The organism is Ornithinibacillus halotolerans (genome assembly GCF_014637405.1).
Lineage (GTDB): Bacteria > Bacillota > Bacilli > Bacillales > Amphibacillaceae > Ornithinibacillus > Ornithinibacillus halotolerans.
This window is the reverse complement of record NZ_BMEY01000030.1, coordinates 1-41,311: the sequence shown is the minus strand read 5'-3', so window position 1 is coordinate 41,311 and position 41,311 is coordinate 1. Positions and strand designations below refer to the sequence as shown.

40 protein-coding genes and 1 riboswitch are annotated in these 41,311 nt (G+C 34.7%); of the genes, 30 read left to right on the top strand and 10 right to left on the bottom strand.

The genetic code is table 11. The annotated features are described in order from the left end of the window. Window positions 1-525: 525 nt before the first annotated feature. Window positions 526-1,704, bottom strand: a complete 1,179-nt coding sequence (locus IEV35_RS19085; protein ID WP_188386252.1) for an MFS transporter — start codon at window positions 1,702-1,704, stop codon at window positions 526-528. Window positions 1,705-1,783: 79 nt separating this feature from the next. After that, window positions 1,784-1,882, bottom strand: a riboswitch (purine riboswitch). A 199-nt stretch (window positions 1,883-2,081) separates the two neighbouring features. Here IEV35_RS19085 and IEV35_RS19080 point away from each other — a divergent pair. After that, window positions 2,082-3,488 carry a PQQ-dependent sugar dehydrogenase gene (locus IEV35_RS19080; RefSeq protein ID WP_188386251.1) on the top strand — a complete coding sequence of 469 codons (1,407 nt, stop codon included), beginning with the start codon at window positions 2,082-2,084 and terminating at the stop codon, window positions 3,486-3,488. A gap of 24 nt (window positions 3,489-3,512) precedes the next feature. Here IEV35_RS19080 and IEV35_RS19075 read toward each other — a convergent pair whose 3' ends face one another. Both IEV35_RS19075 and IEV35_RS19070 read right to left on the bottom strand, forming a co-directional pair. Next, a complete protein-coding gene (locus tag IEV35_RS19075) occupies window positions 3,513-3,917 on the bottom strand; it encodes a hypothetical protein (RefSeq protein WP_229740820.1) in 405 nt (134 codons plus the stop codon). A 200-nt stretch (window positions 3,918-4,117) separates the two neighbouring features. Further along, window positions 4,118-4,453 carry a L,D-transpeptidase gene (locus tag IEV35_RS19070; RefSeq protein WP_188386250.1) on the bottom strand — a complete coding sequence of 112 codons (336 nt, stop codon included), beginning with the start codon at window positions 4,451-4,453 and terminating at the stop codon, window positions 4,118-4,120. A 252-nt stretch (window positions 4,454-4,705) separates the two neighbouring features. Between IEV35_RS19070 and IEV35_RS19065 the strand changes: the two genes are divergently transcribed. From IEV35_RS19065 to IEV35_RS19045, 5 genes are all read left to right on the top strand, one after another. Beyond that, complete coding sequence (locus tag IEV35_RS19065; RefSeq protein WP_188386249.1) at window positions 4,706-4,981, top strand: type II toxin-antitoxin system Phd/YefM family antitoxin; 276 nt, start codon at window positions 4,706-4,708, stop codon at window positions 4,979-4,981. Next, window positions 4,962-5,276: a type II toxin-antitoxin system RelE/ParE family toxin gene (locus IEV35_RS19060; protein WP_188386248.1), complete on the top strand. Its 315-nt coding sequence runs from the start codon at window positions 4,962-4,964 to the stop codon at window positions 5,274-5,276. Before IEV35_RS19065 ends, IEV35_RS19060 begins: the two co-directional genes overlap by 20 nt. Window positions 5,277-5,628: 352 nt before the next feature. Then, window positions 5,629-6,321 carry an ABC transporter ATP-binding protein gene (locus tag IEV35_RS19055; RefSeq protein WP_188386247.1) on the top strand — a complete coding sequence of 231 codons (693 nt, stop codon included), beginning with the start codon at window positions 5,629-5,631 and terminating at the stop codon, window positions 6,319-6,321. Continuing rightward, window positions 6,318-8,600: an ABC transporter permease gene (locus tag IEV35_RS19050; protein ID WP_188386246.1), complete on the top strand. Its 2,283-nt coding sequence runs from the start codon at window positions 6,318-6,320 to the stop codon at window positions 8,598-8,600. Before IEV35_RS19055 ends, IEV35_RS19050 begins: the two co-directional genes overlap by 4 nt. Further along, on the top strand, window positions 8,581-8,940 hold the full coding sequence (locus tag IEV35_RS19045) for a hypothetical protein (RefSeq protein ID WP_188386245.1): 360 nt from the start codon (window positions 8,581-8,583) through the stop codon (window positions 8,938-8,940). Before IEV35_RS19050 ends, IEV35_RS19045 begins: the two co-directional genes overlap by 20 nt. Before the next feature lie 123 nt (window positions 8,941-9,063). Here the strand turns inward: IEV35_RS19045 and IEV35_RS19040 are convergent, their stop codons facing one another. Next, window positions 9,064-9,441 (bottom strand): PH domain-containing protein, encoded by a 378-nt coding sequence (locus tag IEV35_RS19040; RefSeq protein ID WP_188386244.1) that lies wholly within the window; start codon window positions 9,439-9,441, stop codon window positions 9,064-9,066. A gap of 397 nt (window positions 9,442-9,838) precedes the next feature. On the opposite strand from IEV35_RS19040, the gene IEV35_RS19035 reads away from it, so the two are divergent. The 6 genes from IEV35_RS19035 (at window position 9,839) to IEV35_RS19010 (ending at window position 14,922) form a co-directional block, all read left to right on the top strand. Continuing rightward, on the top strand, window positions 9,839-10,264 hold the full coding sequence (locus tag IEV35_RS19035) for a hypothetical protein (protein WP_188386243.1): 426 nt from the start codon (window positions 9,839-9,841) through the stop codon (window positions 10,262-10,264). 379 nt (window positions 10,265-10,643) lie between these two features. After that, window positions 10,644-12,098, top strand: a complete 1,455-nt coding sequence (locus IEV35_RS19030) for a hypothetical protein (protein ID WP_229740819.1) — start codon at window positions 10,644-10,646, stop codon at window positions 12,096-12,098. Next, window positions 12,091-13,200 carry a hypothetical protein gene (locus IEV35_RS19025; protein WP_188386242.1) on the top strand — a complete coding sequence of 370 codons (1,110 nt, stop codon included), beginning with the start codon at window positions 12,091-12,093 and terminating at the stop codon, window positions 13,198-13,200. Before IEV35_RS19030 ends, IEV35_RS19025 begins: the two co-directional genes overlap by 8 nt. 313 nt (window positions 13,201-13,513) lie before the next feature. Further along, complete coding sequence (locus IEV35_RS19020; RefSeq protein WP_188386241.1) at window positions 13,514-14,176, top strand: DUF1643 domain-containing protein; 663 nt, start codon at window positions 13,514-13,516, stop codon at window positions 14,174-14,176. Window positions 14,177-14,181: 5 nt separating this feature from the next. Further along, a complete protein-coding gene (locus tag IEV35_RS19015) occupies window positions 14,182-14,454 on the top strand; it encodes a hypothetical protein (protein WP_188386240.1) in 273 nt (90 codons plus the stop codon). Between the two features lie 48 nt (window positions 14,455-14,502). Further along, complete coding sequence (locus IEV35_RS19010; RefSeq protein WP_188386239.1) at window positions 14,503-14,922, top strand: hypothetical protein; 420 nt, start codon at window positions 14,503-14,505, stop codon at window positions 14,920-14,922. Window positions 14,923-15,011: 89 nt separating this feature from the next. Here IEV35_RS19010 and IEV35_RS19005 read toward each other — a convergent pair whose 3' ends face one another. Continuing rightward, window positions 15,012-15,236 (bottom strand): hypothetical protein, encoded by a 225-nt coding sequence (locus tag IEV35_RS19005; RefSeq protein ID WP_188386238.1) that lies wholly within the window; start codon window positions 15,234-15,236, stop codon window positions 15,012-15,014. 199 nt (window positions 15,237-15,435) lie between these two features. Between IEV35_RS19005 and IEV35_RS19000 the strand changes: the two genes are divergently transcribed. From IEV35_RS19000 to IEV35_RS18975, 6 genes are all read left to right on the top strand, one after another. Further along, a complete protein-coding gene (locus IEV35_RS19000) occupies window positions 15,436-16,203 on the top strand; it encodes an NERD domain-containing protein (RefSeq protein WP_188386237.1) in 768 nt (255 codons plus the stop codon). 237 nt (window positions 16,204-16,440) lie between these two features. Further along, complete coding sequence (locus IEV35_RS18995; RefSeq protein ID WP_188386236.1) at window positions 16,441-17,514, top strand: PDDEXK family nuclease; 1,074 nt, start codon at window positions 16,441-16,443, stop codon at window positions 17,512-17,514. 176 nt (window positions 17,515-17,690) lie between these two features. After that, a complete protein-coding gene (locus IEV35_RS18990) occupies window positions 17,691-18,332 on the top strand; it encodes a hypothetical protein (RefSeq protein WP_188386235.1) in 642 nt (213 codons plus the stop codon). 78 nt (window positions 18,333-18,410) lie between these two features. Then, a complete protein-coding gene (locus IEV35_RS18985; protein WP_188386234.1) occupies window positions 18,411-20,180 on the top strand; it encodes a DUF262 domain-containing protein in 1,770 nt (589 codons plus the stop codon). Between the two features lie 420 nt (window positions 20,181-20,600). Next, complete coding sequence (locus IEV35_RS18980) at window positions 20,601-21,686, top strand: hypothetical protein (RefSeq protein ID WP_188386233.1); 1,086 nt, start codon at window positions 20,601-20,603, stop codon at window positions 21,684-21,686. Window positions 21,687-21,722: 36 nt separating this feature from the next. After that, window positions 21,723-22,154, top strand: a complete 432-nt coding sequence (locus IEV35_RS18975; RefSeq protein ID WP_188386232.1) for a hypothetical protein — start codon at window positions 21,723-21,725, stop codon at window positions 22,152-22,154. A gap of 114 nt (window positions 22,155-22,268) precedes the next feature. On the opposite strand, the gene IEV35_RS18970 is transcribed toward IEV35_RS18975, so the two are convergent. After that, window positions 22,269-23,120 (bottom strand): EVE domain-containing protein, encoded by an 852-nt coding sequence (locus IEV35_RS18970; RefSeq protein WP_188386231.1) that lies wholly within the window; start codon window positions 23,118-23,120, stop codon window positions 22,269-22,271. A 195-nt stretch (window positions 23,121-23,315) separates the two neighbouring features. Between IEV35_RS18970 and IEV35_RS18965 the strand changes: the two genes are divergently transcribed. The 5 genes from IEV35_RS18965 (at window position 23,316) to IEV35_RS18945 (ending at window position 31,942) form a co-directional block, all read left to right on the top strand. Continuing rightward, a complete protein-coding gene (locus IEV35_RS18965; RefSeq protein ID WP_188386230.1) occupies window positions 23,316-24,029 on the top strand; it encodes a CBS domain-containing protein in 714 nt (237 codons plus the stop codon). 266 nt (window positions 24,030-24,295) lie between these two features. Beyond that, window positions 24,296-24,892 carry a DUF4145 domain-containing protein gene (locus IEV35_RS18960; protein WP_188386229.1) on the top strand — a complete coding sequence of 199 codons (597 nt, stop codon included), beginning with the start codon at window positions 24,296-24,298 and terminating at the stop codon, window positions 24,890-24,892. A gap of 193 nt (window positions 24,893-25,085) precedes the next feature. Continuing rightward, window positions 25,086-27,647, top strand: coding sequence for a type I restriction-modification system subunit M (locus IEV35_RS18955; RefSeq protein ID WP_188386228.1), 2,562 nt, complete (start codon window positions 25,086-25,088; stop codon window positions 27,645-27,647). After that, complete coding sequence (locus IEV35_RS18950) at window positions 27,644-28,837, top strand: restriction endonuclease subunit S (RefSeq protein WP_229740818.1); 1,194 nt, start codon at window positions 27,644-27,646, stop codon at window positions 28,835-28,837. The genes IEV35_RS18955 and IEV35_RS18950 overlap by 4 nt, the downstream gene beginning before the upstream one ends. Window positions 28,838-28,852: 15 nt before the next feature. After that, complete coding sequence (locus IEV35_RS18945; protein WP_188386226.1) at window positions 28,853-31,942, top strand: type I restriction endonuclease subunit R, EcoR124 family; 3,090 nt, start codon at window positions 28,853-28,855, stop codon at window positions 31,940-31,942. A gap of 244 nt (window positions 31,943-32,186) precedes the next feature. Here IEV35_RS18945 and IEV35_RS18940 read toward each other — a convergent pair whose 3' ends face one another. After that, the gene (locus IEV35_RS18940) at window positions 32,187-32,891 is read right to left on the bottom strand and encodes a toll/interleukin-1 receptor domain-containing protein (protein ID WP_188386225.1); all 705 of its coding nucleotides are present in this window, start codon (window positions 32,889-32,891) and stop codon (window positions 32,187-32,189) included. Window positions 32,892-33,991: 1,100 nt separating this feature from the next. Here IEV35_RS18940 and IEV35_RS18935 point away from each other — a divergent pair. Next, the gene (locus IEV35_RS18935; RefSeq protein ID WP_188386224.1) at window positions 33,992-35,326 is read left to right on the top strand and encodes a hypothetical protein; all 1,335 of its coding nucleotides are present in this window, start codon (window positions 33,992-33,994) and stop codon (window positions 35,324-35,326) included. Between the two features lie 294 nt (window positions 35,327-35,620). Next, window positions 35,621-35,836 (top strand): hypothetical protein, encoded by a 216-nt coding sequence (locus tag IEV35_RS18930; protein WP_188386223.1) that lies wholly within the window; start codon window positions 35,621-35,623, stop codon window positions 35,834-35,836. On the opposite strand, the gene IEV35_RS18925 is transcribed toward IEV35_RS18930, so the two are convergent. Together IEV35_RS18925 and IEV35_RS18920 are read right to left on the bottom strand one after the other, a co-directional pair. Further along, window positions 35,829-36,302, bottom strand: coding sequence for a competence protein ComK (locus IEV35_RS18925; protein WP_188386222.1), 474 nt, complete (start codon window positions 36,300-36,302; stop codon window positions 35,829-35,831). The genes IEV35_RS18930 and IEV35_RS18925 overlap by 8 nt on opposite strands. Before the next feature lie 20 nt (window positions 36,303-36,322). After that, complete coding sequence (locus tag IEV35_RS18920; protein WP_188386221.1) at window positions 36,323-36,592, bottom strand: helix-turn-helix domain-containing protein; 270 nt, start codon at window positions 36,590-36,592, stop codon at window positions 36,323-36,325. A gap of 294 nt (window positions 36,593-36,886) precedes the next feature. Between IEV35_RS18920 and IEV35_RS18915 the strand changes: the two genes are divergently transcribed. The 3 genes from IEV35_RS18915 (at window position 36,887) to IEV35_RS18905 (ending at window position 40,074) form a co-directional block, all read left to right on the top strand. Continuing rightward, window positions 36,887-37,432 (top strand): RNA polymerase sigma factor, encoded by a 546-nt coding sequence (locus IEV35_RS18915; protein WP_188386220.1) that lies wholly within the window; start codon window positions 36,887-36,889, stop codon window positions 37,430-37,432. A gap of 64 nt (window positions 37,433-37,496) precedes the next feature. Beyond that, complete coding sequence (locus tag IEV35_RS18910; RefSeq protein ID WP_188386219.1) at window positions 37,497-38,402, top strand: DnaD domain-containing protein; 906 nt, start codon at window positions 37,497-37,499, stop codon at window positions 38,400-38,402. A gap of 385 nt (window positions 38,403-38,787) precedes the next feature. Next, window positions 38,788-40,074 (top strand): purine/pyrimidine permease, encoded by a 1,287-nt coding sequence (locus tag IEV35_RS18905; RefSeq protein WP_229740817.1) that lies wholly within the window; start codon window positions 38,788-38,790, stop codon window positions 40,072-40,074. 113 nt (window positions 40,075-40,187) lie between these two features. Here IEV35_RS18905 and IEV35_RS18900 read toward each other — a convergent pair whose 3' ends face one another. Further along, on the bottom strand, window positions 40,188-40,490 hold the full coding sequence (locus tag IEV35_RS18900) for an EthD family reductase (RefSeq protein ID WP_188386218.1): 303 nt from the start codon (window positions 40,488-40,490) through the stop codon (window positions 40,188-40,190). A 183-nt stretch (window positions 40,491-40,673) separates the two neighbouring features. Here IEV35_RS18900 and IEV35_RS18895 point away from each other — a divergent pair, with 183 nt between their 5' ends. Together IEV35_RS18895 and IEV35_RS18890 are read left to right on the top strand one after the other, a co-directional pair. Next, on the top strand, window positions 40,674-40,862 hold the full coding sequence (locus IEV35_RS18895; protein ID WP_188386217.1) for a hypothetical protein: 189 nt from the start codon (window positions 40,674-40,676) through the stop codon (window positions 40,860-40,862). A gap of 68 nt (window positions 40,863-40,930) precedes the next feature. Then, entirely contained in the window at window positions 40,931-41,149 is a 219-nt protein-coding gene (locus IEV35_RS18890) for a YdbC family protein (RefSeq protein WP_188386216.1), read from the top strand. Window positions 41,150-41,311 lie beyond the last annotated feature (162 nt).

Genomic DNA, 41,311 nt, shown 5'->3' with positions numbered 1-41,311 from the left:
TCTTTAGAATCAGTGTGTGGATGTGGTGCGTAAGGGGAAACCATTCAGTGGGCCTTTAAGGCCAAGGCCGGTAACAGAGGCTTCAAGCCGCAGAGCAAACCACCAGTTCACACTGGTGGTTTTGATTTCCAACTTAGATTTACATATCTTTTATTACTAATAAACTAGTTAAATAGTCATAGTACAACTTTCCTGAAAAGTATCATTATTATATGTAGTTAAATACATCAGGGAGGGTACATAATGAACAGATGTGAAAAATGTGGAAAGCAGGCTTATGGTAATGCTGAGCAAAGAACAGACCAATATGGAAATGTGATAACGATTTGCGCGGATTGTATAAGAAAAGAATATTGGGGCTAAAATTCTATAGGTACTTAAGACTAAATAAGATTAAATAATATACCTTTTAGGTACCTGGCACAAATGAAGGTAATGAATATAACGGTGCCTGACACCACCCGAAATTTGTCGAACGTCGACATTTTTCGGGTGGTGTCAGGCACTTTTTTTAAGCACTTTTGATTATACATCCGAAACTAAGACTGTATTCGTACTTTCTTTTGGTTTTCTTGTTAAAGAAAAGATAGCACATAGCAAGGAAAGGATGACAATGGCTCCTCCAAACCAGGACATGTGAGCTATCGTTCCAGTTTCATTTAGCACGATACCACCAAATGCAGAGCCAAGAGAGATTCCAATTTGTAGTGCTGAATTATTAAAGCTCTGCTGAATATCTGATGTTGCAGGATCTGTTTCAATGAGGTAGCTTTGCTGAGGAGGAGATAGACTCCAACTTAGCGCTCCCCAAACCATCATTACAGGTAGAAATACTACAAGTGAAAAAGTAGTAAATGGTAATAAGAACAGTACCGTAGCAAACAAGCTAATAACAACGATGATGCTTTTCTTAGCTCCAATTGAATCGGAAAGAATTCCACCGAATGCTCCACCACTTACTGCCGCAATCCCGAATAACAGATAACAAAGACTGATCCAACTGGAATTCAGATGAAGTTCTGTCTCTAAGAATGGTGTAAAGTACGCATATATCGTATAATGCCCGGCTAACAAAAACATGGTAGCAAGGTGTGCACTACCTATTTTAAAGCTAGCAACAGCCTTGAGTTGTTGTGAAAGAGGAGTCGTGTTTTCTCCCTCGATTCGCTCTAAAAAGATAGAAATTAGTACAAAGGAACCTACCGATAAAATAGCAATTCCAAGAAATATAACACGCCAGCCAAATGCATCGGAAATGATAATTCCAAGTGGCACACCCATGACTAGTGATGAGCTAATTCCCATATAAATAAGACCCACTGCCTTTGCTCGATGTGTTGGTGCAACAATTTTTGCAGCAATCGTTAACGATAACACAACGATAAGTGCTGTACTCATGGCACTTAAAACCCTCGCAATCATGATAAGGGTAAAATTGGGACTGAAGTAAGTCATAATATTGCTGATGAAAAAGATAATTAAGGAGATTTGATATAACTTTTTACGTTCGATTTTGCTAGTGAGAACTAATAACACTGGACCGGCAATAGCATAAATAAGTGCGAAAATAGTGATTAGTTGGCCAGCGGATCCTAATGAAATATTTAAATCAGCTGCGACTGTTGGAAGGATGCCACCAATGATCAATTCAACAAGTCCTGCTGATATAGTTGATAATGCTAGGATAAAAACTTTTATATTCATATTCTTCATTCTCGTCCTTTCTCTTGATGTTTGTAAAAAATAATTGATTAAAAATAAAAAAATCCCGATTACAAAAAATGAAATCAAGTTCATTTTCTGTAATCAGGATTTTAAGGTTCCTGGTAGAGACCCTCAAGCCATATTCTGAGGTTATACAGATATTATATATTAAATTGGAACACTTTTAATAGTTTACTAGTTATGGGTGATTTTTTCAAGTGTTTTTTATGGCTGTAACTTTTAAAGTGAGTGGAGGCAGAGGGAAGGTTCTTACTTAATAGTAAGCAAGAGAACCATCCCAGCTTCCCCGCGCTTCTAATTAAACCCTCCTAGTCATATTCTTAAAAGAGGCAAAATAACAAGGAGGGGGTTGTAAGATGGTAAGCGTAAAGGTTCGGTTACAACCATTAGTAAGTAGAATTAATTTACCTACCGTTTTGAAAACGGCAATACTTCCTGGTGACACAAGGGAAAGATTATTTATTGCTACACAAGTAGGGGAGATTTTTTATATCGGGAACGAGGAAATAGTGAATTTCTTAGATATCCGTTCACGTGTTATCCAGTTAGGTACGAATGGTGGATATGATGAACGTGGATTGTTAGGACTGGCATTTCATCCTAACTTTACTTCCAACGGATTATTTTATATTCATTATTCCTTAGCTGGAACACAAGGACCAGGAGCTCTACCTGATCCATTTGAGCCAGAACCATGTGACCCGAAAACACAGAATTTACAATGGACAAATAGGGAAGCAAACTATGATCATATTGATACAGTGGAAGAGTGGATTGTTCAAACAAATGGTAAATCTATGAAGCGCCGTACGTTACTTAATTTAAGAAGGCCATTTATGAATCATAATGGGGTAAATAGCTTAACCTTTTCCCCGGAAACAGGGAGATTAGTTCTAACTACTGGAGATGGTGGATCTGGCTTTGACCCATTTAATCTTGCACAGAATGACATGGAGATAGCCGGAAAAATAATCGAAATGGATATACAAAGAAACTTGCAAACTACTAATCCCCCCATTGTTACCCGTTTTGATGAACTCCCTCCATCCATGCAGGAAACATTAACTGTCATTGTAAAAGGTGTGCGGAATATTCCTGGAATTTCTTATCAGAGGTTAGCTAATCACTATATAAAGTATGTTGGGCAAGTTGGACAGGAATTGGTGGAGTCCATTTATTCTTTCATACATTATCATCCAGTTCGGGTTAGTCAATTAGTTCAGGCCTATACAAATCAATCACAACCAAAAATAAGAGGAATAGTTAATTTGGGCTGGCGTGGTTGGGAAGGTAATTTTCCTACACCAATAATTCGAGAATGCACAAACAATCCGGAAATCACACAAAAAATTACTGCATATTATGAAGAAGCAGTGGCACTTTCAGGGAATCATATTCAACCATTGACAAGTTATTTCCATGAAGACCCTAGGCCAGATAAATTTGCTGGGACAGCACTAACAGGGGTGCAAGCTTATATGGGGACTAGTATTCCAGGATTGACGGGGAATGTTGTCTTTACTGACTTTGTCAAAAAAGCATCTACGCCGGCGAGAGGTGCCTTAGCCTATACATCGGCGAGAGCTGATGGTAGTCAGAGTGATTTTCATGAAATTCAAATTGATCATGATTTTGGTTCAGAATCATCGTATTATGTTTGTTTGGGGGCAAATCTGAATCAAAGTAAATTATTTTTAGGAACGTATCGAACTTCCAACGTAACAGACCTAAACCAAGGTAGAATCTTTGAAATTATTCCATAGGTAGTTATCTATGTCAGAAAAACACTATTTCATAATTACCTTTAAACGTTTTATAAGAATTAATGCAATTTCAACCCATAACCAACTATAAAGGAATGAAAAGATAAATATCATACCTGCATTAAGAAAGGAAAAGGTGCTTGAGCCAACTGGACCCAAAATAGGAACCTGAAAAATAAATAGTAAACTCATAATCCCTACGGTTAGTGTCATGGAACCAGCTAGTATAATCGTAATTCTTTTCTTGAATAAGTAAAAAGCAACGCCTAACCCTAATCCTAAAAGCCCTGTTGTGAAAGGAAATATGATAAGTTCCGTTGGCTCAATAATAATTAATAAGAGGATGGTAAGAAGATAAGATAGTCCTCCAGGGGAAATAGAAAATAAGCAACATAGTAGGACTGGCGCAGTAGCCAGTGGACTTATCAAATATCCTATTCCTGGTAGTAAGCCACCAGCAGCCTGAAAGATAGCTGCAAAACAAGAAAGAATAGCTATTACAATATTCTTCTTTGTATGTGTATAGGTATGGAATACTTCTTGAAAGGTACGCCCTTCTTTAGAAACAGATTTAAGAAATACATTATTCCCGCTCCTTTCAGGTCCTAATATTTAACGGTATCACCACATTATCTTCGAATAACTACATCGGTACCAATAGAAACTCTAGAAGAGAGGTCCAGAACATCTTCGTTAAACATTCGAATACACCCAAGTGAGACATCTTTCCCAATTGAAGAAGGGTTATTAGTTCCGTGTATCCCATAATGGGGTTTGGATAAACCCATCCAAAATGCACCATAAGGACCTCCAGGATTAGCTTGTTTGTTCACTATTTTATAGGAACCAAAAGGTGTCGGGGTAACCATCTTACCAACTGCAATAGGATACGTTTTGATAAGCGTACTACCATCAAAAAGCTTTAATTCATGTTTAGTAGTGGAAACATTAATCCATTTTACCAAGCTGATCAACTCCATTTTTTAACTATGGTATGAGCGGGGGAGGGTGATGGTTAATATGAGTTAGAGCAGATGTGGGGATGGGTGCTTTAAATTAAAAGACAGTATCACATTAAGAATGAATTACCTGAAGCATGAGAATCGTCCCCCTGCTTCAAAGCTACAAGTTGATCAAACACTTTATTGCATACATATATAAATAAACATATAATAAATGTAGAATAATCATATTACTTTACAATTGGAGGGATCGTATTGTTAATTAAATCATCAACTACACTCCGAAATAATTATAAAGAGATCTCTGATTTAGCACGTGAGAAGGCTGAACCTGTATATATTACAAAGAATGGAGAGGGTGATCTTGTTGTGATGAGTATAGAAGCATTTGAAAAAAGAGAAGCAATCCTTGAGTTAAAAGAAAAGCTACTTATTGCAGAAGAGCAGCGTTTATTTGGTGAAAAAGCAGTTCCTCTTGATAATGTGAAAAAGAGAATAAAGGAAAAGATTGATGGAAAATTACAAGGTTGAAGTTCTACCAGAAGCAAATAATGATATAGATGAGATTTTTGATTATATCTTGCTTGATAACCCTGAGGCTGCTTATAATATGATGGATAAAATCTTTTCTAATCTGGAACAATTAACTAGTTTTCCGAAGTTAGGAAATAAATTAGACCATAAGCTAATTAAATATTACGAGTTCCGTATGTTAAATATTGATCCGTATGTGGCATTTTATCGAATTATGAATAATACGGTTTATATTTATCGCATCTTACATGGTGCCAGAGATTATATTAAGATTTTGAAAGATGATAAATAAGTACTTAATTAACTATTCGGATTAACTTAATCCAATAATTAATAATTAAATCCTAAAGGACAAAAGTCTAGTAAATATACTATACCTTTGTCTTTTTTTATTTGACGTGATACTAGTACGAGGGACGGGGAAAAGTAACATCAAAAACATCAAAAACATCTAAGACCCCTTTGGTGTCTGACTTCACCCGAATTTTGTCGAAACACCGGGTGCTATGTTTTGAGCTTGGGAACTGTCTACAACCTTATTAATTGTCTGAAAAGTTAAAACAATAGATTGACACACTTTTGTAAAATAGGATATTGTATGAATAAATAAGAAAAAGATTATGTATGAAAGAGGGGGTAACAATTTGATTCAAAAGATAATTTGTCAGCATGTGGAGAAATCGTTTAAAGGGGATGGAACAAAAACAATTGCATTAAAGAATGTTGATTTGGCCTTTGAAAAAGGAGAGTTTACCGCGATTATTGGTCCATCTGGTTCAGGGAAATCTACATTACTAAGTCTTCTTGGTACACTAGACAAGCCTAGCAAAGGTTTCATTACTTATGACGGTGAAGAGATTTTAAAAAAGAGTAAAAGTAAAATAGCAGATTTTCGCTTTCAAGAGATAGGCTTCATCTTTCAACAGTTTCATCTACTTCCTACATTAACCGCAATAGAAAATGTGCTCACTCCATTGTTTTCTAGAAAAGTCCCATACAACAAATTAGAACGTGCGAAAGAAGTCCTTGAACAAGTAGGGCTTCAAGATAAAATGAATTCACTTCCGTCTCAGTTATCAGGTGGTCAGCAACAACGAGTCGCAATTGCCCGTGCGATTGTTCATAAACCAAGTTGGTTGCTTGCTGATGAGCCAACCGGTAATTTGGATACGGAAACAGGAGAGCGTATTTATGATTTATTGAAAGACTTAAATGAACAGGAAGGGTGTGGTGTCTTATTTGTAACCCATGACCCTCAACTAGCTGCTAAAGCCAATCGCATTATTTCCATGAAAGATGGTGTGGTGATTTCAGATAAAGTGGGTGTAGCACCGTGATTCGTTTTATTTGGCAGAATTGGTGGCGGCGGAAGGAACGGTTTATTCTACTTATCGTAGGCGCTTTTATTATTAGTGCGGGGCTTACCTATTTAATTGGATTGTCGGAAACAAATAAAGGAACCATTGTAGATACGTTACAACAGCGGTGGTCTGCTTCCTATGATATTATTGTTCGACCAGAGGGTACACACAGTGTGACAGAGGAGAAGAAGTTATTAGAACCGAACTACTTAAGTGGTCTAAGTGGTGGAATTAGTATTGAACAGTATGAAACAATTAAGGATATTCCAGGTATAGCGGTTGCGGCTCCGATTTCTCTCATTGGCTATGCATCCTATGAAGTTCATTATGGAGATGTAGAAATAGAAGGGCCTGGCATTTACAGAAAGATAACGGAAACGACGATTAATAATGGGCTATATGAGCAAACAGAAGTTAGAAATTATCATTTTCCCCATAATGTTAATTGGGATTATTTCAATAAACTGGATTATGGAGTTGGTGCTCCTAGTCTAGATATAACGGTTAGGTCTGATTCGCTTTTAGCTGGAATTGATCCAGAACAAGAAGCAAAGCTAGTCGGTTTAGATAAGGCAATAATACCCTTAGGGACGAGTAGGTTTTTTGAAGAATCTGACGAGTATTATTATGATCCAATAAATGGAGGACATCATGAATTTCCAGTCATAGTAAACCAACAAACATTTGTCGATAAAGTGGAAACGATTACATTTGAGCGTTTACATATCCCTATTAGTGAAGAGAATGCAGATGAAGTATTGGAAGAGGTAAGAGAAAAAAGTGCGGATGATTATTTACATTCGATTGAAGCAGAAGTTGTGGAGACGTTTACTTATACTGGTGAAGAGGCATTTCGTTCGTTTATTAATAAAAATACGGGTGTTGATTGGGAAACTGGTGAAGTCATACCGGTAGAGTTAGAGGAGGAAGAAACTGACAATATCGTTGGTGAATCTGGCGCGGATAATATTACGAGCGTTGTTTTTAAGCCTAGTCCATTGGAGTATCAGGAAATTGCAAGTCCCTATGCAGACAGATGGCCATATACGTATCAAGTGGTACCAGTTCAAAATGGGGAGGATGTAGTTGCAAGGTACAGAGATAAAGAGTCCTATCGTGAACCTGTTTTAATTGAAGAGGAATTTATTAATTTTCCTAAAATTAAACCTAATTGGATCGGTTTCTATGATGCTAGCAAACTAACGATCTCAAAGGATCCAACTACCGAACTTCCTATGGAAACGTACCGACCTGCAACTGCGGAGTTTGTCATGGATAAGGATGGGAATCCGGTGAATCCTCCGAAACTATTACAGCCAATTGGGGATCCGAATAATTTTCTCACAGAACCACCAGGCATGCTTACGACAATCGAAGCAGCTGAGAAAATATTAGGCGATAAGCCAATTTCGGCTATTCGAATAAAAGTCGCGGGAGTTACAGATTTAAGTGATGAGAGCCAGGAAATCTTGGAAAAGGTAGCAGCTGAAATTGAGAGTAGAACTGGGTTGATTACTGATATTACGCTAGGTTCATCCCCACAATTGGCATTGACTTTTGTCCCCGGATTAAATGGGGAAAGTGATATTGGCTGGTTTCAACAACCGTGGGTGAATATTGGTTCATCGATTTCTATTTTTAGAGAAACAAAGATTGGTTTTTCAGGGGTAGTTGCGAGTGTTATTGCTGTAGCTATTGTCTATGTATGGGCATCCGGAATTGTTAATTTACTAGCGAGACGAAAGGAGTTTGCTGTATTACTTTCCATCGGCTGGCGTCCAGGTCAATTAAGTAGATTATTATTTATCGAATCTAGCATTATCGGTTTATTTGTAGCAATCATTTCCTGGATGATGCTTGGCTTTGTTCATATATCGAGTGAAACGACAATAACGTTTACACGTTTCCTATGGACTGGTTTATTTGGGCTCGTTATCTATATGCTTGGAGCAGTTATTCCAATGGTACTTACACGAAATATCTCACCTTATGAAGCGATGCGTTCAGGAGAGATTTCCAGCACTAGTAAGCGATTGTTTCGAGCAAAAGGGATTAACCGAATGGCATTTAATCATTTTATAGGTAAGTGGAAACGCAGTCTCCTTTCGGTAATTTCTATTGCATTACCAACATCTCTTCTGGCAGTATTCTTATATATTACTTTTCGGCTAAGAGGGATTATGTATACCTCTATGCTCGGGGAATATATCGCATTAGAAATAGGGCCAGCACATTATGTGGTATCTATCTTATAGTGCTACAGAGGTGGAAAGTAAACAGCCTCCAGCAGAAGATGGAATGAAGAATATTTCTATTGAATTTACCTTTGAAGTTATAGAGGATTCACGTTCAGCGTCCTATCTAATGCGGCCAAAGCATGAATTTACGATTCGCGTCGGTGAGGAAAAATATTATCCCGAGAATGTGACAATCCTTGAAGTAGAAGGTTGGGATGAAAATAAATATTTAAACGGAAAGATGCATGCGATATTAGATTTTATAGTCCCTGCTGATGTAGAGGATTTTGGGGTGGTATTAAGAACGAGTGGATTTGGCGATGGGATAGTAGTCTGGTTTGAACGGGAAGGTAGATAGGTATCGTTCTCATGTTTTCAGACTAGGCAAGCAGCTTAAATGATAAATACAAAAATTGTCAAGGTGCTTCACCTCAATTAAATGACAGCTGGCCTCCAGGTAAGATTGGCCAGCTGATCATTTCTAACGGCACACATACTCCGCAAGTACACTTTGTACTTTATAAATATTTAATTGTTTGTTGAAATTCTTTTGAATTGGTGTGCCACTACCTGATACCCACAATTTAAGTTCAGCCTCTAAATCAAAGGTTCCTGCCGTTTCAACGGAAAAATGCGTAATACTTTTGTATGGAATGGAATGATACTCCGTCTTTTTCCTCGTAACACCTTGTTTGTCCACCAATATTAATCTTCTGTCTGTAAAAATAATCAAATCTCGTATTAATTTATACGCATGCTCAACATGTTCCGATTCGGATAATAATTCTTTCAGTTCCTTTTCAGCATCAGCAGTCTTTATTTCTGATGCATTACCCATCATTCCGTCAAATAATCCCATTTAAATTCATCCTTTCTTAATGATTTAATTATATATTCTATGTTAAATACTACCTATACATGTAAAAAACAATTCCCAAAGAATACGCTGCAGAAATGTGTAGGCGGTACTACGTGTCATTATTAATCAAGAGCTGGAGAAGTTGGCGGGGTGAATACTGGGTTATGACCCTTGCGTTAGGATATAAGAATATTTACTCAAAGATTAAAACAATTATGTTAAGATTGGATTATATTAGTGGATTTATTCTATAGGAGAAAACAATTAGAAGTGGCGATAAGACAGGAATTATGTCTTAATTCTCATTTCCTAGGGTATTTAAACCCGTTCCACAGTCCTACTATGAAATACAAACGAAACACTATTTAGAGTAGACAAGTTAGAGGTGTTATTAAGTTTGAATATAAAAGAAAATCTAATATTAATAAAGAAGGAAGATAAAACAGAACAAATTTACTACTGTAAGTATAATCAAGGTAAATGGGATATTCAGTATTATAACAATCAAAAAGTATATACATATAACGAACATAATGTAATTTGGCTTCGTGATCCAAATATTATCGACTCTACTACGAGTATTGTTTATGAAAATGACCAACCTATTTCAGGTATTAACACCATCTTAGATTTTGGTACGTACATAAAGATTATTTTTAACAGCGGATTTAATAAAATATATCCTGCTTCAGCAATTACGATTGAGCAAACTACGTTGAGTAATCCAAAAGAAAATAGTTGCTTTGATTATTTAAAAACACTAGCCAGTTCGGTTAGTGGGTGGGACTTGGGGACAGGAAATCCATCCCAGAATTACCCATGAGGTCGGGACAAGAAACCTGTCCCCAATGTCCGCCATAAATTTTCTAAAAATACCGGTGAATCGCACCTCGAGGGCAAGTTACGTGTCGACAATGGCCCAAATGTCCCATCGCAAATGTTAATACAACAATGTTTACGGGTTTTTTGTTGGACGGGAGCAGTACCAAAAATAAATGAAAGTTTGTTACATTCCGAAATTCTTGTTGGAATATAAAATAATTTAGAGGTGTTAATATTTAGAAATTATGTTAATTTTTCTAGTATTATCGGTATATGTAGATTATGATATTATTACTTGTTAGCCCCATCAGGGTGAAGAGTTTAAAATTCTTTTCACAATCCTAGGAAGAACAAAATAGTTGATATTGAGGTGTGTATAGGTGGGGGAGAAACTTAGAGAAAAACAAAATACAAAATTGTTGCTTGAGATGAACGTTGGCGATGGTGAATATGACTTCACATCGTCTATTTTCGATGCACTAAACCAAGCAGAATTAGAAATAGATAATTTAGATGAAACAATTGAATCAATTCAATGCCTAAAGCCTAATTGTGACAAATTGGACTATATACTAGCTGCAAGTTCAGGTGCATTGTGTGGTATTATTGATATTTTCTTGGTTGGTAAGCCTGGAGAATCACCCCTCGGAAATATTACTGATAAATGGTTTGCAGATCGAACAACCGATTTTGCTAGAAAGTGCAAATGGAAAGATAATGGTGAGAACTCTTTATCTTCAGCAATCCGTTATCTTGAAAAAAAGTTTAAAATTCCATATGACCAGCGTGGAGCTGGTGATGCTGCAAGTTTTATTTTTGGATTAAATCCAACAAATCATCATTTTAAATCACTCGCACATAATCCTAGTTTGCTTGGTTTGTTCTTTTCTATATTAGACCAGTTTACTAATTCTTCGCATTTTATTTCCGATGGTGAACTTATATCCTTAGCAGATGCAGATGGAAAATTTGAGTTAAGAGGAAACGATATATCAAGCAAATTATATTGTGCATTTGTTAATTGGATTGGTCATTTAATATCTGATATGTCTGGCTCATCAAGTAGTAAGGGCCGTGGAATGGGGATTCCCTCTCCTTTCTGGACATGGACAAATGATATTATTGCAATAAAAAGGTCTTTGAATATACCAGTTTCACAGTTTGATAACTCAATAAACGAGCTAGCTATAAATATTTATGAAGAAGGATTTGATGCACGATTCCAGTCGACTCAAGCCATTCCAGTTTTAATAAACGAGATGTTAGTTCGACTAGTTTATGCTATTAGAAGACTTATTAAATACTTTACTGAAACCGATAAAGAAACTCGTTCGTTTTCACTTATGTGGGAAAAGTGTAAGCCTTTTTCAAATCCAACTATTAAAAGAATGTTGACTGTTGCACATGGGACGTTTTGCCTTGTAGATATAGGTGATGCTACTGTTCATGGTCTTGTAAAAGGTGGAGGATCTTTTAATCCAACTGAGTTTTTCTTGCGTCTTAATATCGCAGGTGTTGGACGACTTACTATTTCCTTATACGGTGAAGTTAAGCGTGATATTGGCATACAAAAAGCAGAAAGAAAGATAATCTTTGCGAGAAAAGAAAAATTAGTTGTAGAAGATTATATTGAGGGACTTAAATTATTATCAGAGTTATATAGGGATAAAAATCTTTTGAACTTTGTAACTGATTTCCAGGATAGTGATATGTATATACGCGCTTTTGAAAAAACTGTTATATTAGCTAAAAAGAGAAATGTGCCAAATAATAAAATACTAAAAAATAAGAACGAAATAGATTCTTATTTTTTGGGAGGAAAAAAAAGTGAGTAAGAAAAAATCAAAATTACAGATTGCTCAAGAACAAGCTGAATCTGCCATCAAAAAGACAAATGATAAAATAGTAGAGCTTGGGAAATATACTAGTAATCTTTATACAGCACTAAACGATATTCAGGTGCTATTTGATAAAATTAGAAACGTGCCAAGTCAGAAACACTTAGAATATAAAAAGCTGAAAGAAGTTCGTTTGAATTGGAAACATCAGGCTGAAAAGATTGAGTCAGGTTATAAAAATGCTGTCGCCAAGAATGCTGGAAAAGGTGTAGCAGGTGTTGGTGCAGGAGTTGCAGTAGCCGCCCTTGGTCCTACTGCAGCAATGGGAATAGCTACAACTTTCGGTGTTGCATCAACAGGTACGGCTATATCCGCTTTAAGTGGTGCTGCAGCCACTAATGCCGCATTAGCGTGGTTAGGTGGTGGAGCACTTGCAGCAGGTGGTGGAGGTATGGCAGCCGGAAATGCTTTCTTAGCCCTTGCTGGACCAGTTGGTTGGGCAATTGCAAGCATTGCACTTTTGGGTAGTGGACTCCTTTTTTGGAAGACTAAAAGTGATAAGAATCGACTTGAAAACATATTTACATTGATAAGTAAGCGAGATATTAAATCATATGAACTAGCAATTGTCGAGCTTAATGAACGCATATCTCGTATTAAAGACGAAAGTGTTAAACTCTACGATGCTATTGAAAAGATAGAATCATTTGGAGTGGATTATAATCAAATGACTGAAGCTCAGCAGTATGAATTAGGAGCTTATGTGAATTTGATGTCAGCAGCAACACAGCTGCTTGTAAATCCGATATTAGGTTTGCAACCAAAGTATACTGAAGAAGACTTCAGCAGATTTATTTCTGAAGGTGCCGGTAAAGCTTATGGAGTTTTATTTTCCTCATATAAAGATTTGATAATCGCATTATCAAATCTTTTATATAAAATTAAATTAGATGATAAGGATAAAAAACTTTTGTGGAAGTCATTTAAAAAGAATAAGAAGTTCTTATCATCAGTGAATATCTCGAAGGAAGAGTTTGATGAAATAATTCTTGACGTAGTTTTCGAGGCTCTTTATTTTAGGTACTCTATTAAAAGTTAAGCTGACATCCAGTGGAACGTGAGGACAGAAGATTGTCATAGATTTCTCATGGATTGGGACAAGAACCCTGTCCCACAGTCCCTTATTTTGTTAGTTAACCATATTATATGTATATAAAGAATATCAAAGTATAAAATGAATGAGAAAACTCTGTTTACATATTAATCGGGTAAAATTAATAAGAGACAATGGAATTTACCTTATACCATAACAATATTATTGGGATATACATTTATTTCTCTGTATTTATCCACTAAAATAGAATATACAGCCATAGAATTACTGCTTAGAAAATATCTATGGAGGTGTTTAAATGGATTTCTTAAAAGCTGATTTATTAAAGAAAGAATTTGAAGTAGAAGGGAGCTTTTACAATATAGTAATAAACGGTAAAGTATTTGAATGTAGAAATTACGCACAAATCTACAAGAAAGATAGGAAGACTCAAGAAAAATACGATGCTTTATTTGTACTAATTAATCCAGGTAAATGCATGCCTAAACTCTCAACCTATGAAATTCCACAAGTAACTGTCGGTCAATCACCAATAAATTTCACCCTCGCTCAGACTGACAATACCCAATATCAAATTATGCGTTTTATGAAGTTAAAGCAATGGAACAAAGTGTTATTGATTAATCTATCCGATATACGTGCTGGTAATATGGATGATTTCAAGAAAGAACTAAAGGATGTTAAGAAGTACAAATTTGATAGTCATAGTATTTTTTCACCGAAGAGATGTCCGGAACTAAAGCGAACTATATCTAAAATTAATGGACCAATTATTCTTGCATGGGGGACCGATCCGAGTATCAAAAAACTAGCAGAACAAGCACTGCAATGTCTTCCCGAAGATAGGATAATAGGGATGGAACATGAAAAAGAGCCGTTTTATTATCATGCGAGTCCTCCACCAATTAAAGGGAAAATGCGGTGGTTGGAATATATGAATAATAGAGAAATTAAGGGGTGAATTACATGCAAGCGAAAATTAGAAAAGTAAAGTTTAACTCAGAAGGGAAAAATCCTTTGTATAAAGTAATTCTGGAATGCCCAAAAGGGAAAGAATTGTACATTCACTTTGATTATACAAATGCGACAAAAACATTTTGGCCTTTAGAAGTGAATTATAATGGGGAGCATAAAGGAGCTAAACTTGCATGGTATACAAGGGAAGTTGAAGATATGACAGTGGATGCATTTCTAGGGGGAATTGCTATGAGGATAAATAAGAAATATGGGTTTAAGTAAGGAGATTTAAAATACCTTCAAACATTTTTGATGGGGAGTGTAGAGAAAGTGAGAAAAGCTTATATCATTAACACTAATTTAACAAATCGACCTGGTGGAGAGACAGAAGTGGATATGTTAGAAAATGAGAAGTGTGCTGCTTATTTTTCTCCTTGGAAAGAGAAAATACATCAAATACTACCAAACGATCTAGTTTTTCTTTATAGTAATGGCAAAGGAATAATTGCTAGAGGTATAGCAACAGGGGTAGTCGAAGTAGCAGATTATCTTAATGAAGATGGGTTACATCCTGATGAAGAATATTATATGAATCTAAATCGATTCGAAATGTTATTTAATCCAATTACATCTTCGGATATTAATGATATTATTGGTAGGAAAATCGTACTAGCACCTACCATGGTATCGTTAAAATATGAAGAAGGGCTTAAGTTATGGCAAGCAATAACAAAAGAGTATCTTAATTAATGTATTTTCATAATGTAAAGATCGAGTTAATTATTTACGAAAAGGTGTATAATCGGCCATACCCAAGTATGACCGGTTATTTTTTTAATCTACCATTTCCCATTTTCTTCTAATATAGACTTCAAATCTCTAAACAAATTATTATGCGTTCTTGCCATCTGCTTCCCGTCATGCTTATCCGTGTGTTCAATACTAGTTAACCAAGAATCTTTTCCGTCATGAGGATTTTGTACATTGATATGTATTGTATGTTCATCCTGTTTCCAAATGTTTAAGCTTAATCCAGATAATGTTTTCTTATTTTGTTCTGCCATTTGTAATTCCTCCACTGATTAACTTAAAGTATTCTGTATAAATAGTAGCAAACAATGCTAGGAACGGAAAGCTATTCTATCCCGCTCTACTAGGTTAATAGGTAAATTTACTTAAAAATTTAAATAATTATGGTAATATTGGATTATACAAAATAATATTTAATTAGTGTTTTTGCATCTAACTAGGGGGATTAAATTCATGTTGTTTTTCTTTTTATTATTAGCATTGGTATTCTATGGCTTATTTTATCTTAATAGTAATTTCGCCACTATAAAAGGTAGTATTGGTGAAAAGCGTGTTAACGCACTTCTAAGTCGATTAGATGAGAGTCAGTACAAAATCTATCATGATTTATATGTGCCAACGGAAGATAATAAAACAACACAAGTTGACCATGTTGTCGTATCACCATATGGAATCTTTGTCATTGAAACAAAGGCATATAATGGATGGATTTTTGGTAGTGAAAAAAGTAAATACTGGACACAGGTTATTTATAAGCGGAAAGAGAAATTGTTTAATCCAATTTGGCAAAACGCTGGGCATATTAAGGCCCTAGAGAATTACCTAGGTATAGAAAGAAAGTTGTTCATCTCTATCATTGCATTTTCAAACCAATCCACTTTTAAATTCAAAGAAGAGTTTACGCGAGCAAGGGTTATTCATTTTAGTAAATTATATAAAACTATTAAAGAGAAAAATGTAGGCGTTCTCGATGATGCGAGTATTAAAGATATACATAGTAAATTGGACAAGCTGGTTGTATCAGATAAGAAAGAGAAAAGGCAAATCAGTAAACAGCATGTTCAAGAAGTGAAATTGGATATAGCAAAGAGTAAGGTAACATATTTTGATAAGTCAAAATGTCCTAAGTGTAATTCGGATTTGGTTAAAAGGAAAGGGAAGTATGGGGAGTTTTTGGGGTGTAGTGGGTTTCCGAAGTGTAGGTATACGGGGAAGGTTTAATTAGAATAAACATTTTGTTAGTTTTAGAGTTTAAGGAAGTAACAGTAAATGTAGAAAATAATAAAGCACTTTCAAGGGATGCCGGCTGTTACTAGTAACTCTATATAATAGGTATTTAAATAGCGTGTACATATACTTTTAATCAAATTCTATTTCTGGTAGTAGAAGTATTATCACCGTTCATAGAGTATACGAGTCGAAGTCGAAATTTCTATATTAAATTAAGGAGGCAATCTTATGTATAAATTGAACACATCTACTAACAAACTTGAGGAAGTTAAAGAGACTACCTTTTTTGAGAATGATATTAAGGAAAGACAACATATTGAGGAATGGATAAGACACAAGCCGGAAGTATTAGGAGAAGATTTACTTATTATAGGACATGAATATGACAAGTTTGAAGTGAATGAAAGGCTTGATTTGTTGGCAGTAGATAGGGAAGGGAATCTAGTAATCATTGAAGTGAAAAGGGACTATACGGGTAGTCAGGTGGAGTTTCAAGCTTTAAAGTATGCATCATATTGTGCAAGACTAAGTCCACAAGATATTTTGGAAATTTATATGGAATATTTAATTCGTTTTGGTTATGAAATAGAGGCAAAAGAAGAATTAATCGAGTTCCTAAATGTAGATAATGAGGAGGAACTGAATGCAGTTCTTAACAATAGCCAGCGAATTATAATAGTTGGTAACGAGATAGATAAAAGAATCTTGTCAGTATGCACATGGCTATATGAAAATGACCTAGATATAAAATGTATAACAATGAAACCGTATAAGTTGGACGATGACATTTTAGTAGATATAAATCAAATTATTCCACCATATAAATTGGAAGATTATTATATAAAGAAAAAGATTCCAAACAATCGTAGAATAAACGTAGACAAAAATATTTCTGATTTCTTACAAGGCGTATCTAGTTTCATTAACTCGCAAACAGATTATACTGCAAATTATGGTGGGAAGAGAGATTATTTTGTTGGACATCAATTTTTAAATATGCCTTGGCGTTTTGTGTTTGCATATAAAAAGAAAGAAAATACAGCATCTATGTTTATAGAATCTTACAATCCTGAAATTGCCCAATTAATTAAGGAAATTGGAGAAAACTATCATTCTAATTTAGAAAAACTTCTTGGATGTGACATCAGTTTAACACCTGGGTCTAGAAATAAGGATTTAATGCGGTTAACTGCGACACTTAATCTTGAAAATTATCAATCAATCGAAGAATGCTTAGAAAAATTCAATTCTACATTTGTTAAGTTTAAGAAATTCTTGAAAGATATTATTAATGAAAATTAACTAAGTTAAGTTGTAAGCTAGCTATTTGAGTAAATTACCGAATTTGGAAAAAGACATTTTCATAGTATCTGAGTTTTACTAGCAAATAAGTTACACTAAATATTAAAATAAGTACGCTTTCAATTGTTAGAATTATCTATATGATTATTGATTAGAAGAAAAAGGACGTTGATTCCATGGGAGATGAGAAGGTAAATATCAAAGTTAACTTTAAAGTACTAGATCAAAGTCGTATAAAGCACAGTGTCCTGATAACAAATGTAACCAAAAAGAATTTAAAATTAAATGGGAAAAGATATGAATTATCATTAAAATTTGGAAATAATCGTCAAAAACTGGAGATTAATTTATCTTTCCTTAAGGATGTTATCGATAATCGTGAAGATTTAAGGAGAGATATGGTAAGTATTAAATTTAAGGATGAGCATTTTAAAACTGAGATTGAAAGAATATATTCTATTAACATGATTAAAGAACTTAACAATATGTACCTATTAAACTATGAATCTACTCAATTTCAAATAAGGTCAAATGTTAATAATCAAGTATCAAAGGATTATTTTGAATCTAAAATACTACCCCAAATCAAGAATAAGAAAAAAGTATTGAGTAGAATACCTCAACAAAAAATACATAAAAATAAAGTGAAAAAGCAACCAATTGGTAAATTAAGTCCAGAAGAATTAAGGAAAATAGACTTTTATTATTCGGATCTATATGCATATAAATATTCACCTAATAGTGACGGGAATAGAAAAAAGAGGGAAAAGTTTGGTGGGAATGGGTCTAATATGAGGAGGAGGGGGAAAAGAATATAGATAAGGACGATTGGTTGAAAGAAACTAAATGTGACAGATAATAATTAAAAAGTAAAATTATATAGATTGGAGGATATTATGGCTACAACAATTGAAGTGAACAAACAAAGTGTCAAACAATTATTAGAAACAGGCAAAGTTAATAAATTCATTATCCCTGAGTATCAACGTCCGTATGCATGGTCTGATGAGCAAATTCAAACACTCTTTGATGATTTAGTGGAGTACACCGCGAATAATAATGAAAGTACATATTTTTTAGGAACAATTGTCTCTTATGAAAATGAGAACAGTGAACAGGAAATTATAGATGGTCAACAACGCATCACTTCTTTATTTTTATTGCTTCGAGCACTTTATTCAAAACTTAGTTCAATGACAGAAACAAAAGAAGTGAAGAATTTTAAAGGGCAGATCGAATCAGCACTGTGGGAACAGGATGAATTAACTGCTGAAGTTGATTACGAAAAAACTCTTATTGAATCGAGGGTAATGGGGGATGAAGGAAACAAAACATTCGCCAATATTCTTGTAAATGGTACTATTGAAGAAGGTGCAAAAGATAACTATTCTATAAACTATAAATTATTTGCTGAATTAATAGAGAATTATGCTTTGAATGAACCAGAGCTATTTTTCTGGTTCATCCGAAATGTTCTAAACAAAGCAATATTATTACCAATTACCGCAGATTCACAAGATACAGCGTTAACAATCTTCTCAACTCTAAACGATAGAGGGTTAGCATTATCTGATGCAGATATTTTTAAAGCAAAGATTTATAATCAATTGGATTCTAAAGGGAAGAAAGAGTTTATTGATCGCTGGCAACAACTTGATTACACAGCTACTAATGCAAATGAAAGTATTCAAAAATTATTTTACTATTATATGTTTTATTTGAGAGCATTAGAAAACGATAGAAATACAACAACTCCAGGGATAAGGAAATACTACTCCAGGAATCAGTTTGAGCAGTTATATAAGAAGGACGTTATGAGCAACCTAGAAACGGTGCTTAATTTATGGCTAGTAGTTAATAATCGTTTAGAAATAGAGGATGAAGACTGGTCGAAGAATATAGAAATTAAAAAAGTACTTGATGGGTTATCTTCTTATCCCAATGAATTTTGGAAGTATCCAGTAGTTATTTACTATCTTAAATATCATGGTACTCCAGATTTTGAAGATTTATTCTTGAAATTCCTTAAGAAACTACTCGCAGTTTTGGCAGCTCGGTATATAGTTACACCAACTATTAATGCTGTTAAGAGAGGTATCTTGAATTTAAACTCTGAAATTATTAAATCGCCTACGCCAAGATTTGATTTTGCAACAGTAGATGAACAGGAATTAAGAGGGAAGATTAAGATAGCTCACCGCAATACTGTTCGTATGATATTGAAGATTCTTGCCTATCAAAGACAAGACGAGCTTCTACCCGAAAAGTGGGAAATAGAGCATATTCTTCCACAGAAATGGCAATCAAGTTATTTTCCAAGCAATTCTGATGAAGAAGTAAAAGAGTTAGTGGAACATATAGGGAATAAGATTCCTTTTGAGAAAAAGTTAAACATTATTGCAAGCAATGGATTCTTTAAAAAGAAACAAGAGAGTTACAAAAAATCAAGAGTCAAGATATTAATCGATCTTGCTGAGGAACATAACGATTGGGGCCTTGATGAGATTCGAGAAAGAGATATTAGAATTTCCGATGAGTTACTCAACCTACTTAATGACTGGGGATTAAATAAACCGGAATTTCCAACCCAACAAGTACAACCTCCTACTCCAACAGATGAAGATTTAAAGATGATTGAAGAGTTAAAGAGGAAAGGGTTTATCTAAGAGAATAACTTGTATTTATAGTTACGGTTCTGGTTCTTCAATTTGAATGTTCAGAACCGTCTTTTCTGTTTGACCAATTTCTCATAATTGGGATATATAATTTGTGTTAATAAGCAATGATGTATATTTTAAATAAATCTAGTAAAATAGTAATAAATACATATAATTTTCTATACATAGAGCTAAATTATAAAAAACACAGAGGTAATACTATGGACACCCCCCCGAAAAATTTACTCATTTAATATAAATAAGGAAGTGCTGAACAGAAAAATAATAGTAGTGAGTACATAACTTTAACAACAAAAGGGAACACTTAGCTAAGTTAAAGATGGTGTGGCAAACAAGTAACCATTGTCAATTATTTACCTCTATAAATAATTGGAGAATTAAATAGATTCTAAGGTAAGGTGAATTAGTTTGAATACTGGTATTGCAGAAAGAAAAGCAAAAGATTTCATTGATAATTTAATGGATTCTTTTACTGAGCTAAAAAGAGTTTATGAAAATTTAGGAGTTAATTTAGATGACTCATTACCCAATGTTTTTAAAGAATTTAAAGAAACTGAGGTAAGAGTAATATATTATTCTGTGCCTAAAGTTTTTTTGTTTATTCTTGAAAGTGGCAAGTCAGGTAATTATTCTTTTCATTATGAAAAAAATTCCCGTGGCATACTTCCTTTCATTCATATAGAAGGTGAATTTACTGAAGTCACATTTTCAGGAACTAGTTTTGATTTAGGATATGGTGTAAAAATAAATTTTGAGTATGCACTAGTCTTGGGGGAAGCAAGTTTAAAAGAAAGAAACAAAAATACTTTAAAACTAGCAAACGAAATTAGTAGTACCAGTTATAACTTTCAAAAATATAATAATGAGGCCAGTGAGAATGAAAGAGGTAAACATTCTTATATTCAGTCATTAAAAGAAATAGCAAGTAATTTTTTGAAGTTAATTTACGATAACACTGTTGGTGAATTAACTATTGATAAGTTTCTTGAGAACAATCCGGTAATATTAACTGAATCTCTTAATTTAACAAATCTAAAGCATCAAATAGAATTAAAGAACTTATTGTCTAAGTATGCTCATGATCTAAAGCCGGATTTAATTGCATTTGATATATTTGAAAAAAAATGGACAATAATTGATTATAAGAAAGCGAATAAAAATTTAATTAAAAATATAGATAAAACTAGGACAGGTTTAAAAGCCGAAGTTCATTCTCTTAAAGATCAGTTAAATGATTATGTAGAGTACTTTGATGAATACGAACATAGGAAATACGTTGAAGAGAGGTATGGAGTTCAAGTAAATCATCCTATTGGTATAGGTATAATTGGAAAAGTTGAAGATGAAATACAAAATGATTTTAATAGGATATTAAAAAGTGAGCCTAGGTGGTTTAAAATCATACCATATAATTATCTATACGATAATTTCATTAACTATATTGAATCAGGAAACAAATTTATTCAAGATGACAATCATATTGATGCAATATGATATCCATTACTTTGAAAAAAATAAGGGTGGTTTTTTATGGAAAAGTGGATTCCCAAATCTAACGAGGATCAATTACTACAACAATACTGGGAAGAAAGACAAGGTACAATATTCGTAGAAGTTCCAGTTGGTTCACCAAGAGGTATTGGTAATTGGCCTAAAGGATCCAAAGTAAGGCGTATAGATGGGGTTAGAATTGAAAATGAACAGTTGCAAGCTGGCATTTTTAGACTAAGTAAGAAAGAAAGTATACAAGATTACTTATCATTAAGTCATTCCATTGAATTAATTGAAGTAAAGACAAAGCTTAATAGATTAGTTATAGGGCAGGTAATAGCTGGAGTAGATATGTTTGAACATGAATACGGTCTATCTAAAATAACACCTTTAATAATTTGTTCAGAAGGAGATCCAGCATTGGAATGGGTTTGTGATAAAAGAAATATTAATATTTATATAACCAGATAAAGTTCCAATACACTTCCCATGGTTTATCGAATGTATTACATTTATCGAGAAAAGCTGGACTACAAGGACGGTTCGATGCCTCAATATGAAGCACCAGAGCCGTCTATGTGTTGGCTACTTCACCATCCCCCTCAACTCCTCAATCCCATAAGCCGGCTTCCTCCTATGTAACATCGCATGACAATTCGGGCAGACTGGGCGTAGGTCTTTGATGGGATCTACTTTGTATTCCTCACCAATTGAGCTTAATTCCGTTAAATGATGTACATGAATAAAATCTTTGCCAATATCACCATATACCTCGTAGAAGTTAAAGTCGCATACGGTGCAGTTGTAGCCATAATGGTCTAGACATCTTTTTCTTGCTAGAGGATTTCGTTCATAAGCATTGACTGTAACATGCTTCTTTGCACCTTCTAATATTACCTCATCTAAAGCAAACTCCCCAGGTAGAGTATCTTTTTCAAGCAAGCTAATAGTCTCGTAACCTCCAATTAAATCAATAATTGTATGGAAAGTTAGGGGATTCAATGGCATAGTGGATGCTTGTTGGCCTCTAACTAAATGTTGATCATACGCATCCGCGGGGAGGTCTAATTCCTCTAATAGAACTGGGTTATCTAATAACGTTTTAACGTAACGGATAGGGACTCTATACTTTTCTTTGTCTCCATCACTTTCTTCTGCCCAATATCCTTTTTTCGTACTTTTCATTAGTTTAGGCTCACCTAGTATTTCAACGATTGCATATACGCCACTTTGAAGGCGATTTCTACCTGCAAGTTCTTTCAAAGTTCGTTTATCACGCCCAACTCTAATAACTCCGAACTGCCCTTCTTTAAAATAATTACGATGAAAGTCAGAAACAGAGAAGGTATCTTCGGTTTCTCCAGAACGGATAAAGTCGTCGATGTACCACCTTTTCGGGTTACAGTAAAATGTCCAATATCCAGTAGGCTCCTTCAATTTATTCTCCCCCTTAAGTTAGTAATTTTGTGATTATTATATCATCTTTTGTATTAGGAGTGTTTTTATGTTGATTTACCCTTATGCACTAAGATGTATTTTTTCCCTAATTCTAGTAAACTAGAAGTATATACATAATTTTACTATTCAGGGAACTAAATTATATAAAAACAAACACAGGTAGGGGGTAATACGATGAGCAAAAACTCCGAGAGATTTATAAACTCATTTAATAGAATAGAAGAAATGCTAAACAAAAAGATCGGTAGTAGTGAATACATAACATTTAAAAATAAAGTTGAGCAGTTAAGTCAAACGAAAGATGGTGCTGCAATCAGACGATACCGAGTGGATTTACTAGAGTTTGCAGAACTTAGAAATGCAATCGTTCATCAACGGACAAAACCAGAATTTGTGATTGCTGAACCGCATGATTCGACAGTGGAGAAAATTGAGACGATAGAGGAGCGGATAACTAAACCAAGAACAGTTATTCCGGAGTTTGCTAGGAGCGTTCAATCATTCCAAGTATCTGATCCTCTTTCATATGTTCTTGAATTCATAGATGAACAAAAGTATTCCCAGTTTCCTATCTATAAGGGTCAAGCATTTGAAGGGCTGTTGACTACAAACGGAATTTCAAATTGGTTAGCAAGTAATATTGAGGAAGATATTATTTCAATAAGAGATGCAAAAAATGAAGATGTGCTGCCTTTTGAGGAATATAAATCTAACTATAAATTTATTAGTAGGGATACAAATATCTTTGAAGCCGAAGAGCTTTTTAAGAACAATTTAGATAAAGGTGAGCGGTTGGAAGCACTTTTTATTACACATAGCGGAAAACAAACAGAAAAATTACTAGGTATTATTACTTCTTGGGATATTATTGATATTCCTAAGGTGTAATTTTTAGAAGGGACGTGGTGACATAAAAACTGTTTTGTATTTAACGTTATTATCATTATTAGTATTAGAAACAAATCCCACAGTTCCAGAGTCCAAATATTGGACTTTTCTCAGTTGGTGAATTATATATGGTCTTATGATAATTAAGAAAATTTAGAATTAAATTGTTAAGACATTATTAAAAAGTGGTTTTATAGGTTAAAAAAATTTAGAAGAGTTTATTTAAGATGTTATTGTTGAATTTGTTAAAGGAAAGGGGTATTAATATGACCAATAGTTTAGGGGGATCTTGGTATTCAAGTATAGTAACTTTTAAAAGAGTATCTTATAAATGTGGATATTGTGGGAAAGCTGCTGGGCCATCAAGTGGATATAAATGCCAAAGTAACGATGGGAAAAATACTTTTGCATATATTTATATTTGTCCTAATTGTAATAAACCGACATTTAAAAAGTATTCATCAGATGAACAAGTACCTGGTGAATTATTTGGTAATAATATAGAATTTTTACCTAATGATATAGAGCAATTGTACAACGAAGCAAGAAACTGTATTTCTGTTAATGCGTTTACCTCCGCTGTTTTGTCCTGTAGAAAAATGTTGATGAATATTTCAGTATCGCAGGGAGCAGAAGCAGGGAAGAGCTTTGCTTATTATGTGGATTATTTAGAGGAAAATTATTATATTCCACCTAATAGCAGAGAATGGGTTGATATTATTAGAAAAAAGGGAAATGAAGCTACACATGAAATTCCGAGCATAAGTAAAGATGATGCTGTTGAATTACTGGAGTTTACGGAAATGCTACTTAGATTTGTTTATGAACTTCCAGGTAAGATGATAAAGTACAAAAAGAAATAAAATATTTAATTAATGGGAAAGATTCTAACAAAATAGCTGTTCGCCAAATCGTTAGTATAAACAAAGCAAACTAAAATCAACCTATTTCCCATTTCTTCAACTAACGACTAAAATAGGTAGTAGAGACTATATATTACTTAGTACATTTAAAAACTATAAATTAGAACGTACGCACAAACAGGGAGGAAATGAAATGATTACTTCAGATGATATTAAAAGAAGACTATGGGATGGTGCCAATGACCTTCGTGGTTCTATGGATGCCAGCCGTTATAAAGATTATATGTTAGGGTTAATGTTCTATAAATTCCTTAGTGATAAAACACTTGAAACATTTGTCAAAACAAGTGGTGCTAAAGGGACTGAAGAGGAAATTGTTCAATCTTATGAAGAGGCTTATGCAAGCTATGGGGATAATCTCATCAATATGATTCAGAATGTCCTTGGATATTATGTTTTACCGAAACACTTATACCAGACATGGTTAAAAGATATTCGTGAAGGAACATTTGAATTAGAGAAGGTAACAGAAAGCTTACAAAGTTTCGAACGTACGGTTGCTACAACTGGAGATATCGATGATTTTAAAGGACTATTTTCTAGTTCTACAATTGATTTAACAGACACGGCCTTAGGAAGTAACTTGAACGCTCGAAGTAAAAACATACGTAAATTAATTGAATTATTTGCTGATTTAAATATGGTGGCACTCCAAAAAGGTGATGTGTTAGGGGATGCTTACGAATATTTAATCGGTCAGTTTGCGATGGAATCAGGGAAGAAAGCTGGGGAGTTCTATACGCCACGACAAGTTAGTGAAGTCATGGCACAAATCGTTGCTAAAACTACGAAGGTAAGATCAATTTATGACCCAACTGTTGGATCGGGCTCATTACTTTTAACGGTTAGTCGATATTTAACAGAAGATAACCGAAAGGATCTCCATTATTATGGGCAAGAAAAAAATACAGCTACATATAACTTAACACGAATGAATTTATTATTACACGGTGTTCGACCGGAGAAAATGACGGTAAAAAATGGTGATACATTAGGTCAAGATTGGCCAGAAGATCCAGAACGTCCCAATGAGGGTGTTCAGTTTGATGCGGTCGTGATGAATCCACCTTATTCCGTTAAAAATTGGAATCAAGAAGACTTAAAAGTAACAGACCCACGATTTGAAGTTGCAGGTGTTTTACCACCAGATTCTAAAGGTGACTATGCATTTTTATTACACGGTTTATTCCATCTAGGTCAAGAAGGTACGATGGCCATTGTACTTCCACATGGTGTGTTATTCCGTGGAGGAGCAGAAGGGGAAATTCGTAAACGATTATTAGATAAAAACCATATTGATACAATCATTGGATTACCAGATAAATTATTTACAAATACAGGCATTCCTGTAATTGTGATGATCTTGAAAAAGAACCGAAAGTTAGATGAACCTGTTCTTATGATTGATGCTTCTAAATCGTTTGTAAAAGAAGGGAAGCAGCACGTCTTACAAGAAAAGGATATCGCTAAAATTGTAGATACATATATCGAACGCACGAGTGAACCGGGATATAGTTATAAAGCAACTAAAAAAGACATCATAGAAAATGAATATAATTTAAATATTCCACGTTATATTGAAGCAGTCGAAGAAGAGATTGCCCATGATGTAGATGCCCATTTGTATGGTGGCATCCCATTAAGCCAGATTAATACACTAACAGTACTACACGACATGACGAAAGATGTTTTATATGATGCGCTTACTGAAGTCCGTCCAGGTTATGTAGAATTAACACAATCAGTTGAAAACTTAACAGAAAAAGTGTTAACACATGAAAACGTACAAAAACAAATCCAAGCATTAACAGAAGTTACGCATTCCTATATGGATACATATTGGGAAAAGCTTAAAACAGTAGCTGATGTGAATGACATTGAACCGTTAAAAGATGAAATGTTATCGGAAATTAAACAGCTATTAAAACAATTTAATCACGTTGACACGTATGATGGTTATCAAATTATTGCGGAGTTATGGGAAAATACACTGTCCCAAGATACAGAGAAAATTGCTATAAGTGACTTTTATACAGTAGGAAAAACACGTGAAGCGAATATGGTTACAAAAGGTTCTGGTAAAACGAAGCGAACAGAACAAGATGGTTGGGTTGGAGCAATTGTTCCAAATGAACTTATATTAAAGGAACTCTATACAGAAGAACTACGTGATATGGAAACACAAAAAGAAGCTTTAGCAGCTAATAATGATGAAATAAATGAACTCGTTGAAGCAGCAAAGGTAGAAGAAAGTGAAGAATCGCAAATTTTGGGAGATGCATTAAATCCTAGAGAAGACGACTTTACTTTATCAGCGGTAAAAGCAGAATTAAAGAAGGTTGAAAAAGATACTGATGAATATGTTTTATTAGACAAGGTTAGAAAACTATTGGATGAAAAATCATCTTTAAACAAAGCAATAAGAGAAAAAGAAAAAGCATTAACTGAACAAGTTGATGAAAGAATTGAAAACTTAACGAATGAAGAAATTGATCAACTCGTGTATAAAAAGTGGTTTGGTTCATTAATTGAAGACATCACAAAACTTGTAGAAGTACCTCTTAGAAATGAACTGGATATATTGAAAGATTTAGAAGAAAGATATGCTGATACATTAGAAACGATTGAAGAAGAAAGTAAATCACTAGAAGAGAAATTTGAAGCGATGCTGCAAGAATTGGTGGTGACAAAATGATGACAGAGAAAAGGTTAGTTCCGAAGAGAAGAATTGCGGGCTATGTAGGAGACTGGAAAGCAAGCAAACTAGAGGAACTATCAGTTTTTTCAAAGGGAAGAGGCTATTCAAAGGACGACCTTAAAAACTCAGGAGATCCATTAATTTTATATGGTAGGTTATACACAAAGTATGAAACTATCATAAATAGTGTAGACACCTACACAGTAAAACAAGAAAACTCTGTAGTAAGTAAAGGTGGGGAAGTGGTAGTTCCTTCTTCTGGTGAATCCAAGGAAGATATTGCAAGGGCATCAGTGATTGCAAAGGCTAATATAATTCTTGGTGGAGATTTAAATATAATTAAAACATCAAATGAGTTAGACCCTGTATTTCTAGCGTTAAGTATATCAAACGGAACACTTCAGAAAGAATTGATTAAGCGTGCTCAAGGGTCTTCTGTTGTTCATCTTTATAATGAAGATTTAATGAACATTACGTTATATTATCCACATATTAAAGAGCAACAAAAAATCGGTGAGTTTTTTAGGGTTTTAGATGAAAGAATTGCAAATCAAGAACGAAAAATCGCAAAAGTAAAAGCTTTAAAGTCTGCATATTTAACCGAAATGTTCCCACAAGAAGGCGAAACCGTACCGAAAAGAAGATTTGAGGGATTTGAAGAGAAATGGGTAAGGCGAAGAGTAGGGGATATATTTCAAGTGACAAGAGGTAATGTACTTTCAACCACAAAAATTGAAAAAAAACAGAGTAAGACTTCACAATATCCGGTATATTCCTCACAAACCCAAAATAATGGTCTATTAGGTTATTATTCTGCTTATTTATTTGACACAGCTATTACTTGGACTACTGACGGAGCTAATGCTGGTACAGTTAATTACAGAGAAGGTAAATTCTATAGTACGAATGTTAATGGTGTACTTATTTCTAAAGAAGGATACGCTTGTAAGGCTGTCGCAGAAATACTTGATTTAGAGGCATGGAAACATGTTTCTAAGGTTGGAAATCCAAAGCTTATGAATAATGTAATGTCAAACATAGAAATACTTATTTCAAATAATATAAAAGAGCTAGAAATGTTATCGTTGTTCTTTACAAACTTAGATAATCAAATTACAACCGAAGAAAAAAAGCTAGAAAAACTAAAGCAAATGAAAGAGGCTTATTTAGAAGAAATGTTTGTGTAGAGAGGAGGCTATTCAATGAGTAATGGGCGAAAGAATGCAGCAGAAAAAGCTTTTCAAGAAAAGTTTGTTGCAAAACTACAACAATACAAATGGAACGCACCAGATTTTCTTAATGGGAATAAACAAAGAGTAACGGTACAAGATCTAGTCAATAATTGGCGCAAGGAACTAAACCGAATGAATGCGGATGTCTTGGAAAGTGTTCCTTTAACAGATAATGAATTTGCACAAGTGATGACAAAAGTATCGCAAATTGAAAACAGTTATGAAGCGGCAAAGTTATTAGCAATGGAACAATCAACTGGGAAAATTGATGGGATTTATCGAGATTCTCATCCAGACGTTACACGCGAACAAATTACATTGACCATCTTTAAAAAGGCACAAGTGCGTGGTGGGGATTCGAGCTATAATATTGCAAGAGAAGTAGAAACACCGAATGGAAATCGTTTTGATATTGTTTTACTCATTAATGGTCTACCACTCATTAATATTGAACAAAAGCGTACAGATAAATCGTTAGAAGAAGCATTTAATCAGTTTAAACGGTATTATGCTGATGGTGAATTTGTGAACAATTTCATGGCGTTTTCACAAATGATGGTGATGACGTCGGAAGTAGCTACACGTTACTTTGCAACACCAAAGTCAATCAAAGCGTTTAATCCAAGCTTTGTTTTTCATTGGGCAGACAAATATAATAAACCGATTAACCATTGGGAAGATGTCATTGGTCATTTCTTAATGATTCCGATGGCACACCAAATGGTTGGCGATTACTTAGTCATTGATGAAGCAAGAGAAGAAGAAAATCGTAAACATATGTTATTACGCTCTTATCAAGTACATGCCTTACAAGCTGTCGAAGGTGCTGCACTAGGGTGGGATAATGAGGATAAAATTCCTCATGGTGGATTTATTTGGCATACAACAGGTTCTGGTAAAACGATTACCAGTTTTAAAACCGCTTTATTTTTATCAACTAGAGCTGGATTTGATAACGTTGTTTTCTTAGTGGATCGGAAGGAACTCGACAGTCGTACGAGTGATAATTTCAAAGCATATGCTCAATACGAGTCAGTAACCGTTGATGACACATCACATACCTATCAGTTGCGTAAACTTTTAACCTCTGCTAGTACAGGTATCGTTGTAACGACAACATTTAAATTAAATAATCTGGTGAAAGATTTAATTGAAGCGAAGGATGAAAGTTTAGCAAGTAAGAAAATTGTCTTTATTATTGATGAAGCTCACCGAACTACAATGGGTGACATGATGGTAACCATTAAAAATTACTTCCGGAAAAATGGTCTGTTCTATGGTTTTACTGGGACACCGTTATTTGACGAGAATAAGATTAAAGGAATGGTCAATGAGAAGAGTGAACTCATCGATACAACGGAAAAGCTATTCGGGCCACTATTACATCAATATACGATAGATGAAGCAATTGCAGATAAAAACGTATTAGGCTTTCATGTTGACTACATAAATACCGGGGAGTTTGAAAGTTACGAAACATTACGCGAAAAAATTGTTGAATATAAGTTAGATGAACAACCTGACACCCCAAAAAGAAAATTGGAACGAGAAGTATATGAACTTTCTGAGTTAGAAGTAGAAAAAGAAGCAAAGAAACGTAAAATCTTATTTTATCAAGATGAGACACATATTCCGAGAGTGGTTGAGGAAATTTTAAACAACTGGGAAGACCAATCACAACATAAGGTTTTCAATGCCATTTTAACGGTTGCATTTAAACATCGAGTAATTGCTTACTATGAAGAGTTTAAAAAGCAATTAGCGGAACGTGATGATATTGCTATTAACGTGGCGATGACATTTAGTTTTGGAACAGATGCTGATAAAGAACCTACCGACCCAGAATTAATTAAAACGATGTTCAAAGATTATGCAGCTTTCACTGGAATTGAATATGCATACGGCGATAAACGACGAGGTGAAGATGCGTATTACGAAGATCTCGTTGAACGAGCAACACGTGGTGGAAGTGGTCGGAATCCGAAAAACATTGACCTTGTAATTGTTGCAGATCAGTTACTAACAGGTTATGATTCTAAGTTTATTAACACGTTATATGTGGATCGTTCACTTGCACTACAAGGATTAATTCAAGCCTATTCACGCACAAACCGAATATATGGAAAAGAAAAGGAATTTGGAACAATTGTCAACTTCCAGTACCCAAGAATAACAGAAGAAACAGTAAATGATGCATTAATTTTATATGGAAGTGGCGGAAAGAGTAGTAAAGCAATTGTAGAGCCCTATCCTGAAGCAGTAGATGAATTTGTAAAATACTCACAAGAAGTGATGGAGATTCTACAAGACCCAACGGCATGGCAAGCCTTAGAAAGAGATGAAGAGGCAAAGGAAATCTTCGTAAAAGCTTTTAAAAAGGCAAATAGGCAGTTAAATACGATTCAGCAATATTATGAATTTGCTTGGGAAGATGAAGCATTCGGTATAACAGAACATGAATGGCTGCGTTATGTTGGTGCCTATCGTAACGTAACGAGAGATGATAACCCAGACGATGATCCAGAAGATTTACCAGTATTACCTTTAGGTGAAGCAAAGCTAGCTGGCACACAAAAAATTGATGCGAATTATATTATTCAATTAATCGGGGATAAAGCCACTTCAACAGATGGAAAACAAACAGTAGATGCAGAAACATTACGGATCATTTATCAACATATTGAAGAATTAAGTAATATGGGTGATTTTGATCAAGCAGAGCTACTAAAGCAATTTGTTGAAGAAGAATTAGAACCTGGGAATGTAGCTAGTGATGTGAACTTTGATGAAGCATATGAAGCATGGAAACGAAACAAATTAAAGAATGAAATTTATACCGTGTCCCAAGAGTGGGGACTTAATGAAATAATTTTTGAAAAATCGGTAGAAGCCTATTCATCAGTCAATCCAAAGGAGATTCCTTACATCGATGAATTAACAAGTAATGTTGATTATGACTCAATTGACAACCCAAAAACTAGTAACCTATTGGAACATAATATGGAGCTTATGAAGGTATTACCAGAGATTGTGCCGAAGATTAAGAGGAAGTATAAGTAGGGAGAGGGATTTTTGTATAGAAATATAGAGGGAAAAGCGACAGGGTGAATTTGCCAATAAACATGTATTAAAAAATGTGGCACAGGACTAGTGTGCTGTCCCCCTTTTTCATTTATTGTATTCGCGACAAAGAATAAATCCAATGCATTTGCATTGGATTTAAATATTGGCACAACCGAGATTTCTAATTAATGAGTCTATGTAGCCCTCACTTAATAGCAAATTTGGGTATACCAATCAGAGCTTAAAGTGCGACTAGTTCTGCAAGCTTGGCTGCGACCTCTGTCATCGGCTCTTCTGCTGTGTTCAAGCCGCTACGTGATCCAAGCAAGGGACTAACCTCACGGAGAGCTTCGTACGTTGTCTCATGCACTATCGGAACGAGTCGCTCACGCGCGAGCAATGCCGAAAGCTCTTTGTCGGCGATACCCTCTGCTGGGAGGCGGCGTAGCAATGCAGGCGTCACCAGCACAATTCCTACTCGTGAGTTCGCCAAACCTTTGTCGATTGTGCGTAGCAACGGGGCACCAAGCCCAACGTCTTTCTCGCTGAACCAGACGGAGACACCACTCGACTCAAGCAGATCGTGTAGCTCCTTGGCGGCCCCCTGTCGGTCGTCCCACGCGTGGCAGAGGAAGACATCCCGAAGATCGGGCTGATCTGCTAATTTTTCGACACTTTTTCGGACTGGTGTTAGTGTACGAACTTCTTCAACCGTGTACAGTATGGATGAACCTGCTCCTGACCAAGTTGGTTTTAAACTACGTGCGGAACCTCTTCCGCTGCTTCGGCTAGCTCCACTTCCAATAGACGAGGTGTAAGATGAGGGCGAGTAGGACCTGTATCCGCCACCACTACTATAGCGGGTATATCGGCCGCTGCACGCTGGACAGTTTGCTGCGGCACTCGCTGAGCGATGACCTCTTACTGGTGCTGTACATCTAACCATTTTTTCTACCTCCTTAATTTAATTAATAGTTCTGACAAATTATACCACTTTTCTCTAAATAAATACAGAATATTTTGTATGTGATTTATTTCTAAATATAGAGTATCAAATTCTTGTATTAGATTAGTTGAAGTTATTAAAGAATCAGTAATTAAAAAGGTTACTATTTTAATAGATAATCTGAGCTAAATAATACTGATGTTTTTTTATTTTTATTTAGAGATGAGAGAGCATAAATAATGGCATTTGAAAGACCACAAACTTATCAATAGATTAATAGATGAATAGAGAAATCTAACTTGTTCTAACGAGATTGAAAAAAAGAGTATCGTAATAAACACCTTAATCCAAATATTGATCTGGACATTGATAATAAGTTTAAAGATTTTATGTCGAGAAGGAAATGCAATGGTTAAAGACAAGCTTTTATAATGGCAGAGGATGCGGAGGGGATTTTGACGAAACAAAAAATTGCAATAAAAGAATATGAAAAGAATCTATATGAAGTTACGGAATCTGGAAAGATTATTTTATTGAAACGCAACAGGCACTAGCAAAGTGTGGAGATGAGTATGATTTTCATAATGTAAAGCTATATTAAGATGGACAATCAAAAAAACATAATGTTTATCAAATCTGGAAGAAAGCTATTACTCAATTAAATGATAGTGAATTTAAGGGAGCGAGAAAGGTAATTTATAAAAAAGATGAGTTACTCGTTAATTTATAGTATACTAAAATACAACATAATTTTTAATATTTGTAGTTACACAAATTATATTAAACTAACGTAAATTATTGAAAAATAAAAACAATACAAAGATTATATTAGAAATAGTATAAAGTATAATATTGGTAAACTATATTTAAGTATATGAACTCTCATTTATAAAATATTGATATTAAAAGGAGGAATATTATAGTAGCCCCATAAAAACTATAGTAATAATTACTAGTTTAACTTCTAAACACTAATAGAATTACTAATAATTGAATATGAAAAGAATTAATTGTCTAAATGTTATTTTACATTATTTTTTTACAACAAGAGTCACTAACACACAAGAGTTAGTGGCTTTTTTATAAGGGGTGGTAATTGAATGACAAAGATTATAACAGAAAAGCAAAGGGAATTATTATTTAGAAGTGAAGGTGCGAAGAGTGATAGATATAAAAACCTTTTCCTATTTTTAAAGAGAAATAATAGTATCACCATGGAAGATGTAGAGGTATATAAAGAACTAAGTGATGTATTGTCTTATATTGATAATTTATTGATTGCATGTCAACGCGAATGGAATATATCAGAAGATAAGCCTTTTAATGACTTGGGTATAAATTATAAGATTTTGGGAAGAAGTTGTGATTTATGTGGCAATAAACCTCTTAGATATGAACATAGAATTGTCAATATTATGAATGGAAATAAACTGGTAATTGGATCAGAATGTGCTAAAGAGTTTGGAGATGAAGTTGTAGGTACACTAGAGTGGGCTAAAAAAGAAAGTGAAAAAGCAGCTAGAAGGCAAGATGTCGAGACTACTATTCCAGGGATACGTAAATTTGTAGATAGTTCAAAAGATTTCATTAGAAATTTACCAATTATCCTACCTACACATCTAAACGAAAAGTGGGAGAATCAGAGAAACATAGTTTCACGATATTATAACGAATTTGTAGAATTAAAGAAAAGGGATATAAAAGACATAAAAAGAGAGTGGATTAAGGTTAATTTTATTAAAAGTGAAATTGACGAACATATTAAGGAAAACATGCATAAACAACATATTGCTAATCGGGACATATTGCTATGGCTAATAAATAATAGGAAAGCTGAAGTTTTAGATATGATAAGAAATGATGGTGGCTTTTTGAGCTGGGGAACATTGCATCGAATATATGAAGAAAACTTAATGGAGGAAACATTAAAAAATTTAAATGATCACTTGTTAAAATTAGGAATTAAATATAAAAGCTTTAATTCAAAGACTAGGAGTGTTACTTTAAAGTTTAATCGAAAAAAGAGAACAATAACAGCTAGTGTCCCATACGATACACTCATATTACATTTTGGTGGTGTACTATTTAATGAAGAAGTCAATGATTTTGATTTTTATAACATACTAAATGAAACAAAGGTTGAAGGCAGGGAGTCTATCTCTAAGATATTATCTTTTGTTTCGAATAATTCTTTAAAATACATCTTGACAGACAAATATTTAGAAGATGATGAAGTTATTTTTTTTAGTGAAAATAACTATTATCTAATAAAAGTTAATACGCTTGTTAATTCTTGTAAGTCTATCTATATTTCTAGAGCGAAAAATAATGATATAGACAATTATATAAATTACTCTAAGAAAAGAATTATGAGTAGAACCCAGTACAGCATTTATAAAGATATTAAAAAAGAGACAAAGAAATTAAAATACTAATAATGCAGATAATAATTACTAAAATAATGATTGATTGATTCTTTCTTAATATAACATATGGCTGGCTGAAACCTTTAAATTTGATAACAATTAAGTTTTTTCAACCCCGACCACGAGTATCTAAGGTATATATAGAAAAGCTTATTAAAAAAATATAAAAACAGGCATTATGACATCGTTCACAATGTTTGTTTTATATGCTATTACTTGTATCTAGTAATAGCATTAGAGCAGGATTTCCCCCATCCATGGAGAATTTACTAAATAACCTCATAAAGACAGGAGGTCCGCCCAATGCAACATGATTTCGATCGGATACATTGCCCACATTGTCGTAAAATGTACCGAATGAGTGATCTAGTTTACTTAGATGAAAACTATACAATTGTGCACCAAAAATGCTACAGTCCATATGTTATTTTCATGGTCATCGACAGAGGTACATACAGAGAAATCCTGGACCGACATGAATCTTTTCATGAGTTAATTCCAAAGAAAGGCACTATCTAACTAATGATAACAGAAAGGTTGTCCTTTCCAACTGCTTTAACAACTCCGATTTTGATACATTTACTATAAACTCAGAACCATCTTTAAACAAAATCACGGATTGTTTTATGTTTGGTTTCTGCTCAACAATACTCTCTACATGATGATAAAATATCCAACAACAATCTAAGTCCTTCACCGCATGTGTTGGAAAGACAAAGATATTACGATGAACACTAATTGGAATGGGAACTTTTCTCTTATATCCAGTAAGATGTGTTACAGCATCTCTTCTACCTTCATACGAGGAAAAGTTCTCTAAACAACCCCTCTTGATAATTTCAAAAGGGGTTTTCTTTATGTATAGCTTTACTTCTGCTTCAATAACAATGGATTGATAGTTTAGTTGATTTGCTGGAATAATAGCCATTGTTCTTTCATTTATTTGATAGTGTTCTAGTATTTTAACCGTCAATAAACCTTCCATTTACCAACAACCTCATTACACTATTTCTTTGTGATATCAATGCCTTTATCCTTAAATTCTTTTTTAACCTTTTCATATGCTTTATTTACATCAAACCCAGCATTATACAATTTGAATATCGTGTCTATTTGAATTTCCTTTTTCCCATTTTCAATATCACCAATATGCTTCGGTCCGAGTCCAGTTATCTCTGAAAATTCCTCCTGCGTCATGTCAATTTCATTCTCTCGGAATCTTTTAAGCTCCCCACCAATTATCTTCTTAAGTATCTCTTTATGTACTTTTTCCATTAGTGCACAACCTTTTTGAACCAATTGTCATAAGAAGGTTAGAAATTCACCACACACGAGCGTGGGAGTTTGTGAGGAATAAGAGAATTACTGAAGATTTTTTATAAAATTCAAATATGCCCTAACTTCAAAAACCGTTCCTAAAATTCAATTTTGAAAGCTAAACTACTCTTCAAAATTCAATTTTCCCTAGGAAAAAATGCTTTTTCTGCACAAATTAGACAAAGTTAGGTCAGATGACAAATATTTCAAATCATTCTATCGTAATGGTGCCGGCAGAATCTGTTTAAAGGAGTGGTAAGAGGAACTAACAAGTTTAGTTTTGAAGAAATTTATAACCAGAATAAAAATCGTATTCATTATCAAATTCATAGATTGAACATTCGGGATCCACATAATGAGTTTTACGTAGAGGGAATTTATGCGCTCTGGAACGCGTATAAGAAGTACGAGCCAGATAAAGGACAGATGGCAACATATTTCAACTACATCATTCGAAATCGATTGATCGATATGTTGCGGAGTAAAACAAGAGAACAGGAAAATGACCAGGCATATATCGAGAGGAAATCGATAGAAAGCCATGATGGTAACCGTTCTTCCACTAGTAATGGGCCACTTCCGACAATGCAAGGAATCGAGGTGGAAGATCCAAAGCTATGGGAGGAGATCAAGAACATCCTCACAGAGAATCAATGGAAGTGGGTCCAGTATTATGTCATCCAAGGCTATTCCCAAAAAGAGATTGCGGAAAAAGAAGAGGTCACGGTGGATGCGGTAAAGGGTTGGGCCAAGCAGGCAAGAAAAAAACTGCGTGAGTCAGGACTATTTGAAGTGTAAAGGGGACAGTCCCCACTAGGTGGACTGCCCCCAATTTTAGATTAATAGAAAGGTAGGAATCGTAATGAATTATATTAAGGAGATTAATGCATTTTATGATCTAGTAGAAAGGGAACCATTATCAGCATCTGCGGTTAGTTTATGGAACACATTATTACATATTAATAATAAAGCAGCATGGGCAGAGGCATTTACTGTTCCAGGTATGATTTTGAAAGTAAAGGCAGGACTGACAGATAGTTCCTTTAAACGTGCCCGTAAGGAATTGGTAGAGCGTGGGTTAATTGAACATGAGTCAAGAGGGAGTAATTTGGCCCCTGTTTATAAGATGAAGCGAATACATTTGGAAACTGGGTTTTGTGGTGGTGGAGCTGGAGTGGAGGTTTCTGATGGAGAGAACACGTGTGAAGCAAGGGTTGAACCTCATGTGAACGATGATGCGAACCACTGCATGAACCACAGTACGGACCTAGGCAAGGACCCTTTAATTAAACAAGAAAATACTAAACAAAATCCTACTACTTTGCAGTACGATGCGAAAAGTGAGATTGATAGAAACGAGTCATCCAGAGTGCTTGCATTTTACGGGGAGAATTTTGGATTACTAACTCCATTTGTAGCTGAGGATATCATGAATTGGGTAGATGATCTTGGTGAAGAACTAGTACTGGAAGGAATGAAACGTGCGATTGAACGAGCTAAGTATAACTTTGGTTATGTGAAAGGGATTTTGAATTCTTGGGTGAAACAAGGGATTACTTCTGTGGAAGTTTTGCGAGAAAGAGAGAGGAAGGAAGGCATGGTTAGTGGACGTGCAGAGCAGAAGAAATTTGCTAGAAGTGATGAGGTGGTGCCGGATTGGTTTTGGGAGAGGAAGAAGAGTAGTGTAAAGGTTGATGTTGTGGATGATGAGGATGAGAAGGATGCTGGGGAGATGTTGAGGGAGTATTTGGAGAAGGGGGTTGTTTAGTGGGGTTTTGCTTCATATATGGTAGATAATTCTAGATTAGGATTGGGAGAATGTATGTATTAAAAGGGGCTGTGACTATAAGCTTTATCCATTCAGTTAAGGAGATTAAAACCCATCGTAAAGAAGCACTAGTGGGACGGTAGAGGAAATATGTCCCCGCATTTTCTTCTGGACTGTGGGGCAAGAACCTGTCCCATAGTCCCAGACAGCCTTACCAATAAGAAAAACAGGAATACCTAATCCTTTTTGGAACTAATATAATTAGCTTATGGTATGATAAATCAGTGGAGTAGGAAAGATTGTTTATGCAATCATACTTTTTTCTATGGATGTGTATTAGCGGGTATTAACACGTAAGAATTTTATAAAAGTAGGAGTGTTTAGATTGAGTAAAAGCACATTCTCCAACACAGCAATGGAAACATTACAATGGTTTGTGTTTTTATTAGCAGGCATCGTAGCGTTACCAATTGTTATTGGTGTCATTTTTGAAATGAATTTTGAAGAAATAGCAGGGTTAATGCAGCGTTCATTTTTTGCTGTAGGGATTGCTTCTCTTTTACAAGGATTGTTTGGTCACAGGCTTCCAATTGTAGAAGGGCCTGCTGGACTTTGGGTAAGTGTCTTTGCCGTGATGGCCTTTACAGGTATGCAAAATGGAATGTCGCTAACCGGAACATTACAGAACCTTATGGCTATCTTAATCGTTACTGGAATCTTTTTATTTTTATTTGGTGTGTTTAAAATTGCTCAAAAGTTATTACCTATATTCACACCATTAGTAACCGGTATATTCTTCTTACTCTTAACTGTCCAATTAAGTGGTACATTTTTGAAAGGAATGCTTGGAATTGAAGGGGATTCGAGTACGATACAGGTTATGGAAGCTACCATCGCATTTTTAACATTTGTTTTAATCCTTGGTTTATCGTTGCTTCGATGGCGATGGTTAAAAAACTATGCGATATTAATTGGTATTGTCATTGGTTGGATAATCTATATCTTAGTTGTTGGTGTACAAGTTCCTTCTGTACATATCGGCTTATTTTCCGTTCCTGAAATGTTCGCTTTCGGCAAGCCGACATTTGATCTTAGCGTCATTCCCATTTCGTTTATTTTAGCAATTATTATTATTTCCAATCTCGTTGCTTCTATTGTTGCCATGAATCAGACATTGGAATTGAACCATAATGATAGTGGTAGACAATTGAATCAAGGAACGGTATTAACAGGCATCAATCATGGGCTATCGGGTGTATTTTCAGTAATAGGTAATGTTCCTTTAGCAGCTAGTTCTGGGTTTGTTACGTTAACGAATCAAAAACGAAAAGCACCATTCCTTTATGCTTCGATTTTATTAATTATCGTTTCGTTTTTCCCGCCAATTATTTCATTTATTTCTAGCATTCCTTCGCCGATTGCTAATGCAGCAATAATGGCATCCTTTATCCAACTCGTTGGATTAGGTATTAGAAATTTAGCATCGGAACATTTAGATAATAGAAAAATAACCATTATTGGGGTTGCTTATTTAGTCGGGATGGGGACGATGTTTTTACCGTCACAAGTATTTCAAGCTCTTCCATCCATGATGCAACCAATCATGAGTAACGGCCTTTTAGTCGGTACCATGCTTGCCATTTTAATCGAACAATTATGGAAAAATAAATGAATCGAGCAATTGAAAAGAGCTGATACCAATATACATAATAGGAAAGAAGTAATCGATGGGACGGTTTTGGCGCTTCAAAATGAAGCATCAGAACCGTCCCTATGTTTCCTAGTTTAATCAATAATCGTAATTATCGGAGGCTTTTCCAAGAAATGAAAGAAATTCTGGAAATCTGCTTCGTTTTCTCTTGCTTCAGGACTCTCGAATGCTTCTTTTAGTTTCTCTAAATTTTCGAATTCGATAATCGTGATAAGATACAAGTTTAAGTCGGTATTCTGTGAATCAACGACACGTTCGACCGAGCTATTGATTATATTCGGTAATTTTTTGCCAAGTGGTACATGAACATTAAAATAATGCTCATCAAACTTTTCCTTATCCTTCGGTTGCTCATACATAATCACCATTTTTGCCATGCCATCACTCCTTCATTAAATTTTGTTTAATAGTTCAATATATTTTTTTCCAGTAAGTTTATTCCATTTCATACTTATTAATTTCTTATTGAAGAACAAGGGGCGGTTCTGGCGCTTCTTTTTGAAGCATTAGAATCGTCCTTATGTTATTATTACTACATTACATATAAGAGGAGAATTCTGATGCAATACTTTAACGAAAAATGTCCTCATTGTAACGCTTCCCTACAAGGTGATCCAATTCCAGAAGATGAACAGAAACACTACCGTGCAACTCATTTCACACGAAAAATAGGGATGTATGATTTGGAGAAGGATCGAACGATGAAATGGAAATGTCCTGATTGTAATTGGGAATGGGATAGAGAGTGAATCATAGGACGATTCTTGTCCAAATTAATTAGGAATTCTAATCGTATATACAGAAAGGATGCATATGCATGGCTGATATTAAATTTGAAATTACGGAAGAAATTGTTGTGTTATCCGAATCACCCAAAGGTTGGACGAAAGAACTTAATCTAGTTAGTTGGAATGGTCGGGAACCAAAGTATGACATTCGAGATTGGGCACCGAACCATGAGAAGATGGGTAAAGGAGTTACCCTCTCGAATGAAGAGATGGATAAGTTAATGAAAGCAATAGCGGAAAGAAGCTGAATCGGCGAAGGTTCTTACACTTCATTCGGGAGCACAAGAAGAACGAAATCGCTTTGCGATGGCTCAAAACCTAAAAACCCAAACCCATAATAATGTAATGAAGATTCATAAATAATACACAAAAAAAGAAAAAGTATGCTCTATTTTATGGTATTGTTTTAT

Excerpts from the sequence above, each read along its gene's own strand:
- IEV35_RS19085 (WP_188386252.1), bottom strand. The coding sequence starts at position 1,704 with ATGAATATAAAAGTTTTTATCCTAGCATTATCAACTATATCAGCAGGA.
- IEV35_RS19080 (WP_188386251.1), top strand. The coding sequence starts at position 2,082 with ATGGTAAGCGTAAAGGTTCGGTTACAACCATTAGTAAGTAGAATTAAT.
- IEV35_RS19060 (WP_188386248.1), top strand. The coding sequence starts at position 4,962 with ATGGAAAATTACAAGGTTGAAGTTCTACCAGAAGCAAATAATGATATA.
- IEV35_RS19045 (WP_188386245.1), top strand. The coding sequence starts at position 8,581 with ATGTGGTATCTATCTTATAGTGCTACAGAGGTGGAAAGTAAACAGCCT.
- IEV35_RS19040 (WP_188386244.1), bottom strand. The coding sequence starts at position 9,441 with ATGGGATTATTTGACGGAATGATGGGTAATGCATCAGAAATAAAGACT.
- IEV35_RS19020 (WP_188386241.1), top strand. The coding sequence starts at position 13,514 with ATGGATTTCTTAAAAGCTGATTTATTAAAGAAAGAATTTGAAGTAGAA.
- IEV35_RS19015 (WP_188386240.1), top strand. The coding sequence starts at position 14,182 with ATGCAAGCGAAAATTAGAAAAGTAAAGTTTAACTCAGAAGGGAAAAAT.
- IEV35_RS19005 (WP_188386238.1), bottom strand. The coding sequence starts at position 15,236 with ATGGCAGAACAAAATAAGAAAACATTATCTGGATTAAGCTTAAACATT.
- IEV35_RS19000 (WP_188386237.1), top strand. The coding sequence starts at position 15,436 with ATGTTGTTTTTCTTTTTATTATTAGCATTGGTATTCTATGGCTTATTT.
- IEV35_RS18995 (WP_188386236.1), top strand. The coding sequence starts at position 16,441 with ATGTATAAATTGAACACATCTACTAACAAACTTGAGGAAGTTAAAGAG.
- IEV35_RS18990 (WP_188386235.1), top strand. The coding sequence starts at position 17,691 with ATGGGAGATGAGAAGGTAAATATCAAAGTTAACTTTAAAGTACTAGAT.
- IEV35_RS18985 (WP_188386234.1), top strand. The coding sequence starts at position 18,411 with ATGGCTACAACAATTGAAGTGAACAAACAAAGTGTCAAACAATTATTA.
- IEV35_RS18975 (WP_188386232.1), top strand. The coding sequence starts at position 21,723 with ATGGAAAAGTGGATTCCCAAATCTAACGAGGATCAATTACTACAACAA.
- IEV35_RS18965 (WP_188386230.1), top strand. The coding sequence starts at position 23,316 with ATGAGCAAAAACTCCGAGAGATTTATAAACTCATTTAATAGAATAGAA.
- IEV35_RS18960 (WP_188386229.1), top strand. The coding sequence starts at position 24,296 with ATGACCAATAGTTTAGGGGGATCTTGGTATTCAAGTATAGTAACTTTT.
- IEV35_RS18955 (WP_188386228.1), top strand. The coding sequence starts at position 25,086 with ATGATTACTTCAGATGATATTAAAAGAAGACTATGGGATGGTGCCAAT.
- IEV35_RS18950 (WP_229740818.1), top strand. The coding sequence starts at position 27,644 with ATGATGACAGAGAAAAGGTTAGTTCCGAAGAGAAGAATTGCGGGCTAT.
- IEV35_RS18945 (WP_188386226.1), top strand. The coding sequence starts at position 28,853 with ATGAGTAATGGGCGAAAGAATGCAGCAGAAAAAGCTTTTCAAGAAAAG.
- IEV35_RS18940 (WP_188386225.1), bottom strand. The coding sequence starts at position 32,891 with ATGGTTAGATGTACAGCACCAGTAAGAGGTCATCGCTCAGCGAGTGCC.
- IEV35_RS18935 (WP_188386224.1), top strand. The coding sequence starts at position 33,992 with ATGACAAAGATTATAACAGAAAAGCAAAGGGAATTATTATTTAGAAGT.
- IEV35_RS18930 (WP_188386223.1), top strand. The coding sequence starts at position 35,621 with ATGCAACATGATTTCGATCGGATACATTGCCCACATTGTCGTAAAATG.
- IEV35_RS18925 (WP_188386222.1), bottom strand. The coding sequence starts at position 36,302 with ATGGAAGGTTTATTGACGGTTAAAATACTAGAACACTATCAAATAAAT.
- IEV35_RS18920 (WP_188386221.1), bottom strand. The coding sequence starts at position 36,592 with ATGGAAAAAGTACATAAAGAGATACTTAAGAAGATAATTGGTGGGGAG.
- IEV35_RS18910 (WP_188386219.1), top strand. The coding sequence starts at position 37,497 with ATGAATTATATTAAGGAGATTAATGCATTTTATGATCTAGTAGAAAGG.
- IEV35_RS18900 (WP_188386218.1), bottom strand. The coding sequence starts at position 40,490 with ATGGCAAAAATGGTGATTATGTATGAGCAACCGAAGGATAAGGAAAAG.
- IEV35_RS18895 (WP_188386217.1), top strand. The coding sequence starts at position 40,674 with ATGCAATACTTTAACGAAAAATGTCCTCATTGTAACGCTTCCCTACAA.
- IEV35_RS18890 (WP_188386216.1), top strand. The coding sequence starts at position 40,931 with ATGGCTGATATTAAATTTGAAATTACGGAAGAAATTGTTGTGTTATCC.